Source organism: Streptomyces sp. NPDC090108 (genome assembly GCF_044747185.1).
GTDB lineage: Bacteria > Actinomycetota > Actinomycetes > Streptomycetales > Streptomycetaceae > Streptomyces.
This window is the reverse complement of the sequence record NZ_JBIVDQ010000001.1, coordinates 359742-416014: the sequence shown is the minus strand read 5'-3', so window position 1 is coordinate 416014 and position 56273 is coordinate 359742. Positions and strand designations below refer to the sequence as shown.

Sequence of the window (56273 nt, the reverse complement as noted above, 5' to 3'; positions counted from 1 at the left end):
CGGACCCGCGGACACGGTCCGCGCGCCGGCGGCGTCGCGCCGCCGCACCCCCGGCACAGCTGCGACACCGGGCGGTCCCGGGGTCCCCGGCCTACATTGGACCTACGTCCCCGCCGACGCCCGGGAGCCCACCATGGCGGTCACCTCTGCCCTCGACACCGACGTCTTGCGGCGACAGGACCCCGAACTCGCCGAGATCCTGCTCGGCGAGCTGACGCGGCAGTCGACGACGCTCCAGCTGATCGCCGCCGAGAACTTCGCCTCGCCGGCCGTCCTCGCCGCCCTCGGCTCCCCGCTGGCCAACAAGTACGCGGAGGGCTATCCCGGCGCCCGGCACCACGCCGGCTGCGAACTGGTCGACGTCGCCGAACGCGTCGCCGTGGACCGCGCCAAGGCGCTGTTCGGCGCCGCGCACGCCAATGTGCAGTCCCACTCGGGCTCCTCCGCCGTACTGGCCGCCTACGCGGCCCTGCTGCGGCCCGGGGACACCGTCCTCGCCCTCGGACTGCCGTACGGCGGGCATCTCACGCACGGCTCGCCCGCGAACTTCTCCGGCCGCTGGTTCGACTTCGTCGGCTACGGCGTCGACCCCGCGACCGGGCTCATCGACCACGACCAGGTCCGCCGGCTGGCCCGCGAGCACCGGCCCAAGGCCATCGTGTGCGGCTCGATCGCCTACCCCCGCCACATCGACTACGCCTTCTTCCGCGAGGTCGCCGACGAGGCGGGCGCCCATCTGATCGTGGCCGCCGGGCACCCCATCGGACTGGTCGCGGGGGGAGTGGCGCCGAACCCGGTGCCGTACGCCGACGTGGTGTGCGCCACGACCCACAAGGTGCTGCGCGGTCCGCGCGGCGGGATGATCCTGTGCGGGAGCGAGCTGGCCGAACGGATCGACCGGGCCGTCTTCCCCTTCACCCAGGGCGGTGCGCAGATGAACTCCATCGCCGCCAAGGCCGTCGCGTTCGGCGAGGCCGCGACGCCCGGGTTCCGCGCGTACGCCCGCCAGGTCGTCGCCAACGCGCGGGTGCTCGCCGGACACCTCGCGGCCCTGGGGCTCGGGGTGACCACCGGCGGCACCGACACCCACCTGATCACCGTCGACCCGGCGCCGCTCGGCGTGGACGGCCGTACCGCGCGCGGCCTGCTGAACGCCGCGGGGATCGTGCTGGACGGCTGCGCGCTGCCGTCCGAGGGACGCGGTCTGCGGCTGGGGACGGCCGCCGTGACCACCCAGGGCATGACCGAGCCGGAGATGGCCGATATCGCCGCCTTGCTGGCCGGGGTGCTCCGGGGTGATCATGATCCTTCCGGGGTGCGTGCCGAGGTGCGTGAGCTGACCGGTAGATTTCCGCCGTATCCCGGCTGACGTGGGGGAGGCGGTCGTCCTCGCCACCCTGGTGGACCGTGGCGCACAGCCGTGCGTGCAACCATCGTCGCCCGACCGGAAGTCCTCATCCATATGCGCGCCTCGCTAGGGTGTGGGGCTGTGATGGCCAGCGAGACCTGTGGGGAAGCCCGTGCGTGAATACCTGCTGACGCTCTGCATCACGGCCGCGGTGACGTATCTGCTGACAGGGCCGGTACGTAAATTCGCGATCGTGGCGGGAGCCATGCCGGAGATCCGGGCACGTGACGTGCACCGGGAGCCCACTCCGCGCCTCGGCGGTATCGCCATGTTCTTCGGCCTGTGCGCCGGACTGCTCGTCGCGGACCACCTCACGAACCTCAACGAGGTCTTCGCCAAGTCCAACGAGCCGCGCGCCCTGCTCTCCGGGGCCGCGCTGATCTGGCTGATCGGTGTCCTGGACGACAAGTTCGAGATCGACGCGCTGATCAAGCTCGGCGGTCAGATGATCGCCGCCGGTGTCATGGTCATCCAGGGTCTGACGATCCTGTGGCTGCCCGTCCCGTTCGTCGGCAACGTGGCACTCACCCAGTGGCAGGGCACCCTGCTCACCGTGGCCCTGGTCGTCGTCACGATCAACGCGGTGAACTTCGTGGACGGCCTGGACGGTCTCGCCGCCGGCATGGTGGGCATCGCGGCGACGGCGTTCTTCCTGTACGCCTACCGCATCTGGACCTCGTACGGCATCGAGGCCGCCGCTCCGGCGACCCTCTTCTCGGCCATCCTGATGGGCATGTGCCTGGGCTTCCTGCCGCACAACATGCACCCCGCGCGGATCTTCATGGGCGACTCGGGCTCGATGCTCATCGGCCTGGTCCTGGCGGCCGGCGCCATCTCCATCACCGGGCAGGTGGACCCGGACGCCCTCGCGCTGTTCACGGGTTCGGAGAAGGCCGCGGTGCACCAGACGGTGCCCGTCTACATCCCGCTGCTGCTGCCGCTGACGATCATCGCGGTGCCCGCCGCCGACCTGGTCCTCGCGATCGTGCGCCGCACCTGGCGCGGCCAGTCCCCGTTCGCCGCCGACCGCGGCCACCTGCACCACCGGCTGCTGGAGATCGGCCACTCGCACAGCCGGGCCGTGCTGATCATGTACTTCTGGTCGGCCCTCATCGCCTTCGGCGCGCTGGCCTACTCGGTCAACTCGGCGTCGATGTGGATCGTGCTCGGCGTCGTGTTCTTCAGCGCCATCGGCCTCGTGCTGCTGCTCCTGCCGCGCTTCACGCCGCGCGCCCCGATGTGGGCCCAGCGGTTCGTGCCGCCGCGCTACCGCAGGCGCCGCAGGCCCGCGGGGGAGGCCGCGGGCGAGCAGGACGACACGTTCACCGAGGAGCCCGGGGACGCCGCCGTGGCGGCCTCCGCGGAGCCGTCGGGGGACGACGGACAGGTGCCCGTCACGGCGCCGGTCACGGCCGCGGTCCCGGGCGTCAACGGAGCGACCGCGATCGGCCCCCGTTCGCGTATGCGCTGAGGTCCCCCGGAGCCTCAAGGTAAGAATCTGACTAGAGCATTGCCATCTCGTGGGGGAGCAAAGCCCCCCAATACCAGACAAGTGGGCTCGGTTTTTGCACAGGCGTGCAACTTCACTCTCATGTGTGACACCGAGCACACTCAGAGAGTAAAGACCTCATCAAATAGTTTGTGATACGGTTCACGAGAACCCCGGAGAGAACCGAAGACCCGTAGTGCCACGGTCTCTTGGTGTGAGATCTCGATCACTCAGCCCGGGACTACGCTCGTCCATGACGACACCCTGCCCCCTGTGAAAGCGGAGTTGCCGCCATGCCGTCCAATGACGTCCGGATCCTGACCCAGGCCGCCGTGCCCACGGTTGTCGTCGGTGCTGTCGCCACCGCCGTCAGCGGTGGTGTCGCCGGCGCCAAGGGCGCGATCGGGGCCGTCATCGCGACGCTGGTCGTCACCGTCCTCATGGGGCTCGGCCTGTACGTGCTCCAGCGCACCGCCAAGTCTTTCCCGCAGCTGTTCCAGATGATGGGCCTGATGCTCTACGCGGCTCAGCTGCTGCTGATGGTCGTCTTCATCGCCGTGTTCAAGAACACGACGCTGTTCAACCCCCGGGCCTTCGCCATCGTGATCGTGGTCTGCACGCTCACGTGGATCGCCGCGCAGACGCGTGCGCACATGAAGGCCAAGATTCTCTACGTCGATCCCGATGCCTCGTCGAAGGGCGACAAGCCCGAAAAGACAGGGCACTCGTCGTGAGAGGTAGGGCCGGGATAAAGGCGTACGAGAGATCCTGCTATCGTCCGGTGCCAACTGCGGCATCGCGGGCGCGGGCATCCGAGCTGACGCCTGTTCCATTGCGAGGCGAGATGCCCCTCAGCCGCCCCCACATCCGTTACACCAGTCCCGTGCCGAACCGCGGTTGCACACCGCGCCGACACAACGAGGTTGCCGTACCTATGCGCCACGATGAAGGAGCCCGCGGTGAGTGCTGATCCGACGCTCGCTTCCGACACCAGCTGTCACCTGTTCACCGGGTGCGGCTTCCCGGCTCCGGGCCTGCACTCGTTCCTGTTCAAGCCCCTCTGGGGCAACGCGGACAGCAACCTGTACTTCAACAAGACGATGCTGCTGGCGCTGCTCGGTTCGATCATCGTCGTGGCCTTCTTCTGGGCCGCGTTCGCGAAGCCCAAGGTCGTCCCGGGCAAGCTGCAGATGATCGCCGAGTCGGGCTACGACTTCATCCGGCGCGGTGTCGTCTACGAGACCATCGGTAAGAAGGAAGGCGAGAAGTACGTACCTCTGGTCGTCTCGCTCTTCTTCTTCGTCTGGATGATGAACCTCTGGTCGATCATCCCGGTCGCCCAGTTCCCGGTCACCGCGATCATCTCGTACCCGGCCGGCCTGGCCGCGATCGTCTACATCCTCTGGGTGTCCCTGACGTTCAAGCGACACGGTTTCGTCGGCGCCTTCAAGAACTTCACCGGCTACGACAAGTCGCTCGGCGGGGTGCTCCCGCTGTCGATGACGATCGAGCTCTTCTCGAACCTGCTCGTCCGGCCGTTCACGCACGCCGTGCGACTCTTCGCGAACATGTTCGCCGGTCACACGCTGCTGCTGCTCTTCACGATCGCCAGCTGGTACATGCTGAACGGCATCGGTATCGCCTACTCCGGTGTCTCGTTCGTGATGGTCATCGTCATGACCGCCTTCGAGCTGTTCATCCAGGCTGTCCAGGCGTACGTCTTCGTGCTTCTGACCTGCAGCTTCATCCAGGGCGCGCTCGCCGAGAACCACTGAGCCTCCCGACCACCCACCCAGACATCCGGTGGCCAACCCCCACCGGTCTTTGAAAGAGAAGGAAGAACCGGCATGTCCGCTCTCGAAACCCTTGCCGCCGGCGTCCAGATCAAGGGCAACCTCGGCTCCATCGGTTACGGTCTCGCCGCCATCGGCCCGGGCGTCGGCGTCGGCATCATCTTCGGTAACGGCACGCAGGCCCTCGCCCGTCAGCCCGAGGCTGCCGGCCTGATCCGCGCCAACCAGATCCTCGGCTTCGCCTTCTGTGAGGCGCTCGCCCTGATCGGTCTGGTCATGCCGTTCGTCTACCCGGCCTCCTGACCCGACCGCCGCGCACCATTAGACGAAAGGCACTGATATGAGCCCCCTGGTCATGCTGGCGGCGGAGGAGGCCGAAAACCCCCTCATCCCGCCGATCCCAGAGCTCGTCATCGGCCTCATCGCCTTCGTCATCGTCTTCGGCTTCCTCGCCAAGAAGCTCCTCCCGAACATCAACAAGGTTCTGGAAGAGCGCCGCGAGGCCATTGAGGGCGGTATCGAGAAGGCCGAGGCCGCGCAGACCGAGGCCCAGAGCGTCCTTGAGCAGTACAAGGCCCAGCTCGCCGAGGCCCGCCACGAGGCCGCGCGCCTGCGCCAGGAGGCTCAGGAGCAGGGTGCCGCGCTCATCACCGAGATGCGGGCCGAGGGCCAGCGTCAGCGTGAGGAGATCGTCGCCGCCGGTCACGCCCAGATCGAGGCCGACCGCAAGGCCGCCGCTTCGGCCCTGCGGCAGGACGTCGGCAAGCTCGCCACCGAACTGGCCGGCAAGCTCGTGGGTGAGTCCCTCGAGGACCACGCCCGTCAGAGCCGTGTGATCGACCGCTTCCTCGACGAGCTCGAGGAGAAGGCCGAGGCCACGCGATGAACGGAGCGAGCCGCGAGGCCCTGGCAGCCGCACGCGAGCGTCTCGACGCGCTGACGGACTCCACGTCCGTCGACGCGACGAAGCTCGCCGACGAGCTGGCCGCCGTCACCGCGCTGCTCGACCGCGAGGCCGGCCTGCGCCGGGCCGTCACCGACCCGGCGCAGCCCGCCGAGGCCAAGGCCGAGCTGGTTCAGCGGCTGATCGGTGGCCAGGTGAGCGGCGCTGCCGCCGACCTGGTCGCCGGGATGGTCCGCACCCGCTGGTCGCAGCCCCGTGACCTGGTCGACGCGCTGGAGGAGCTGGCGGACATCGCCGACCTCACCGCCGCGGAGAGGGCAGGCACGCTCGACGACGTCGAGGACGAGCTGTTCCGGTTCGGCCGGATCGTCGCCTCCGACACCGGGCTGCGCGCCGCGCTGACCGACCGGTCGGCGAGCACCTCGGCCAAGGCCGAGCTGCTGCACCGGCTGCTCGGCGGCCGCGCCAAGCCGGTCACCGAGCGTCTGGTCACCCGCCTGGTCACCGCGCCGCGCGGACGTAGCCTGGAAGCGGGACTCGAGTCCCTGTCCAAGCTGGCCGCGGAGCGCCGGGACCGTATGGTCGCGACCGTCACCTCGGCGGTGCCGCTGAGCGGACCGCAGAAGCAGCGCCTGGGCGACGCCCTGGCGAAGCTCTACGGCCGCCGGATGCACCTCAACCTGGACGTGGACCCCGACGTCGTCGGCGGTATCCGGGTGCAGGTCGGTGACGAGGTCATCAACGGCTCCCTCGCGGACCGGCTGGACGACGCCGCGCGCCGTATGGCGAGCTAGTAACTCAAAAGCAGTACGTACGCAATTACGGCCCTGGTTGGGCCGTGCAGAGGATTCACCTCTTTCAGGGGGGAGTCCCCATCCCCCCAAAGTGAAACTTCGGGCCCAACAAGGAGAGCAGGGAACCCAGATGGCGGAGCTCACGATCCGGCCGGAGGAGATCCGGGACGCGCTGGAGAACTTCGTCCAGTCGTACAAGCCGGACGCGGCCTCGCGCGAGGAAGTCGGTACGGTCACCCTTGCCGGCGACGGCATCGCGAAGGTCGAGGGTCTTCCCTCGGCCATGGCCAACGAACTGCTGAAGTTCGAGGACGGCACCCTCGGCCTCGCGCTCAACCTGGAAGAGCGCGAGATCGGCGCCATCGTCCTCGGTGAGTTCAGTGGCATCGAGGAGGGTCAGCCGGTGCAGCGCACCGGTGAGGTCCTCTCGGTCGCGGTCGGCGACGGCTACCTCGGCCGTGTCGTCGACCCGCTCGGCAAGCCGATCGACGGTCTCGGCGAGATCGAGACCGACGGCCGCCGCGCCCTCGAGCTGCAGGCCCCCACGGTCATGGAGCGCCAGTCGGTCCACGAGCCGATGGAGACGGGCTACATGGCCGTCGACGCGATGACCCCGGTCGGCCGTGGTCAGCGTCAGCTCATCATCGGTGACCGCCAGACCGGCAAGACCGCCCTGGCCGTCGACACGATCATCAACCAGCGCGACAACTGGCGCTCGGGCGACCCGAAGAAGCAGGTCCGCTGCATCTACGTCGCCATCGGCCAGAAGGGCTCCACCATCGCCGGCGTGCGCCGCGCGCTGGAGGAGAACGGTGCGCTGGAGTACACGACCATCGTCGCCGCCCCGGCGTCCGACCCGGCCGGCTTCAAGTACCTGGCGCCGTACACCGGTTCGGCCATCGGTCAGCACTGGATGTACCAGGGCAAGCACGTCCTGATCGTCTTCGACGACCTGTCGAAGCAGGCCGACGCCTACCGCGCCGTGTCCCTGCTGCTGCGCCGTCCGCCGGGCCGCGAGGCCTACCCGGGTGACGTCTTCTACCTGCACTCCCGCCTGCTGGAGCGCTGCGCCAAGCTCTCCGACGACATGGGTGCCGGCTCGATGACCGGTCTGCCGATCGTCGAGACGAAGGCCAACGACGTCTCGGCGTTCATCCCGACCAACGTCATCTCCATCACCGACGGCCAGTGCTTCCTGGAGTCGGACCTGTTCAACGCCGGTCAGCGCCCCGCGCTGAACGTCGGTATCTCCGTCTCCCGAGTCGGTGGTTCCGCGCAGCACAAGGCGATGAAGCAGGTCTCCGGCCGACTGCGCGTCGACCTCGCCCAGTTCCGTGAGCTGGAGGCGTTCGCCGCCTTCGGTTCCGACCTGGACCAGGCCTCGAAGCAGCAGCTGGAGCGCGGTACGCGCATGACGGAGCTGCTGAAGCAGAACCAGTACCAGCCGATGTCCACCGAGGACCAGGTCGTCTCGATCTGGGCCGGTGGTACGGGCCGCATGGACGACGTGCCGGTCGACGACATCCGTCGCTTCGACAAGGAGCTCCTGGAGTTCCTGCACCGCAAGCACGGCGGTCTGATGACCTCCATCCGTGAGGGCGGCAAGCTGTCCGACGACACGCTGCAGGCCATCGGTGACGCGATCGCGGAGTTCAAGAAGCAGTTCGAGACCTCCGACGGCAAGCTGCTCGGCGAGGACGCCCCGGCCGCTGCCGCCAAGTGACGTAAGGAAGGGACCTGACTCATGGGAGCCCAGCTCCGGGTCTACAAGCGTCGCATCCGATCCGTCACCGCGACCAAGAAGATCACCAAGGCGATGGAGATGATCGCCGCCTCGCGCGTCGTCAAGGCGCAGCGCAAGGTGGCGGCCTCCACGCCGTACGCGACCGAGCTCACGCGCGCGGTCATGGCGGTGGCCAACGGGTCGAACGTCAAGCACCCGCTCACCACGGAGGCGGAGAACCCGACCCGTGCCGCGGTCCTGCTCCTCACGAGCGACCGCGGTCTGGCCGGCGCCTTCAACTCCAACGCCATCAAGGCGGCGGAGCAGCTGACCGCACGCCTCGAGCGTGAGGGCAAGCAGGTCGAGACGTTCATCGTCGGCCGCCGCGGTATCGCCCACTACAACTTCCGCGAGCGCAAGGTCGTGGAGTCGTGGACGGGCTTCACCGACGAGCCGACGTACGGGGACGCCAAGAAGGTCGCGGCGCCCCTGATCAAGGCGATCGAGACGCCCGACTCGGAAGGCGGTGTGGACGAGCTCTACATGGTCTACACCGAGTTCGTCTCGATGATGACGCAGACGGCGGTCGAAACCCGGCTGCTGCCGCTGAACGTCGAAGAGGTCGCCGAGGAGGCCTCGCCGCAGGGCGAGATCCTCCCGCTGTACGACTTCGAGCCCTCGGCGGAGGACGTCCTCGACGCCCTGCTGCCGCGCTATGTGGAGAGCCGCATCTACAACGCGATGCTCCAGTCGGCCGCTTCGAAGCACGCTGCCACGCGGCGCGCGATGAAGTCGGCCACCGACAACGCGGGCGAGCTGATCAACACGCTCTCCCGTCTTGCCAACGCGGCCCGCCAGGCCGAAATCACCCAGGAAATCAGCGAGATCGTCGGTGGCGCCAGCGCCCTGGCCGACGCGACCGCGGGGAGTGACCGATAATGACCACCACTGTTGAGACCGCGACGGCCACGGGCCGCGTCGCCCGGGTCATCGGCCCGGTCGTCGACGTGGAGTTCCCCGTCGACGCGATGCCCGAGATGTACAACGCCCTTCACGTCGAGGTCGCCGACCCGGCGAACGACGGCGAGAAGAAGACGCTGACCCTCGAGGTCGCCCAGCACCTGGGCGACGGCATGGTCCGCGCCATCTCCATGCAGCCCACCGACGGTCTGGTCCGCCAGGCCACGGTGACCGACACCGGCGACGGCATCACCGTCCCCGTCGGTGACTTCACCAAGGGCAAGGTGTTCAACACCCTCGGTGAGGTGCTGAACTCCGAGGAGAAGCACGAGGGCGAGCGCTGGTCCATCCACCGCAAGGCCCCGAACTTCGACGAGCTCGAGTCGAAGACCGAGATGTTCGAGACCGGCGTCAAGGTCATCGACCTGCTGACCCCGTACGTCAAGGGCGGCAAGATCGGTCTGTTCGGCGGTGCCGGCGTCGGCAAGACGGTGCTCATCCAGGAGATGATCTACCGCGTCGCCAACAACCACGACGGTGTCTCCGTGTTCGCCGGTGTCGGCGAGCGCACCCGTGAGGGCAACGACCTCATCGCGGAGATGACCGACTCGGGCGTCATCGACAAGACCGCCCTGGTCTTCGGTCAGATGGACGAGCCCCCGGGCACCCGTCTGCGCGTCGCGCTGGCCGGCCTCACCATGGCCGAGTACTTCCGTGACGTCCAGAAGCAGGACGTGCTGTTCTTCATCGACAACATCTTCCGCTTCACGCAGGCCGGTTCCGAGGTCTCCACGCTGCTCGGCCGCATGCCGTCCGCCGTGGGTTACCAGCCGAACCTGGCCGACGAGATGGGTCTCCTCCAGGAGCGCATCACGTCGACCCGCGGTCACTCGATCACCTCGATGCAGGCGATCTACGTCCCCGCGGACGACCTGACCGACCCGGCCCCGGCCACCACCTTCGCCCACCTCGACGCGACGACGGTTCTGTCCCGTCCGATCTCGGAGAAGGGCATCTACCCGGCCGTGGACCCGCTGGACTCCACGTCCCGGATCCTGGACCCGCGCTACATCGCGCAGGACCACTACAACTGCGCGATGCGTGTCAAGAACATCCTGCAGAAGTACAAGGACCTTCAGGACATCATCGCGATCCTCGGTATCGACGAGCTGGGCGAGGAGGACAAGCTCGTTGTCCACCGTGCCCGTCGAGTCGAGCGCTTCCTGTCCCAGAACACCCACGTCGCCAAGCAGTTCACCGGCGTGGACGGTTCGGACGTTCCGGTGGACGAGACCATCGCCGCGTTCAACGCGATCTGCGACGGTGAGTACGACCACTTCCCGGAGCAGGCGTTCTTCATGTGCGGTGGCATCGAGGACCTGAAGCAGAACGCGAAGGAGCTCGGCGTCTCCTGAGCCTCGTGCTCTCGGTGAGGGGGCGGGTGCGTCCCGCCCCCTCATCCACGCCCACTGCTGTATCCCCGGGGGGTGACCCCCGGGCCCCGGCCCGGCCGGGACGGGCCACGGCGCTCCCGCGCACCGAGGCCCACTAGACTTGTTATCCAACACCCGGTATTCCCACCGGGTGGTGACCCGAGGAGCCAACCTTGGCTGCTGAGCTGCACGTCGAGCTGGTCGCCGCCGACCGCCAGGTCTGGTCCGGCGAGGCCACCCTGGTCGTCGCGCGCACCACCTCCGGCGACATCGGCGTCATGCCCGGTCACCAGCCGCTGCTCGGTGTGCTGGAGTCGGGCCCGGTGACCATTCGTACGAGCGAGGGCGGAACGGTCGTCGCCGCGGTGCACGGCGGTTTCATCTCGTTCGCCGACAACAAGCTGTCGCTGCTGGCCGAGATCGCCGAGCTGGCGGAAGAGATCGACGTCCAGCGCGTGGAGCGTGAGCTCGAGCGCGCGAAGGCGGAGGACGACGCGGAGGCGGCCCTGCGCGCCGACGTCCGTCTGCGGGCGGCATCGGCGCGCTGACCGGAAGCACCTCCCAGGCCCTTTAGGCTCTGGGGGAGTGCCACGTCGAAGATGTCACTCAGCCGCGGCCGGCCCGGAGCAATCCGGTGCCGGTCGCGGCTGAGGCAGATGTGGGTGTTTTTCCGCTTTCATTACCTAGTACTGAACTATCTAGTACTGAACGAAGTTCCACTACCTGGGAGACGGGGAGGTCGGTGCCGATGGTCCTCGCTCTGACTGTGTGCGGAATCGTGGTAGCGCTCGTGGTGGTGGGACTGTTCCTGTTCGGACTGCGGCGCAGGCTGATCCAGCGTTCCGGCGGCACCTTCGACTGTTCGCTGCGCTGGGACGTGACCGAACTCGCGGACGCCGGCGGCAAGGGCTGGAGCTACGGCGTCGCCCGCTACAACGGCGACCGCATCGAGTGGTACCGCGTCTTCTCCTACGCCCTGCGCCCGCGCCGCACCCTGGAGCGCTCGGCCATCGAGGTGGCCGGCCGCCGGCTGCCGGAGGGCGAGGAGGAACTGGCGCTGCTGTCCGACGCCGTGGTCCTCGCCTGCACCGTCCGCGGCACCCGCCTGGAGCTCGCGATGAGCGAGGACGCGCTGACCGGTTTCCTGGCCTGGCTGGAGGCGGCTCCCCCCGGGCAGAGGGTGAACGTGGCCTGACACACGGGTCGACCCTCCTCCGGAGTCCGGGGGAGGGTCGACGCGGTGAGGGCCCTGCGACCCTTCGCACTTTCTTACGACAGACCGCCGCTGATGGCGCTCACCAGCTCACCGTTGCCGGTGTCGCCGCTGAACTCCCAGAAGAACGCGCCGCCGAGCCCCTGGCCCTTGGCCCAGCTCATCTTGCCGGCGATGGTGGACGGGGTGTCGTACGACCACCAGTTGCTCCCGCAGTGGGCGTACGCGGTGCCGGCGATCGTGCCGGTGACCGGGCAGGACGTCTTGAGGACCTTGTAGTCCTCGATGCCCTGCTCGTAGGTGCCCGGGGCGGGCCCGGTCGCGGTGCCGCCGGGGGCGTCCTGGGTGACGCCGGTCCAGCCGCGGCCGTACAGGCCGATGCCGATCAGCAGTTTGCTCGCGGGGACGCCCTTCGCCTTGAACTTGGCGATCGCGTCGGCCGTGTCGAAGCCCGGCGTCGGGATGCCGCTGTACGAGGTGAGCGGCGAGTGCGGGGCCGTCGGGCCCTGCGGGTTGAAGGCGCCGAAGAAGTCGTACGACATCACGTTGTACCAGTCGACGTACTGGGAGGCGCCCGCGTAGTCCGCGGCGTCGATCTTGCCGCCGTTGGTGCCGTCGGCGGTGGTGGCCGCGGTGACCAGGGCGGAGGAGCCGAACTTGGCGCGCAGCGCGGACAGGACGTTCTTCAGGGCCGCGGAGCCGCTCGTGTCGCAGGACAGGCCACAGGCGTTGGGGTACTCCCAGTCGATGTCGATGCCGTCGAAGACATCGGCCCAGCGCGGGTCCTTGACCAGGTTGTAGCAGGACTGCGCGAAGGCGGCGGGGTTCTGGGCGGCCTGGCCGAAGCCGCCGGACCAGGTCCAGCCGCCGAAGGACCACAGCACCTTGATGTTCGGGTACTTGGCCTTCAGCTCGCGCAGCTGGTTGAAGTTGCCGCGCAGCGGCTGGTCCCAGGTGTCGGCGACGCCGCTGACCGACTGGTCGGCGGTGAAGGCCTTGTCGTAGTCGGCGTAGGAGTCGCCGATCGCGCACTGGCCGTTCGTGACGTTGCCGAAGGCGTAGTTGATGTGCGTGATCTTCGCGGCGGAGCCCGACGTCACGAGGTTCTTGACGTTGTAGTTCCGGCCGTAGATGCCCCACTCGGTGAAGTAGCCGAGCTTGATCTTGTTCCCGGTGGGCGGGGGATTGGTGCCGCCGCCGGTGGTGTGCACGGCGGCCGAGCCGCTGACCGGGCCGGTCTGGTCGGCGGTGTCGCGGGCCCGCACGGTGTAGGAGTAGTCGGTGCCGGCGGTCAGGTTCGTGTCCGTGTACGAGGTCGTCGTCACGGTGGCGACCTTCGCGCCGTCGCGCAGCACGTCGTAGTTCTTGACGCCCTTGTCGTCGGTGGCGGCCGACCAGGACAGCTTCACCGAGGTGTCGGTGATGTTCGACGCGGTGGGGGTGCCGGGCGCGGAGGGGGCCGCGTCACCGGGGACCGTGGTGCCGTCGCAGCTGTCGCCGTTGAGCCGGCAGTTGGCGGGGGAGCCGGTCCCGGCGCCGTTGAAGCCGAAGGAGACGGAGGCGCCCGGGGCGAGCGAGCCGTTGTACGACTTGTTCTTGGCGGTCCAGTGGGTGCCGGAGGAGGTGACGTCCGCGTCCCACGCGGAGGTGACCGACGTGCCGGAGGGGAAGTCCCACTCGATCGTCCAGGAACTGATGGCCGCGCTGCCGGTGTTCTTGACGGTCCACTTGCCCTCGAAGCCGGTGCCCCAGTCCTGGGTCTTGGCGTAGGTGGCGGTGGCTCCCCCACTCGCGGCTGCGCTCGAGCGGGGGGACCCCCATGCTGCCGCCTGCGCGGGACCCGCCAGGCCGGCCAGGGGGAGAAGCAGGGTCGCGAACCCTGCCGCGGCTCTGTGTCTGAAGCGCATGCTGCGCCTCCCTAAGTGTGGGGATGTCAGGGGCATGACTGAGCCTTCACGCCCACGGTGCGGTGAGAATAGGAAGGTCCGGACCATCGGTCAATAGGTCTGGACCAGTTGGCCGAAGTTCGGCTGGAACGCCAACTCGCTTACCGGTAATGGGGATTGGCGGCACGCGTGCGGCGCGCGAGGTCTGCCGGACCCGACGGGACCGAGGTCCGGCAGGACCCGCGCCGGACCTCGCCCGCGGTGCGGCCCGTACCCTGTCCGGCGATGTCCGGCGATGAGGAGGGCGCATGGAAGACACGGCACGCCCTGGGACGGTCCTGGTCGTCGACGACGACGCGGCGATCCGCCGCTCCCTGGAACGCGGCCTGCGGCTCAACGGGTTCACGGTGCGGACCGCCGCCGACGGCACCGAGGCACTCACCGCCATCGGGCAGGCACCGCCCGACGTCCTGGTCCTCGACGTGTCGATGCCCGGCCTCAGCGGCATCCAGGTCTGCGCCCGCCTGCGCGGCGAGGGCCGGGACCTGCCCGTGCTCATGCTCTCCGCGCTCGACGAGACCGCCGACCGCATCGCCGGACTCCAGGCGGGCGGCGACGACTACCTGGTCAAACCCTTCGCCCTCCAGGAACTGGTGCTGCGGCTGCGCGCGCTGCTGCGCCGCCGCCCGCCGGCCGGCCCCGAGGTGCTGCGCGCGGCGGGCCTGGTGATCGACCCGGCCGCCCGCACCGCCGAACGCGACGGCAGCCCGCTGGAGCTGACCCGGCGCGAGTTCGCGCTCCTGGAGGTGCTCGTCCGCAACGCCGGGCTCGTCCTCACCCGCGACCAGCTCCTGGAACGGGTGTGGGGCTACGACTTCGACGTCCGCAGCGACGCCGTCGACACCTTCGTCAGCTATCTGCGCCGCAAACTGGAGACCGGCGGGCGCCCCCGGCTCGTCCACACCGTGCGCGGGGTCGGCTTCGTGCTGCGGGAGACGAGGGACACCCCGTGAGACTGTCCACCCGCGTCGGCATCGCCGTCGGCTGCACCGTCCCGCTGCTCGTCCTCGCCTGCGGCGGGCTGCTGCTGCAACTGGTGAGCCGGGACCTGCGCGCCGCCGACGACCAGCAACTGCGCCGGCGCGCCGCGGCCGTCGCCCCGGACGCCCGCGCCCTGCTGCGGGCCTCGGCCGACGACCGGCCCAAGGCCGCCGACACCCGGGAACGGCGGCTTTTCGACGCCGCGCTCGACATCGGCGTACGCGTCACCGGCCCCGGCGCGGCCTTCAGCGGCGGTCCCCAGCCCGGACCCGGCGTGCGCCTGCCCGCGTCCGCCACCGGTCCCGTCACCGTCCGGGACGGCGCCCGGGCCTGGCGCGCCCTGGCCCGCCCGGTGCGCGGCCGCGCCGTGACCGGCACCCTGTGGGTCTTCGCGCCCGACACCGCGAGCCGCGCCCGGCTCACCCTCGTGCGGCGCCGGGTGTTCGCCACCGCGCTGCTCGCCGCCCCGCTGTCCGGACTGCTCGCCTGGGGCGTCGCCGCCGGCGCGAGCGCGCCCCTGCGCCGCCTGACCCGCCGTACCGCCGGACTCGACCCGCGCGCCAGCAGTGCCCGGCCCGCCCACGAGCGCACCGGGGTCGGCGAGGTGGACGAGCTCGCCGCCACCCTGCGCACCGTCCTCGCCCGGTACGACGAACAGGCCGCCCGTACCGCCGACGCCCTGGACACCGCCCGCTCCTTCGCCTCCGCCGCCGCGCACGAACTGCGCACCCCGCTGATGAGCATGGGCACCAACCTCGACATCCTCACCGGCCACCCCGGCCTGCCCGCGCCCGACCGCGAGGAGGTCCTGGACGACCTGCGCGGGGAACACGCCCGCATGCTCGGCCTGCTGGTGATGCTCCGCGAGCTGGGACGCGGGGACCTCGTGGAGGCGGAGACCTTCGGCCGGGTCGACCTCGCCGAGCTGGCCGACACCGCCGTCGCCGAGGCCCGCCGCCGCGCCCGGGACGCCGACATCACCCTGGACGCGGCACCCGGGCTCACCGTGCACGGCTGGGAGCCCGGCCTGCGCCTGCTGCTCGACAACCTGCTCGGCAACGCGCTGGCCCACGGCCGCGACGAGCGGGGCGGGGCCCGGGTGCGGGTCGGCGTCCACGGCGACGCCGGTCAGGTCGTCGTCACCGTCGACGACCGCGGTCCGGGCATCCCGCCCCAGGCCCGGCAACAGGTCTTCGAACGGTTCCGGCGCGGCCCGGACAGCGCCGGCTCGGGCCTCGGCCTCACCCTCGTCGCCCAGCAGACCGAGCTGCACCGGGGGAGCGTCACCGTGACCGGCCGCCCGGACGGCCCGGGGGCGCGCTTCGAGGTCCGGCTGCCCCCGCACCCCGGCGCGACCCCCGTCCGGCGGGACTGGCTGATCGGCACAGCGGGTCCGGAGCGGTCACAGAGTTTCCCCAAAGAAGGTCCCTAACGTGCGTCGCGCCGGACGGGCGGACCCGCCGTCCGGGAAGCGAACGGAGACGCGCATGCAGGTACGACGACAGACACGCACGCTGCTCGCGGGGCTCGCCGCGACGGCCGTCCTCGTGGGCGCGGCGGGCGCCGCGCAGGCGGCGGACGGCGGTTCGGCCGCGAAGCCGTCCGGCGACGGGGCGCGCGCCCTGTGCAAGCGGGTGCCGAGGATCGACCGGCGCATCGACCGCGCCCTGGACCGGCTCGGCGCGGGCACCGGCCGCCGCGGTTCCGTGGCCCGGCTCCAGCAGCGCGTCGACAACGCGAAGAAGGCCGGGCACGACGAGATCGCCCGCTTCCTGCAGGACCGGCTGGACTTCCGCGTCTCGCTGCGGGACAACCTCGGCAAGCGCCAGAAGGACCTCGCGGGCGTCCGCACGTGGTGCGAGGACAACGACGGCGGCAAGGCGGCGAAGTGATGCGCACCCGGACGGCCCGCCCCGGAACCGGACTGCGCCCCGGGACCGGATCGCGCCCCGGAGCGGGCCGCCGCCGCGGGCCGGTGCTCGCCGCCCTCGCGGTCGGCGCGCTGGTCGCCCTCACGGCGGGCTGCGGCGGACACGACGGCGCGGCGCCGGGCGGCGCACCGGCGGCGACCCCGTCGGGTGCCCCCGCGGGCACGCCCTCGGGCTACGCGGAGATGGAGAAGAAGGTGGACGCCGCCGAGTCCGCCGCGGCCGCCGCCGACCGCGACGCGACGAGCGACGCGGACCGCTGACCGGCCCCCGGTGTCACGGCCGGTGGCGCGGTGCCGGGGGCGCGGGGACCGGTGTCCCGGGCGGCCGGCGCGGGCCCGGCGCCCGTGGGCGTGCCGGGCGGGACGGGGCGCCGGCCGCCCGGGAGGGGGTCAGCGTTCGCCGCCCGGCACCCACAGCACGTCGCCGGTCTCCTTGTTCGCGGTGCGGGCCAGGATGAAGAGCAGGTCGGACAGGCGGTTGAGGTAGGTCGCGGTGAGCGGGTTCATGGCCTCGCCGTGCGCCTCCAGGGCCGCCCAGGTGGAGCGCTCGGCCCGCCGTACCACCGTGCACGCCTGGTGCAGCAGGGCCGCGCCGGGCGTGCCGCCGGGCAGGATGAAGGAGCGCAGCTTCTCCAGCCGCCCGTTGAAGCGGTCGCAGTCCGCCTCCAGCCGGTCGACGTAGAACTGCTCGACCCTGAGCGGCGGGTAGGCGGGGTTCTCCACCACCGGCGTCGAGAGGTCCGCGCCCACGTCGAACAGATCGTTCTGGACGCGGGTGAGGACCTCGACGACCTCCGCCTCCAGCCCGCCCAGCGCGATCGCGCTGCCGATCACCGCGTTGGCCTCGTTGGCGTCGGCGTACGCGGAGATCCGCAGATCGGTCTTGGCGACCCGGCTCATGTCACCGAGTGCGGTGGTGCCCGTGTCGCCGGTCCTGGTGTAGATGCGCGTCAGATTGACCATGCGACCAGCCTAGTTACGCCCCGGCCGTCCGGAACACGCGTGTGCCGGCCGTCACGGCGGCCACCGCGCGGCGGACGCCGGCGAGAACGCCGTTCAGCACCCGCGCGCCCGCCGTCCACGGACCGCCGCACGGGACGGGGTGCGACGCGCGGGGCGCGGCGGCCCTCCTGACCCGGGCGGCGGCGCTCGGGCGGGAAAGGCCCCCAACTGCGCGGCGCGCAGGGCCGGCTGACCGTCCATGGCCGACGTGACCGGTGTCTCACCCCCTGAGACCGTGACACGCATTACTTACCGTCCTCAACCGGTCGGCAGAGCGCTAAGGTCCGCCGGAGGAGCAACTTAAACAGCGTGTAAGGGGAGTCGGAGTGGCACGGAAGCTCGCCGTCATCGGGGCCGGTCTCATGGGGTCCGGCATCGCCCAGGTCGCCGCACAGGCCGGCTGGGACGTCGTTCTGCGTGACGTCACCGACGAGGCCCTGAAGCGAGGCACCGACGGCATCAAGGCGTCGTACGACAAGTTCGTCTCCAAGGGGAAGCTGGAGGCGCACGACGCCGACGCCGCCCTCGGCCGGATCACCGCCACCACCGACCTGGACGCCGCCGCCGACGCCGACATCGTCGTCGAGGCCGTCTTCGAGAAGCTGGAGGTCAAGCACGAGATCTTCCGTGCGCTCGACAAGATCGTGCGCCCGGACGCCGTGCTCGCCTCCAACACCTCCGCCATCCCGATCACCAAGATCGCGGCCGCCACCGAGCACCCCGAGCGGGTCGTCGGTGTGCACTTCTTCTCGCCCGTGCCGATGATGCAGCTCGTCGAGCTGGTCCGCGGCTACAAGACCAGCGACGAAGCCCTCGCCACCGCGCGGGAGTTCGCCGAGTCCGTGGGCAAGACCTGCATCGTCGTCAACCGGGACGTGGCGGGGTTCGTGACCACCCGCCTCATCTCCGCGCTCGTCGTCGAGGCCACCAAGCTGTACGAGTCCGGTGTCGCCTCGGCCGAGGACATCGACCTCGCCTGCAAGCTGGGCTTCGGGCACGCCATGGGCCCGCTGGCCACCGCCGACCTGACCGGCGTCGACATCCTGCTGCACGCCACCGGCAACATCTACACCGAGTGCCAGGACGAGAAGTTCGCCCCGCCGGAGCTGATGCGCCGGATGGTGGACGCCGGTGACATCGGCCGCAAGAGCGGGCAGGGCTTCTACACGTACTGATCCGTACGCATCCGGACAGATCCCCCGGGGGAATCACCCCTGGGGGTGAATTCGGTATCGGTTCGCTTACAAACAGCAACCGCCCAGCCACTCACACAGTCAGACGTTGCACAGCACCGTCACGGAGAACGCCACACGCACGCACCGGGGAGCGGATATGCACATCAGGGGCGACCACGCCGAGCTGGTCGTCGGGGGCCGCCTCGACGTCCGCAGCGCGGCGGACGCCCGTACGGCCCTGCACTCGGCCGTCGACCACGGGGTCGGCGACCTCGTGCTCGACCTGTCCGAGCTCGACTCCTGGGACGCCACCGGACTCGGCGTCATCATGGGCGCCCACCGGCGGGCCGGCCGCTGCGGCCGCCGTCTCGTGCTGCGCGGGGTGCCGGCCCAGATGCGGCGCCTGCTGGTCGCCACCCGGCTGCACCGCATCCTCGCCATCGAGGGCGGCATCGGCCTGGAGTCGCTGCCGCGGGTGTGACCGCCCGGGCGTGACGGTTCCGCCGGCGCGCGCGGGCCGGGCTCGCGGCAAAGCGGTCACCGGGAACGAACCGGGCTCCGGGGGAGTCCCGAGACCCGGACGCAGGAGGCGAACCGTGCGACGGGAGCAATCCTGATCGGACCGTGACGTCTCGGACGGCGTGGCACCCCGCCCTGTCGTGGATACTGTGCGAAGGTTTAGGGTTCGGTCGCCCGCTGCCTCGCAACCCTCGAGCGGGCCCGGACCAGAAGCGACAGCGCACGTGTGCAGCAGGCCGGGAGGGGCCGACACAGGGCATATGACGCTTTTGGGGGGCTTGAACCTATGGACCCGATCATGCCGGGACCCGAGGAGCGCGACCAGGTGCCGAGCCGCCGCCCGCCCCGGGAATCGCTGACTTCCGAATTCGGCCAGAGCGCGCCCGTCCGCACGGCGCGGCTCGTCTCCGGCGACCTCCTGCTGACGGTCAACCCCGTCGACGGCAGCGAGATCGAGCTCTGCCCGCCGGGCCGGCGCCCTGCCCCGCCGCGCAGGCGCACCGCCGCCGAACGCGCCGAGACCGCTCTCGCCGCCCGCCCCGCGGCACCGGCCGGCCCGTCCGAGCCCGCCCTCCCTCTGCTGGAGCGCGAGGACGAACGCGAGCAGCTGGTCCGGCTGCTGGCCCGCGGCCGTTCCGTACGCCTCACCGGCCCCGGCGGCTCCGGCCGCACCGCCCTGCTCGACCTCGTCGCCGAGGACTGCGGGGACCTCGCCCCCGACGGCGTGGTCCGGCTCACCGGCTACCACCGCACCGCCGTCGAACTGCTGCGCGACCTCTTCCACGCCGTCTACGACGCCCAGGAGTTCCGGCCCGAGGAGGAGCAGCTCCTCGAACTCGTCCGGACGGTCGGCGCGGTCGTCGTCGTGGACGACGCCGAACTCGGCGGCGCGGCCCTCGACGAACTGCTCGACGCCACCCCCGAGTGCGCGTTCCTGCTCGGCGCCACCCCGGACGTGCCCGCCCCCTCCGCCGCCTCCGAGGTCGAGGAGGTCGTCCTCGGCGGCCTCGACCGCGCGGGCGGCGTGGAGATCCTTGAGCGGGCCGTCGGCCGCACCCTCACCGAGGAGGAGGCGAACTGGGCCGGCGACCTGTGGTTCGAGTCCGAGGGCCTGCCGCTGCGGTTCGTCCAGGCGGGCGCCCTGCTCCGGCAGCGCGACCAACTGCGCGCCAGCACCGGCGCGGTGGACGAGTACGGCGTCTTCGAGGACGTGCGGCCCGCGGCCGACCCCGCCTTCGACGCGGCTTTCGAGCCGGCTTTCGACGCGGACGGGGGCGAGGAGATCCCGCTGCCCTCCCTCGGCGAGGCCGCGGGACCGGCCCCGCTGCTCGCCGCCCGGCTCAGCGCCTCCGCCCGCGACACGCTCCGCTTCGCCGTCGCGCTCGGCGGCGAGGTGCCGCACCAGGCGCACCTGCCCGCGCTGGTCGGCGACACCCACGCGGACGCGGCCCTCGGCGAACTCGCGGCCTGCGGCCTGGTCTCCCCGGTCGGCGCCCGCTACCGCCTCGCCGCCGGCGTGCCGGCCCAGCTGGAGGCCGCCGGGTACGACAGCGACCGCGCCGAGCGCGCCCTCACCGCCGCCCAGCACTACACCTGGTGGGCCGGCCACCCCTCCGTCACCCCCGAGCGGGTGTGCGCCGAGGCCGACGCCGTCCTGGCCGCGCTCGCGGTCGTCGTGCCGGACACCACGGCGCCCGCCGAGGACGAGGACGCCCCCGCCGTGCAGCTCGCCCGCACGGCCGCGCCCGCCTTCGCCGCGGGGCTGCAGTGGGGCGCCTGGGAGCGCGCGCTGCGCTCCGGCGCCGAGGCCTCCCGGCTCTCCGGGGAACCGGCCGAACAGGCCTACTTCCACCACGAGCTGGGCGTCCTCGCGCTGTGCGGCGGCCAGCTCGACCGGGCCCGCGCCGAACTGGAGACCTCCAACGGCCTGCGCGGCGCGCTCGCCGACAAGCGGGGCACCGTCGCCGGCCGGCGCGCGCTCGCCCTGGTCGCCGACCGCTCGGGCGACGTGCCCGGAGCGGTCGCCATGGCGGCGCTGGCGGCCATGGCCGCCGAGGAGGTGCCGGAGACCCGACACGAGGAGCCGGCGCCCCCGCGTGGTGGCACCCCGGCCTCCTACGGGCCGCTGTACGGCTCCGCCGACGTCACCCTCGTCTCCTCGCAGTCCCCGGCCTCCGAGACCCGCGGCGGCATCGGGCGGGTGGCGCGCCGCAACCTGGTCGCGGTCGGCTCCGGCGCCCTGCTCGCCGCCGTGCTCGGCACGGTCGTCACGCTCGGCATGACGTCCAACGAGAACGCGGACAAGAACCCCGCGGGCAGCGTCGAGGTCGACCCGTCCGCGACCCAGGGCCTGGACGACGGCAACCTGGGGGCCGCCCCCAAGCGGGACGACAGCGGTTCCGGCGACACCGGCACCGCCACCAGCCGTCCCACCGGCCCCGGCTCGGACGGCACCGAGGGCGCCGCGACGCCGTCCGGCAGCGGCGACCCGTCCGGGACCGGCACGGCGTCCGCGTCCGGCAAGCCGTCGGACGCGACCCCGAAGCCCTCCAAGTCCACCAAGCCGTCCGGTTCGACGTCCGGCGGCACGGGCGGCGGTGCGGGCGGCGGGACCGGCGGCACGACGGGCGGCACGACCGGTTCCCCGACGGGCGGCACCACGACCGGAGGCGCCGGAGGATCGACCACCGGCACCACCGGCAGCCCCACGGGCGGTGCGACGGACGGCGGCTCCACGGACGGCGCGACCGGTGACCCCACGGGCGGCGCGACGGACGGCGGCACCGGCACCACGACCGACGGCGGCACCGGCACCACGACAGGGGCCGACGGCGGTACGACCGCGCCGAGCGCCGCCGGCTCGGCGACGGCCTCGCAGACGCCCGAGAGCGCGTCGCCGAGCGAGACCGAAGAGATCGTCTAGGCCGAGCCCTCCGGATCCAGGGCCTGTCTTCCGGATCTTGCCGGGGTCGCGGGAGCGAGAAAGAGCCGCCTGCTCGGGGCAGGCGGCTCGGGATGGGGCGTGGCCGTCCGGCCGGGGGAGGTTCACCCCGGGCCGGGACGGCGTGGCGCGGTCAGAACAGGCGGAGCTTGTCGTCCTCGATGCCACGCAGGGCGTTGTAGTCGAGGATCTGGCAGTTGATGCCGCGGTCGGTGGCCAGCACGCGGGCCTGCGGCTTGATCTCCTGGGCGGCGAACACGCCACGGACCGGTGCGAGGTGCGGGTCGCGGTTCAGCAGCTCCAGGTAGCGGGTGAGCTGCTCGACGCCGTCGATCTCACCGCGCCGCTTGATCTCGATCGCGACCGTCTGACCCTCGGCGTCGCGGCAGAGGATGTCGACCGGGCCGATCGCGGTCATGTACTCGCGCCGGATGAGGCTCCAGCCCTCGCCGAGGGTCTCCATGCGGTCGGCGAGCAGTTCCTGAAGGTGTGCTTCCACGCCGTCCTTGATCAGGCCGGGGTCCACGCCCAGTTCGTGCGAGGAGTCATGGAGGATCTCCTCCATCGTGATGATCAGCTTTTCGCCCGCCTTGTTGATGACGGTCCAGACACCCGTCTCGTCACCGGTCCCCTCCTTCAGGGTGCAGGGCGGCGACATCCAGTTGAGGGGCTTGTAGGCCCGGTCGTCCGCGTGGATGGAGACGCTGCCGTCCGCCTTGACCAGGATCAGGCGGGGCGCCGAGGGCAGGTGGGCGGTGAGCCGGCCGGCGTAGTCGACCGAGCATCGGGCAATGACGAGACGCATGGTCGGCAACGCTACTCGACACACACTGGTGCACGCGATTCGCCTGCCCTCATCCGCCTCCCACCCGGCTCCGGCGCACAGTGGGCCACCCCATTTATCCCTGGAAACTCTTGTTCATCCCTGGCCGATTAAGGGCGCAATGGGACCGTTCCATATACGCAATCTGCTGGTGTGGTCACCGACGGTTGCCTACCGTAGAGAACGGGAGGTCGCCGCAGGTGTACTCAGCGTGTTCGATATCGCGAACTCCCCCATCTGTCCGGCAACCCCTGCTCGTCGGGGGTGCGAGAGGAGAACCCATGTCGCTCGACGTCTCACCGGCCCTACTCGAACAGGCCGAGCGAGGCGAGGTCGACGAAGCAGAATTCGTCGACTGCGTCCGGACCTCCCTGCCTTACGCGTGGGAGATGATCAGCTCCCTGGTGGCCCAGCTGAAGGTGGACGGCGGTCCCTTCGCCGACAACCAGACGCCCCCGCCGGACGAGCGGGCGCGCGGCCAGCTGCTGCGCGCACTCGCCAGTGACGCCATACGCGGTGCGCTGCAGCGCCACTTCGGTGTGCGGCTGGCCTTCCAGAACTGCCACCGGGTGGCCGTGTTCCCGCTGGACACCTCGGTGGACGACAAGCTGGCCCGCTTCACCTCGGTGCGCAGCCAGGTGCTGAACCAGTCGCCGGAGTTCCGGGACTGCTGACCGCGGCCCGGAGAGGCCGACCCCATGACCCACCGGCTTGCCGCTCCACCCGCGGGAGGTGCATCCAGTACTGGGGTGGCAAGCCCCCCGGCCGCGTCCGGCCGGTCAGCGGCGCCCTGAGCGTCCGTGCCGCTGCCCGGCACCCGCACGTCCGCGGCCGGTCATCGCAGCTGGGGCAGTACCTCGGCGCCCAGGCGCCGCAGGTTCTCCTCCGTCGCGGCGAGATCGCCCGAGCCCTCGGTCAGCAGGGCGAAGCGGGAGATGCCGGTGCGCTCGGAGGTGGCCGCGAGCCGGTCGGCGGCCAGCCGCGGGGTGCCCACCGGGTGCAGCCCGCAGAGCAGTTCGGTGTAGGCGAGCGGGTCGCGCATCGAGCGCATCCGGCCGTCCACCGTCACATGGGCCTCCAGCCCCTGCTTCAGCCAGCCCGGCATCGCCTTCAGCAGGGTCTCCACGGCGTCGGTGCGCCGGTCCGCGAGCTGGCAGACGCCCGCCGAGACGTGCGCCGCGTCCTCGGTCTCCTCGGCCGGCCGGCCCGCGGCCCGCGCGCAGCGCCGCCACAGGGCCACCATGTCGGCCTTCTCCTCGTCCCCGATGTGCATCCCGAGCAGCATCGGCAGCCCGCGCTCGGCCGCCAGCCGGACGCTGCCCGGCGAGGTGCAGGCGACGACGACCTCGGGTCCCGGCGCCTCGGTGAGCGCCTCCGAGGGGCGCGGTACGACGGGCACCTCGCGGAAGCGGTACCGCTCGCCCGAGGCCGCCACGGACGGTTCGCGCAGCCAGCGCACCAGCAGATCGAGTGATTCCGGGAAGCCGCGCTCGTAGGCCTGGAGCCCGGCGCCGAACACCTCCAGGTCCACCCACGGGCCGCCGCGCCCCACCCCGAGCGTGAACCTGCCGCCGCTCGTCAGGTGCAGCAGCGCGGCCTGCTCGCCGAGGGCGACCGGGTGGGCGGTGGGCAGGACGCTCACCGCCGTGCCGACGCGGATACGGCGGGTGCGGCCGAGCAGCAGCGCGGCCAGCGTGATCGCGGACGGGCACGTGCCGTACGGCACGAAGTGGTGCTCGGCCAGCCATACCGCGTCCAGCCCGGACTCCTCGGCGACCTCGGCGGACCTGACCGCCCGGTGCAGGGCCTCCCCGGGTCCCTGGCCCGGGAACTGGGCCGCCAGCACAAAACTACCTACGCGCATTGCTTTTCCTGCTTCCTCGGCTCCGACCGGAGCTCCCCCACCGGGCATAACCGGCCGACATGTGCTCAGGACACGGCCTGGCGGGGAGATTTCCGGATTGTCGGAGAACCGGTCGCCTCGGAAGGGGACTTGTGCGGGTTGGTGGCCTACGCGTACCCCCGGGCGCTGCGCGTAGGCTGGATGTGGCCCGTGCCCCCGTACCGCCCGAGAGGTGTCCCGTGTCCCCGCGTCGCAACCGTTCGAAGGCACCCGGTTCGTCAGGCCGGAGCGCCGAGGACGATCCGGCAGGCCGGTACGGCGGCTGGCAGTCCTCGGAGAACTGGCAGGGCGACGAGTGGAGCGTGCGCCATGTCGCCGGGGCGAGCGCCGTGGGCAAGACCTACCGCTGTCCGGGCTGCGACCAGATGATCCCCTCCGGTGTGCCGCACGTGGTGGCGTGGCCGGAGCACGCGGGCGTGGACGACCGCAGGCACTGGCACAAGGCGTGCTGGAACGCCAGGGACCGCCGCACCACGCGGGTGCAGCGGTCCCGTAACGCGCCGAGGTTCTGAGGGCCGGGCGCCGGCCGAGGAGCTCCAGGCCGGGTCAGACGTCCCTGCTCCGGAGCAGGGCGTAGGCACCGGCGTAGGCCGCCGCCGTGATGCCCAGGATGATCCACAGCGGGTCCCAGCCGGTCGGTCCGGAGTGGCTCAGGGTGTTGTCGTAGAAGACGCCCATCTGGCTCGGGATCGAGTACTCCAGCAGGGCCTGCTGCACCTTCTCCAGCGATGTGGCGTTCATGAACAGCGCGAGCACGAGGGGCGCGAGCACCGCGCCGATCATGAGGGTGATGGCGCCCGCCGAGTGCCGGATCATCGAGCCGACGAGCAGCGAGAGCAGCCCGAGCAGCGCGATGTAGAGGCTGATGCCGAAGGTGGCCTTCAGCCACTGCGAACCGGACGGCGCCAGCGCCTGGTCCCCGAGCATGGACGTCTGGACCACCGCCACGAAGGACACGGTGACGACCGTGACCACGAAGGCGAGGGTGGTGAACACGATCGCCTTGGCCGCGAGCACCCGGCCCCGGGTCGGGCAGGCGGTCATCGTCGTACGGATCATGCCCGTGCCGTACTCGGACGCCGTGGTCAGCACGCCCAGCGTGATGATGCACATCATGCCGACCAGCAGGCCGAAGAAGCCGAGGGAGAGCGCGCCGTCGCCGTTCAGGCCGCCCTCGTCCCTGACCGCGGCGGCGGCCAGCAGGCCGACGCCGATCACGAGCAGGACGAAGACGCCGAGCGTCCACATCGTCGAGCGCATCGTCCGGATCTTCGTCCACTCCGAGGCCAGCGCGTGCCCGAGGTGGGTGCGCACGACCGGGATCGGCGAGCTGTAACCGGGGTACGCCCCGCCGGGCACGGCGGCGGGGGCCTGCGGCGTCGGGGGCTGATGCGTGCTCATCGGGCGTCCTCGGGCTGGGTCGGGGCGGCGGGCGCGGGCGCGGGCGCGGGTGCGGTCACCGGGGGCTGGCCCGGCGCGGGCGGTACCGCGGGCGCGGCCTGCGGGGCCGCGGGGGCCTGCGGGGCGGGGGTGACAGGCACGGCGGGCGCGACAGGCACGGCGGGGGCGGCGGGGGCCGCGTACGGGTTCGCGGCGGGGACGCCGGGGGCGCCGCCGTACGGATGCGGGGCAGCCGCGCCCGGGGCGCCGTAGGGGTGCGGTGCGCCCGCGCCCGGGGCGCCGTAGGGAACCGGCGGCGCGAAGGGCTGTCCGCCCTGCTGGGGCGGCGGCGGCGCGTACCAGCCGGGCTGGCCCTGGCCGGGGACCGGCATGGGCGGCTGGACGCCCGGCGGCAGCGGCTGCTGGAGGCCGGCCTTCTGGTCGATGGTGGAGCGGTAGTCGACGGCGCCCTGCGTCATCCGCATGTACGCCTCCTCCAGCGAGGCCTGGTGCGGCGACAGCTCCCACAGCCGTACGTCCGCCTCGTGCGCGAGATCGCTGATGCGGGGCAGGGCCAGCCCGGTCACCCGCAGCGCGCCGTCCTGCTCCGGCAGGACGTGCCCGCCGGCCTCGGTGAGCGCGGAGGTCAGCTTCTCGCGCAGCTGCGGTTCGGTGTCGGGGGTGCGCACGCGCGCGAAGTCGGCGGAGTTGGCGGAGATGAAGTCCTTCACGCTCATGTCGGCGAGCAGCTGTCCGCGCCCGATGACGATGAGGTGGTCAGCGGTCAGCGCCATCTCGCTCATCAGGTGCGAGGAGACGAAGACCGTACGGCCCTCGGCGGCGAGGGCCTTCATCAGGTTGCGGACCCACAGGATGCCCTCGGGGTCGAGGCCGTTGACCGGCTCGTCGAAGAGCAGCACCTGGGGATCGCCGAGCAGGGCCGCGGCGATGCCGAGCCGCTGGCCCATGCCGAGCGAGAAGCCCTTGGAACGCTTCCGCGCCACGTCCTGGAGGCCGACGACCCCGAGCACCTCGTCGACGCGCCGGGCCGGGATGCCCGACAGCTGGGCGAGGCTGAGCAGGTGGTTGCGGGCGGTCCGGCCGCCGTGCACCGCCTTGGCGTCGAGCAGCGCGCCGACGTGGCGGGGGGCGTTGGGCAGTCTGCGGTAGGGGTGGCCGCCGATGGTCACCGATCCGGAGGTCGGGTTGTCCAGCCCGAGGATCATCCGCATGGTGGTCGACTTGCCCGAGCCGTTGGGGCCGAGGAAGCCGGTCACCGCACCGGGGCGTACCTGGAAGGAAAGGTTGTACACGGCGGTCTTGTCGCCGTACCGCTTGGTCAGGCCTGCAGCCTCGATCATGCTCCGCACCCATCGGCAGGTTCAGGACAGCGGGGCACACGCCCCCCGTAAGGGTTAGGAGGATATCGGTGCGCTGACGGTTCCGCTCAAGAGAAAGTAAAGCCAGAGGTTCACCGAGGGTGGCCGGAGGCGGGGTGTCTCCCCGATGACTGCTGAACACCCTGCGGCGCCGGACGCCCCACTGCTGGACGCCCGCTGCTGGTCGCCCCGCGCACACGAAAGGAGCGGTGGGAGCATCTCCCACCGCCCCTCACGGCGTCACCCCGTGCGTGTGCGGGTCCTACCGGGACTGCTGCGCCGGAACACCGCGGGAGATCGGCTCGTCCTCGACCGGTGCGCCGGCGGCGGCCACCGCGGCACCCGTGAGCGTGGCGAGCATCTCGCGGACGTTCGTCAGCTGGGCGTTGATGCTGTCGCGGCGGTTGGTCAGGGCGGCCAGCTCGCGCTCGGATTCCGAACGGATCCGGTCGGCCTTGGCGTTGGCGTCGGCCACGATGTCCTCGGCCTGACGCTGAGCCGTCTCCACCGTCTGGCGGGCGCGGCGCTCGGCGTCGGTGCGCAGCTTCTCCGCCTCCAGGCGGAGCTGCTCGGCGCGGTGCTCGATCTCGGCCAGGCGCTTCTCGGCCTTCTGCTGACGCGAGGCCAGGTCGCGCTCGGACTGCTCGCGGCGCTTGGCGAGGTTCGTCTCGAAGTCGGCGGCGGCCTGAGCGGCCTTCGCACGGGTCTCCTCGAAGAGGGCGTCCGCCTCCTCACGCTTGGACTGCGCGTCCTTCTGCGCCTCGGAACGCAGCTGCGAGGCGTCGCTCTTCGCCTTCTCGACGATCCGGACGCCCTCGTCCTCGGCCTTGGACTTGCGCTCGGCGGCGAAGGACTCGGCGTCGTTGCGGACCTGCTGGGCCGCGGACTCGGCGAGCTCGCGGTGCTGCTCGGCCGCGCGCCGCGCCTCCTCCCGCAGATCCTTCGCCTCTTCCTCGGCGAGGCGCAGGATCTTCTCGACCCGCGCGCCGAGACCCGCGTACGACGGTTCGGCGTCGGTGACCTGTGCCTGGGCGTTCTGTGTTTCGAGGTGGAGCTCCTCGATGCGCTTCTCCAGCGCGGTGATACGGGCGAGAGCACTGTCACGGTCGGAGACGAGCTTGGAGATCCGTTCGTCCACCTGAGCGCGGTCGTACCCACGCCGCACAAGCTCGAAGCCGTAGGGGGAAGTGTCGCTCATGGGGTTCCTGTCGAATGAGACCGGTGAGGTGATAGGTGGAATCCTAGGGGCCGAAGCGGTGTGTCATCGAGCGGATACGTGTTTGATCTGGAGAATGACACCACTTTCGGGTGGCTGACTCCTGGACAGCTTGCCAAATACTTGGTCAAAGCCCCCCAGGAGACATGGAATCCACCTCACCGCGCTAGCCGTCCGAGGACTTCCCACCCGAACGAGGGGCCCCCACGGTCGCGCCCGCCTTGACCCCGCCGTCCTTGCCGCCCGGCGCCTCGAACGACTCCAGCGCCTCCAGGACGTCCTGGACCCGGGAGATCTCGGAGTTGATGTCCTCGCGCCTGCGCACCAGGACCTCCAGCTCCCGCTTGCCCTCCTCCACCGTGGCCCGGGCCTCGCGGACCGCCTCGGCCTTCAGGTCCTCGGCCTCCTTGACCAGCTTGGCCTTCTTCTGCTCGGCCTCCTTCAGCAGGCCTTCCGCCTTCTTCACGGCGGCGATGCGCACCTTGCCCGCCTCGGAGTTGGCCTCCGACACCAGATCCTTCGCCTTGGCCTCCGCCTTGGCCAGCTGCTCCTCGGCCGCCTTGATGAGCGCGTCGCAGCGGTCGCCGGTGGACTTCATCGTCTCGGCGGCCTCGCGGCGGGCCCGCTCGTGCAGGTCCTCGATCTCGCCGGTGATCCGGTCGCGCAGCTCCTCGGCGCGCTCCCGGATCGCGGTGGCGTCCCGGCGCGCGCCGACGAGCAGCTCGTCCGCGTCCGTACGGGACTTCTCCACCCGCTTGTTGCCCTCCACCGTCGCCTCGGCGACGATCCGGTCGGCCTCGCTGCGGGCCGCGCCCACCATCGTGTCGGCCTGCGCCTCCGCCTCGGCGGTGGTCTTCTGCGCCTGCTGCTGGGCCTCCGCGAGCAGTTTGTCCGCCTCGGCGGCGGTCTCCGTGATGAGCGTGTCGACCTGCTCGGCCGCCTCCGAACGCCGCTTGTTGGCGTCCTTGCGCGCCTCGTCGAGCGTCCGCTCGGCCTCCTCGCGCGCGGAGTTGACGAGCCGTTCGGTCTCCGTCTCCGCGTCCGCGCGCAGCCGCCGGGCCTCGCCGCGCAGCCGCTCCGCGTGCTGCTGGGCCGAACCGACCGTCTCGGCGGCCTCGGCACGCAGCCGCTCCGCGTCGCCGGTGGCCTCCGACAGCATCCGCTCGGCGCCCGCGACGGACTCCGCGCGCATCCGGTCGGCCTCGGCCAGCGCCTCGGTGCGCACCCGCTCGGCCTCGGTGACCGTCTCCGTCTGGAGCCGGTCGGCCTCGGTCAGCGCGTCGGTGCGTACCCGGTCGGCCTCGGCGATCGTCTCGTTCTGGAGCCGCTCCGCCTCGTTGCGGGCCTCGGTGATGAGGGTGTCCGCCTGCGTCGCCGCGTCCGAGCGGATGCGGTTGGCGTCCTCCCGGGCGTCCGCCCGGGTGCGGGACGCCGCCTGGTCGGCCTCGGCCAGGGCGTCGGAGGCCTCCGTGCGCGTGCGCTGGGCGTACTCCGAGGCCTCCGAGCGCAGCCGCTCGGCCTCCGACGCCGCCTCCGCGACCGTGTGCTCGGCGAGCGCCTTGGCGGCCTCCGACTCCTCGTTCGCGTCGCGGCGCAGCCGCGTGGCGTCCTCGCTCGCCCGCTCCCGCTCGGCGTACGCGTCGGAGCGGACCCGGTCCGCCTCCTCCTCGGACTCCCTGCGGGTACGGTCCGCCGCGTGCTCGGCGGCCGAACGCAGCCCGGCGATCTCCTCCTGCGCCTGCTCGTGCAGCCCGGCGACGGAGTCCCGCACCTGCTGGGCGTGCTGCTCGGCGGCGGACACCATCTCCGCGGCGCGCCGGTCGGCCTCCTCGACCAGCCGGGTCGCCTCGGTCTGCGCCTCCTCCACGCGCTTGCGCGCCGAGGCCAGCAGCTCCTCGCTCTGCTCGCGGGCCCGCTCGCGCTCCTGGTCGGCCTCCTCGCGGGCGCCACCGAGCAGCTCCTCCGCCTCGCGGCGGCGGCGGGCGGCCTCCTCCTGGGCGGCGGCCAGCGTCTCGGACGCCTCCGCGCCGAGCCGCTCGGCGGCGGCCTGCGCCTCCGCGCGCACCCGGTCGGCGGTCTCCTGCGCCTCCGTCTTCAGCCGCTCCGCCTCGACGCTCGCCTCGGAGCGCAGGCGTACGGCGACGGCCTCGCCCTCGGCGCGCGACGCGGACGCGTCCGACGCGGCCTCGTCCCGCAGCCGCTCGGCCTCGGTCTCGGCCTGCTGCTGGAGCGTACGGATCCGCTCGGCGGCCTCCGAGCGCAGCCGCTCGGACTCCTCACCGGTCTCCCGGCGGATGCGGGCCGCCTCCTCGCGGGCGTCCGTGAGCGCCTGCTCGGCCGCCTCCAGCCGCTCCTGGGTCTCCGTCTGGAGCCGCGTCAGCTCGCCGGCGGCCTCCTCGCGCCGCGCCTCGACGGCACGCTCGGCCTCCTCGCGCAGCTCGCGCGCGGCCTGCTCGGCGTCCGCCGTGACCGACTCGGCCCGCTCACCGGCCTCCTCGCGGAGCTTGTCCGCCTCCGCGCGGGTGCGCTCCAGGGTCTCCTCGGCCTGCCGGCGCAGCGCGGTCGCCCGCTCGATGGCCTCGGTGCGGACCTTCTCGCTGTCCGCCGTCGCGGACTTGCGCAGCTCGTCGGCGTCCGCCTTGGCCTTGCCCAGCAGCTCCTCGGCGGACTTCGCCGCCTCCTCGATCTGCGTGACCGCCTCGCGGCGCGCCTCCGCCCGGATCGAGTCGCCCTCGGCGGCCGCGTCGGCGCGCAGCTGCTCGGCCTCGCCACGCAGCCGGCGGGCCTCCTCCTGGAGCTCGACCGTCTTGGCGCGGTACTCCTTGGTGTCGTCCTTCGCCGCGCCCTTGAGGTGCTCGGCGATGTCGTGGGCCTCGGCGCGCAGCCGGTCCGCCTCGGACTCGGCCTCGCCGCGGATCCGCTCGGCCTCCTCGGCGGCCGCCCGGGTGGTCTTCCGGGCCTCCTCCGACGCCTTGTTGAGGACCTCCTCGGCGGTCCGCGCCGCCTTCGACAGCTGGCTGGCCGTCTCCTCGGCGGTGACACTGCGGGCCTTCTCGCCGGCCTCCGCGAGGACCTTCTCGGCCTCGGCGCGCGCGTCGGCGATGACCTGCTCGGCCTCGGCCCGGGTGGTCTCGGCCTCCTTGGTGGCCTCACCGACCAGGCGGGCGACCTGCTCCTTCGCCGTACGCGTCCGCGTCTCGTTGGCGGCCTCGGCGCTCGACAGCGCCTTGGCGGCGGCCGTCTCGGCCTCGGCGAGCAGCTTCTCGGACTCCGACTGCGCCTTGCGCAGCGCCTCCTCGGCCTGCGCCATCCGCTGCTCGGCGGCGCGGCTCAGCTCGCCGGCCTGCCGGCGGGCGGCGTCCGACTCGCTGGCGGTGGAGCTGCGCAGCTGCTCGGCGTGGTCGGCGGCCTCCTGGGCCTGGGTGGAGGCGGCGTTCAGCAGCCGCTCGGCGTCCGTGCGGGCGCGCCGCAGGATCTGCTCGGCCTCCCCGCGGGCCGCCTCGGCCTCGCCGGTCAGCCGCTCACGGGCCTCGCGGGTCAGCCGCTCGGTCTCCGCCCGGGCCGCGGCCATGGCCTGGTCGGCCTCCGCGCGGGACTCCTCCAGCAGCCGGCGCGCCTGCGACTCCGTGCGGGCGCGCAGCTGTTCGGCCCAGGACACGTTCTCGTTGACGTGCGATTCGACGGTCTGCCGGCGCTCGGCCAGCTCCTGGTCCAGCTGCTGGCGGCGGTTCACCGCCTCCTGGTGCAGCTCGGCCTGGAGCCGGGCCGCCTGCTCCGCGTGCTCCTGAAGGAGCCGCTGGGTCTGTGCCCGTACCTGGCTCAGCTCCCGCTCGGCGTCCTGACGCAGCTGGTCGGCCTGCATCTGGGCATTGCGAAGCAGCTGTTCGGCCTGATAGCCGATGTCGCCGCCGTCATAGGCGGGCCGGGTCATCAGAGTGCGGCGCGCCTCGTGAAGCTTGGCACGCAGCACCTCGACCTGGTAGCCGAGGTCCTCGGCGTGCTGGATCGCCTTTTCCCGCTCGGTCTTCAGCCGCTTCATCTCGGCCTCGAACCGAGAGAGGTGGTCGACGTCAGCCGCCGGCTCTCGCTCCTGGCTCTCGTAGCCCCGCACTGCGCGGTCCCATCCGTCCCCTGGTGAGCTTCTGCAACGAGCCCCGTCCATCCGCCGAACGGGGCCCCCGGGGAATGGTGTCAGATCAACGACGGAGCATGGGCTGCTGCCCCCGACGCTCGTCCCCCGAAAATCCGGACCCCGGCATACGGCCGTCCCCCGACTGCGGAGACGACCGCCCCCAACCCTACCGGCCCTTATGTACGCCGGTCAGTGCTCAGGTGACTCAACTGGGGCCGAAGTGACCAGTTCTGTCAGGACTCCGTGGCAATCCTTCGGGTGCAGGAAAGTGATCCTCGACCCCATCGAACCGCGTCGGGGCTCGTCGTACAGCACGCGTACGCCCTTCTCGCGGATGTCCGAGGCGTCCTGGTCCACGTCCGCGGTGCCGAAGGCGATGTGATGTACGCCCTCTCCGTTCTTCGCCAGCCACTTGCCGACCGCGGAGTCCTCGCGGGTCGGTTCGAGCAGCTGGAGGTAGGAGGCGCCGCCGTCCGAGGTCTCGTTGATCTTGAGCATGGCCTCCCGCACACCCTGCTCCTCGTTGACCTCGGTGTGGAACACCTCGAAGCCGTAGGTCGCGCGGTAGAACTCGACGGTGGCGTCGAGGTCGTGACAGGCGATCCCGATGTGGTCGATTCGCGTCAGCATGGATTCAGTGCAGCGCTCCGCGGATGGTTACGCAACGTGCGCGCGATCACACCGTAAGGACGATGACGGCCTCGCGCACCGGTCAGTACATTCGAAGTAAACCCTCGTTCACTCCTCGGCTGTGCAGGCCGGTAAGGGGATCGCAGCTCATGTCTTCTGGAACTTCCGGTTCGACCAGCTCGGTGATCGTCGCGGGCGCGCGCACGCCCATGGGTCGGCTGCTGGGCTCGCTGAAGTCCTTCTCCGGGGCCGACCTCGGCGGCTTCGCGATCAAGGCAGCCCTCGACCGCGCCGGCATCGGCGGCGACCAGGTGCAGTACGTGATCATGGGGCAGGTGCTCCAGGCCGGCGCCGGCCAGATCCCGGCCCGCCAGGCCGCCGTCAAGGCGGGCATCCCGATGAGCGTCCCCGCGCTCACCATCAACAAGGTGTGCCTCTCCGGCCTCGACGCCATCGCGCTCGCCGACCAGCTCATCCGCGCGGGTGAGTTCGACATCGTCGTGGCCGGCGGCCAGGAGTCCATGACCAACGCCCCGCACCTGCTGCCCAAGTCCCGCGACGGCTACAAGTACGGCGCGGTGCAGATGCTCGACGCGATGGCGTACGACGGCCTGACCGACTCCTTCGAGGGCATCGCCATGGGCGAGTCGACGGAGAAGCACAACACCCGCCTCGGCATCCGGCGCCCCGAGCAGGACGAGATCGCCGCCCTCTCGCACCAGCGCGCCGCCGCCGCGCAGAAGAACGGCCTGTTCGAGGCCGAGATCACGCCGGTGGAGATCCCGCAGCGCAAGGGCGACCCGGTGCTGTTCAGCAAGGACGAGGGCATCCGCGGCGACACCACCGCGGAGTCCCTCGGCAAGCTGCGCCCGGCCTTCGCCAAGGACGGCACCATCACCGCCGGCTCCGCCTCCCAGATCTCCGACGGCGCCGCCGCCGTGGTCGTGATGAGCAAGGCCAAGGCCGAGGAGCTGGGCCTGGAGTGGCTCGCCGAGATCGGCGCCCACGGCAACGTGGCGGGCCCCGACAACTCGCTCCAGTCGCAGCCGTCCAACGCCATCCTGCACGCCCTGAAGAAGGAGGGCCTGGAGGTCGCCGACCTCGATCTCATCGAGATCAACGAGGCCTTCGCCGCGGTCGCCGTGCAGTCAATGAAGGACCTCGGCGTTTCCACGGAAAAGGTGAACGTCAACGGCGGCGCGATCGCGCTGGGTCACCCGATCGGCATGTCCGGCGCCCGTCTCGTGCTGCACTTGGCGCTGGAGCTCAAGCGGCGCGGCGGCGGTGTGGGCGCGGCCGCGCTGTGCGGCGGCGGCGGCCAGGGCGACGCGCTCGTGGTGCGGGTGCCGAAGGCCTGATCGTCCCTTGTACGTCGTTACGTCGGTGAAGTGAACGGAGCTGTGCGATGCAGGACGTCTCCTCTCTGGTGGCCCAGGCCAGGGAAGGCCGGCCCCGGGCCGTGGCCCGGCTCATCTCCCTGGTGGAGGGGGCGTCCCCGCAGCTCAGGGAGGTCATGGCGGCACTCGCCCCGCTGACCGGCAACGCCTATGTGGTCGGTCTGACCGGCTCCCCGGGCGTCGGCAAGTCCACCTCCACCTCCGCGCTCGTCACCGCGTACCGCAAGCAGGGCAGGAGGGTCGGCGTCCTGGCCGTCGACCCCTCCTCACCGTTCTCCGGCGGGGCACTGCTCGGCGACCGGGTCCGCATGTCGGACCACGCCTCCGACCCCGGCGTCTACATCCGCTCCATGGCGACCCGCGGCCACCTCGGCGGCCTCGCCTGGTCGGCCCCGCAGGCCATCCGTGTCCTGGACGCGGCGGGCTGCGACGTGATCCTGGTCGAGACGGTCGGCGTCGGGCAGTCGGAGGTGGAGATCGCCTCCCAGGCCGACACCTCCGTCGTCCTCCTCGCCCCCGGCATGGGCGACGGCATCCAGGCGGCCAAGGCCGGGATCCTGGAGATCGGCGACGTGTACGTCGTCAACAAGGCGGACCGGGACGGCGCCGACGCCACGGCCCGCGAGCTGAACCACATGCTCGGCCTCGGCGAGTCCCGCGGGCCCGGCGACTGGCGCCCGCCCATCGTCCGGACGGTCGCGTCCCGCGCCGAGGGCATCGACGAGGTCGTGGAGGCCCTGGAGAAGCACCGGGCCTGGATGGAGGAGCACGGCGTCCTCACCGAACGCCGCCGCGCCCGCGCCGCCCGCGAGGTCGAGACCATCGCCGTCACCGCGCTGCGCGAACGCATCGGCGACCTGCACGGCGACCGCCGCCTCAGCGCCCTCGCGGAACGCATCGTCTCCGGCGACCTGGACCCCTACCGCGCCGCCGACGAACTGGTGACCGGCCTGACCGAGAGCTGAGCCCCGCGGGCCCCGGCGCCCGAACGGCCCTCCGGACCCGTCCGGACGGCGGCCGGACCCCCGGGGCCCGGCTCCGGCGGGGCAGGCGCGGTACCCGTGTGCGGCGCCCTGTTCCGCTCCGGCAGGGGCTGTGCCGGCCGTGGGCCCGGAGTCCGTTCCGCCTGCGGCCCTGAGGGTGCCGTCCGGCCGGACGGCACCCTGACGGGGCGGGCGGAACGCCGCCCGGTCCCGTCCGGCACCCGCACCCGGCGCCCGCACCCGGCGGCCCTGTCGGCCGGCCTCCGGGCGTCGCCCGTGCGGCCGAGGCGGGACGCGCCCGGGGTAGGACGCCGAGGCGGGCCCGTGCCCTGGGCAACGCCGGGGCACCGCTGCTAAGTTGACCCGCATGTTCCTCCTCCTGGCATAGAGCGCGGACCCGCGCCGCGCGTCCGGCCCCTCGTCGGCCGGCGCGGCGCACACGTGTCCCCTCGTCCTGCCGCACGTGAGGAACCCGCCCATGTCCGCGCCCACTTCAGCGCGCGCCGCCCTGCCCGAACGCCCCTCGTACGCCGCCGTGCTGCGCGTCCCCCACGCGCGCCGGACCTTCGCCGCCGCTCTGAGCGCCCGGCTGTCCTACGGCATCGCCCCGCTCGCGGTGCTGCTGTCCGTCACCCGGGCCACCGGCTCGCTCGCCGTCTCCGGCGCCGTGATGAGCCTGTTCGGCGGCGCCATGGTGTTCCTGATGCCGGTGCGCGCGTCGCTGATCGACCGCCACGGCCCGCGCCGCGCCCTGCTCCCCATGGCCGCCTGCTACGGCCTCCTGCTGTGCGTCCTCACGGCCCTGGTCTGGCGGCCCGGGGCGCCGGCGCCGCTCATCGCCGGGGCCGCCGCCCTCGCGGGTGCCTGCGCGCCCCCGCTGGGACCCACCATGCGCGCCCTGTGGGCCGGACTCGTCGACGACCGGCATCTGCTGCGCCGCGCCTACAGCCTGGACGGCGTCGCCGAGGAGCTGATCTTCGTGTCCGGACCGGCGCTGGTGGGCGTGCTGGTGCGCTTCGCGCCCCCGGCGGCCGGCATCCCGCTCAGCGCGCTGCTGGTCGTCGCCGGAACCGGCGCCTTCGTCATGTCCCCGGCGCTGGCCGGCGTGCGTCCCGGGAGCCGCCGGGAAGGGCGCGGGCCCCTGCGCGGCATGCTGCCCCCGGTCGTGGTGGCCGCCGGCGTGGGGCTGGCGCTCAGCGGGGTGGAACTGCTGGTGATGGCGTTCATGGCCGCGCGCTCCTACGACACCGCCCTGGTGCCGTGGGTGCTGGGAGCGCTCTCCGCGGGCAGCGCGGTGGGCGGCCTCGTCAACGGCGCCGTCGACTGGCGTGGCTCCGCCCGCACCCGGCTGGCCTGGTTCGCGGCCGGTCTGGGGCTGGTCGTCGCCGCGGCGGGACTCGCGCCCGGCGTGTGGACGTTGACGGCGGCCATGGGCTGTGCGGGTGCCTTCGTCGCCCCCGCGCTGACGACGGCTTATCTGCTGGCCGACGAGACGGCGGGGGAGGGCTCCCGGACCCGTGCCGGGGCCTGGGTGAACATGGCCGTGAACGCGGGGAACTCGGGCGGCGCCATGGTGGCGGGGCTGCTGATCGGCGCCCTGCCGCTCGCGGTGTGCTTCCTGCTGGCGGGCGGGGTGGCCCTGGTGGCCGCGCTGCTCGCGGGCCCGCGCCGCCGCCGCACCGCCTGAACCGACCCCCGCGTCAGGCCCTCGGCGTTCGCTCCCGCCGCACCGCCTGACTGGTCCCCTGCGTCCGGGCCCCTGCCTCCTGGGGCCGATGCCCGGGGGCCGGCGGCAGCCCCGGGCTTCCGGGCCGGACCCGGGATCCAGGTGGCTGCCGCCGCCGGCTCAGGGGCGGCCGCGCTGTCCCCGCAGGTGCTCGGCGATCGGCTTGAGCGACTTGTCCAGTTCTATGAGGGCCTCGGGCGTCAGCAGGTCCATGAAGTGCCGGCGCACGGATGCCACGTGGTGCGGCGCGACCTTCTTCATCGTCTCCAGACCGTGCTCGGTCAGTACGGCGTACAGACCTCGGCGGTCCGACTCGCAGTTCTCGCGCCGCACGAGATCGGCGTTCTCCATCCGGGTGATCTGATGGGAGAGCCGGCTCTTGGACTGGAGGGTGGCGGAGGCGAGGTCGCTCATCCGCATCCGCACGTCGTCCGACTCGGACAGATTGACGAGGATCTCGTAGTCGTTCATCGTCAGCCCGAACGGCTGCAGATCCTTTTCGAGCTGGTACGTCAACAGCCTGTTGACCTCCAGGTGGGTGCGCCAGGCGCACTGCTCCGCATCGGTCAGCCAGCGCGTGGCCGTCTCGGTCTCCATGAATGAAGTCTACCTAAGAAGTTGAATGACGAACTACTTCGGGTGGTGTGACGTGCGCACGCGTTCGACGTCACACTCCGCAGACTACCGCTCACAGCCCGAAGCGACGCTGGAGGTCCCCCAGCTGTCCGGGAAGGCGCGGTACCCCCGGCTGCTGTGCAGCGTGCCCGGTCGGAGCCGTTCCGCCGCCTCCCGGTACCCCCGGCTCGGCCGGCACCGCACCCGTGGCCTGCTCGGCCATGAGGGTCTCGCTCGACTGGAGCAGGACCGTCCCGGCGCCCACGAACTCGAACTGGTGCTCCTCCCCGGAGGCCCCGCCCAGACCCGTCATCGCACGTAGACCGCCCATCACGCCCGTCATGTAGCCGTGGTCGTAGTGATGGCACGGCGAGGGGCAGTCGGCCCATCCGACCAGCGCCTGCGGGTCCACCCGGATCGGCGGTTCCATGAACACCACCGGCCCGTTCGAGGCGGCGACGAACTTTCCGGTTCCGATGAGTGTCAGAAAGCCCGGCACGATCGACTGTTTGAGCGCGAGACTTGGCTGAAAAGCGAGCAGATTGCCCGAGCGAATGGTCAGGTTGCCGTCGTCCAGGTCATACGAGTTCACGTCGAAGGCCCGGTCGGCGAGCAGCATGCGGCCTGAGCCCTCCGCCACGACCCAGTCGCTCGCGTGCAGTGGCGAATGGAACGAGGTCCGGACCAGACGGTCCAGCCGGCCGTGTCCGACGCCGTTGAACTCGATCGCCCCGTAGTAGGCGATCATCTTCCCTTTCTGTAGAAACCACTGCCCGCCCTTGAGCTCCACGCAGAACGTGTACTTGTTCACGTTGTCGTCGACGGGCAGGGTCGACGGGTCCCACACCACGGGGCCGCCGGGGGTTCCGTACGCGCTCACAGCTTCTCCTCCGACGCCTGGACGTACACCGTGCCGCTGCCGCTCAGCTCCAGCTGGAACGCCTCGCCGGAGCCCCGGCCCACCATGTCGCGCCAGCCGAGCGCGGTGGACAGCTTGTTGCGGAGGTCGCCGTGATGGGCCACGTAGGCCTGCGGGTCGACGTGGACCGGGCGCTGCGGGGTGACCGGCAGCTCGAAGACACCGCCGTGGGCCATCACGGCCACCGAGCCGTGCCCCTGGAGGGTGGTGGTGAACAGGCCCTGCCCGGTGACCTGGCCGCGCACCATGCCCATCACGCCGCCCTGCGAGCCCATGAACATCGTGCCCTGCCGGAGGGTGCCCTCGAAGGCGAGCAGGCGGTCGGCCTCGACGTACAGGGTGTCGCCGGTGAGACCGATGACCTGCACGTGATGGCCGCCGTGCCCGAAGTAGACCGTGCCGCTGCCCTCCACGGTCATCAGCGGGGCCGCCTCGCCGGCCACCCGCCGCCCGATCATGGACATCAGGCCGCCCTGGCCGCCCTGGAGGCTGGGGGTGAAGGACACGTCCCCCTTGTAGGCGAGCATCGCCCCGCGCTGGCTGAACAGCCGCTGCCCCGGCAGCACGGTCGCCTCGACCATCTTGGAGTTGATCTCCCGGAAGCTCATCTCACAGATCCCCCGCGATCGTGTTCCGCTCGCTGGGCTGCACGTACACCAGCCCGTCGCCCTCGAAGCGGATCTGGAAGGCCTCGCCGCCGCCCTCCCCGAAGAGGGTGCGGAAGGTCACGCCGGACTGGAAGGACTGCCGTACGTTCCCCTGGTGGGCGATGTAGGCGCCCGGGTCGACGGTCAGCGGGTGCTGCGGGCTGACCCGCAGCACCACCGCGGGGCCGTCCGAGACGATCGCCGCCTGGCCGTGCCCCTCGACGGTCGTGGTGAACAGCCCGTTGCCCTGCGAGGCGCCGCGCAGTCCCGTGAAGGTCGTGCCCGTTCTGAGCCCGGCGTCGGTCGCCAGGAGGTTGCTCGACTCGACGTAGAGCGTGTCGCCGCGCAGGCCGACCAGATTGATCTCGGACGCCCGGTCCGCGAACCAGCAGGTCCCGTGTCCTTTCACCTCCATCACCGTCATCTGTTCGCCGGTGAGCCGCCGGGTCACCATCCCGCGCAGCCCCTCGCCGCCGCCGCTCAGCTTCTTGAAGGCCATCTGCCCGTCGTACGCGACCATCGAGCCGTTCTTCGCCTTCACGGCGTCCCCGGTCATGTCGACGGCGAGCACCTTGCTGCCCTGGAGTCGGAACATCGCCACGCTGTGAAAGTAGCGGCCCGCCGGGTGGAGGGAACAGGGCCCACGGGTGGAGCGCGACCCTGAGCGCACCCCTAGGGGCGCCGTTTGCCACAATGGGGGACGCTTGTGCTTCCGTTCACAAAACGGATCATGGAGCAGATCAGACGTGATCAGAGCATTCGAAAGCCGATCACGAAGCGACCGCGCGCTCAGCGACTCCCCACCGAAGGTGAACCGTGGACCTCAAGACTGCATCCGCCATCCGACGCCTGCGACTGGTCTCGGCGCCGGAGGCCGTGTCCTTCATCGTCCTGCTCGTCTGCTCGGTGCTGAAGCGGACCACGGACTTCAACGCGGTGCCCGTGATGGGCATGGTCCACGGCGTGCTGTTCGTCCTGTACGTGCTCTTCTGGGCGGACGCCTGGAACCGTGCGAAGTGGAGCTTCGGCACCGCCGCCCTCTACTTCGTCCTCTCCGTCCTGCCCACCGGCGGCTTCTTCGCCGAGCGCAGGCTGCGCCGCGAGTCCGAGAACGCCGTCGCCGCCGCCCGTGCCGGCCAGGAAGGGACAGTGAACGCGTGATCGTCGCCTTCTCCGTGACGCCCCTGGGTGTCGGCGAGGACGTCGGGGAGTACGTCGCCGACGCCGTCCGCGTGGTCCGCGAGTCCGGCCTGCCCCACCGCACGGACGCCATGTTCACCTCGATCGAGGGGGAGTGGGACGAGGTCATGGACGTCGTCCGGCGTGCCGTGGCCGCCGTGGAGGCCCGCGCCCCGCGCGTCTCGCTCGTCCTCAAGGCCGACATCCGGCCCGGCGTGACCGACGGACTCACCTCCAAGGTCGAGACCGTCGAACGCCACCTCGCCCGCTAGCCGCACGCCACCTCGCGCGCTAGCCGCCCGGCGCCTGCGCGCCGACCGCACGGCGTCCGCGCCCCCGGCCGCGCGCCGGCGGCGGACGCGCGGTCAACCAGCCCGCACCCCGGTCCTCTTGGGCCGGGGTTTTTTCCGTCCCCGCTGTTTGAGGCTCCGTTCGACGCGGTGTACGTTCCCTCAGGATGTCTTGAGCGGTTGCTCAAACATGAGCCTGACGTGGGGGAACACCATGGGTCTCTACATAGAGACGCGTATCCGCGCCGACCTGGACGACCTCTGGGCGCACACCCAGGACCCCGCCCGGCAGCAGCGCTGGGACCTGCGGTTCACCCGGCTCACCCACCTCCCGCGCGCGGAGGGCGAACCCCAGCGCTTCCGCTACGCCGTCCGGGTGCTGCCGTTCCTCACCCTGACCGGCACCGGGGTCACCGCCGGCGACCGGGAACACCCCGACGGCACCCGCACCTCCGCGCTCCGCCTCGCCTGCCCCCATCCGCTCTCCCCGCTCGCCGAGAGCAGCGGCTACTGGAGCTGCGTGTCCGACGCCCACGGCGTGCAGTTCCTCGCCGCCTACGACCACCGCCCCCGCTGGGGCGCCGCGGGCACCGTCGCCGACCGCCTGCTCGTCCGGCCCCTCATGGGCTGGGCCACCGCCTGGTCCTTCGACCGGCTGCGGCTGTGGCTGGAGCGGGGCATCACCCCCGAACGCGCCCTGGCCAACTGGCTGGCCGAACTGGCCGTCCGCTCCCTGATCGTCACCGTGTGCCTGGCCGGACTCGGCCGCGGGCCCTTCCTGCGCGCCTTCGGCCCGCTCACGGCGGCCGTCGCCTACCTCTGCCCGCTGCTGCTGATGCTTCTCCTCTCCCTGGCCCTCTTCAAGGCCCCCTTCGCCTCCACCCCGGCCGCCCGCCGCTGTCTGCGCACCCCCGTCATCCAGACCGGCGTACCGTGCGTCCTGCGCACCCTGGAGCGTCCGGTTCGGGAGGAGGCGCGCACATGAGCGCGGAGCGGAGACCGGGGACGGCGAGGAGCGAGCCCGTGCGGGCCGAGACCGCCAAGTCCCAGGAGACCAAGACCAAGCTGCTGGAGGGTGCCCTGCGGGTGCTGACCGAGCAGGGCATCGCCAAGACGTCCGGCCGTACGGTCGCCGCCGTCGCCGGCGTCAACCAGGCGCTCGTCTTCTACCACTTCGGTTCGGTGGACGAGCTGCTCGCCGCGGCCTGCCGGTACGGCGCCGAGCAGGCCGTGGCCCGCCACCGCGCCCGGCTCGCCGCCGTCGGCTCCCTGTCCGAGCTCCTCGCCGCCGGGCGCGAGATACACGAGCAGGAGCGCGCCGAGGGTCATGTGGCCCTGCTCGGCCAGCTGCTCGCCGGTGCCTCCACCCATCCCGGTCTCGGCCCCGCCACGACGGCCGGACTCGACCTGTGGATCGCCGAGATCGAGCAGGTGCTGCGCCGGGTGCTCGCCGGGACCCGGTTCGAGGAGTTCACCGACCCCGCCGGACTCGCCCGCGCGGTCGCCGCGTCCTTCGTCGGCATCGAGCTGTACGACGGCGTCGACCGGGCCGGGGCGCACGCGGCCCTGGACGCCCTGGAGCAGCTCGGCGCGGTCGCGGCGGCCCTGGAGGAGCTGGGTCCGGTCGCGCAGCGCGCGGTCCGCCTGCACCTGCGCCGTTCCGGCGGCCGCCCGGCGCGGCCGCCGGGTGACCGAAGAACGAGACGGGAGCCCCCGGGCATATGACCGGCCGGTAGGGTCTGGAGACGTGCCCAAGCCTCTCGGACTTCCCTTCGACCCCATCGCCCGTGCCGACGAGCTGTGGAAGCAGCGCTGGGGAGGCGTGCCCTCGATGGCCGCCATCACCTCGATCATGCGGGCGCAGCAGATCCTGCTGGCCGAGGTGGACGCGGTGGTCAAGCCGTACGGACTGACGTTCGCGCGCTACGAGGCGCTGGTGCTGCTCACCTTCTCCAAGACCGGCGCGCTGCCGATGTCCAAGATCGGCGAGCGGCTGATGGTGCACCCGACGTCGGTGACGAACACCGTGGACCGGCTGGTCAGGTCCGGTCTGGTGGCCAAGCAGCCGAACCCCAAGGACGGCCGCGGCACCCTCGCCGTGATCACCAACAAGGGGCGCGAGGTGGTCGACGACGCGACCCGCGACCTGATGGCCATGGACTTCGGGCTCGGGGTGTACGACGCGGAGGAGTGCGCGGAGATCTTCGCGATGCTGCGGCCGCTGCGGGTGGCGGCACACGACTTCGACGAGAAGTGACCCGGGGCAAGATCTCCCGGAACGGGTGGTTACGCTCGTCGGCATGAAAAAGAGCGTGCTGACCCGCTACCGGGTCCTGGCCTACCTCACCGGCGTCCTGCTGGTCCTCCTGTGCCTGGGCATGATCGCGAAGTACGGCCTCCACATCGACGGTGCCGCCGACTTCACCCGGGTCGTCGCCATCGCCCACGGCTGGCTGTACGTCGTCTACCTCGTCTTCGCCTTCGACCTGGGCTCCAAGGCCAGGTGGAAGGTCGGCAAGCAGCTGTGGGTGCTGCTGGCCGGCACGATCCCCACCGCCGCGTTCTTCGTCGAGCGGAAGATCAGCCGCGAGCTGGACGCCCGCGTCGAGGGCGCCGCGCCCGCCGTCGCGAAGGCCTAGGGGGCGAAGGCCCGGATTCCACCAGCGGAGGCCCGCCTCCACCGCCGTACGGGTGTCGTACGGCGGTTGCCCATCGACATTTACTAGGACGTCCAAGTAAATTCAGGGGTATGGACGCTCACGCCATCGAGGAAGGCCGCCGGCGCTGGCAGGCCCGCTACGACTCCGCGCGCAAGCGCGACGCCGACTTCAGCACGCTGTCCGGCGATCCCGTGGAGCCGGTGTACGGGCCCCGGCCGGGTGACACGTACGAGGGATTCGAGCGGATCGGCTGGCCGGGCGAGTACCCCTACACGCGCGGGCTCCACCCGACCGGCTACCGCGGCCGCACCTGGACCATCCGCCAGTTCGCCGGCTTCGGCAACGCCGAGCAGACCAACGAGCGCTACAAGATGATCCTCGCCGCCGGCGGCGGAGGCCTGTCCGTGGCCTTCGACATGCCGACGCTGATGGGGCGCGACTCCGACGACCCCCGCTCGCTCGGCGAGGTCGGCCACTGCGGTGTGGCCATCGACTCGGCCGCCGACATGGAGGTCCTGTTCAAGGACATCCCGCTCGGCGACGTCACGACCTCGATGACGATCAGCGGCCCCGCCGTCCCCGTCTTCTGCATGTACCTGGTCGCCGCCGAGCGCCAGGGCGTGGACCCCGCGGTCCTGAACGGCACGCTCCAGACCGACATCTTCAAGGAGTACATCGCCCAGAAGGAGTGGCTCTTCCAGCCCGAGCCGCACCTGCGCCTGATCGGCGACCTCATGGAGTACTGCGCGGCGGGCATTCCGGCCTACAAGCCGCTGTCGGTCTCCGGCTACCACATCCGCGAGGCGGGCTCGACGGCCGCGCAGGAGCTGGCGTACACGCTCGCGGACGGCTTCGGCTACGTCGAGCTGGGCCTGTCGCGCGGTCTCGACGTGGACGTGTTCGCGCCGGGGCTCAGCTTCTTCTTCGACGCGCACCTCGACTTCTTCGAGGAGATCGCCAAGTTCCGCGCGGCCCGGCGGATCTGGGCCCGCTGGATGCGGGATGTGTACGGCGCGAAGAGCGAGAAGGCGCAGTGGCTGCGGTTCCACACGCAGACCGCCGGGGTGTCGCTGACCGCGCAGCAGCCGTACAACAACGTGGTGCGCACCGCGGTGGAGGCGTTGGCCGCGGTGCTCGGCGGGACGAACTCGCTGCACACCAACGCCCTGGACGAGACGCTGGCGCTGCCCAGCGAGCAGGCGGCCGAGATCGCGCTGCGCACCCAGCAGGTGCTGATGGAGGAGACCGGGGTCGCCAACGTGGCCGACCCGCTGGGCGGTTCCTGGTTCGTCGAGCAGCTGACGGACCGGATCGAGGCGGACGCGGAGAAGATCTTCGAGCAGATCAAGGAGCGCGGGCTGCGGGCGCACCCCGACGGGCGCCACCCGATCGGGCCCGTCACCTCCGGGATCCTGCGCGGGATCGAGGACGGCTGGTTCACCGGCGAGATCGCGGAGTCCGCGTTCCGCTACCAGCGGTCGCTGGAGAAGGGCGAGAAGCGCGTCGTCGGCGTCAACGTCCACACCGGCTCGGTCACCGGGGACCTGGAGATCCTGCGGGTCAGCCACGAGGTCGAGCGGGAGCAGGTCCGGACACTGGCCGGGCGCAAGGCGGCCCGGGACGAGCGGGCCGTGCGCACGGCGCTGGACGAGATGCTGGCGGCCGCCCGGTCGGGCGCGAACATGATCGGGCCGATGCTCGACGCCGTACGCGCCGAGGCGACCCTCGGGGAGATCTGCGGGGTGCTGCGGGACGAGTGGGGCGTCTACACGGAGCCCGCCGGCTTCTGACCGCCGCCGGACCCGCCGCACAGCACGGGGGCCCGCCGGAACGGATGTCCGTTCCGGCGGGCCCCCGCCGTTCGCGCCGGGCGGCGGCGCCCCCGTTCCCGGCGGTGCCGCCGCGCCGCTGTGCGCCGTGCGTCAGAACTGCGAGACCCAGTACGGCTCGACGGTCATCCAGCCGTTGTTGCGGGCGCCGTGGAGGGTGCCGTTGCTGCCCTGGGCCAGGGTGTACCAGGAGTCGACGTAGTCCGGGTCGTCGGTCCACCACGAGGTGGGGATGGCGTTGAGGACCGCGTCCACCAGCGGGATGTAGGTGCCCTGGTCGGTGATGGTGAGCAGGGCACCGGCGATGGCCACGGCGAGGTCGTGGTAGTTGGTGCTGCCGTCGTCCTCCATCATCACCGCGTCGGCCAGGTCGTACTTGTAGTTCGACCAGTTCACCAGGATCTGGTTGGGCCGGTAGACCGTGCCGTCGTTGTCGAGCCACGGCATGTCGACGGGGTCGACGCGGACGGCGCCGTCCTGGCCGAAGCCGGTGACGAGGGTGTAGATCTCGGCGTCGCCCTTGACCCAGGGCTCCTCGTCGTCGGAGAGCTCGACGGCGTCGATCTTCGTGGTCCAGAAGCCCCCGCTCGCCGCGGCCGCCCGGCCGGCGGCCGCGCTGTTCACGGTGGCGGGCGCCGACGAGCGCACGCCCTTCTTGACCAGCTCCCCGCGCAGGACGTCCAGACCGGCGGACAGCGCCTTGGAGCTGTCGATGTCGACGACGTACACCGGGCGGGCGGGTGCCTCGCGGGCGTCCAGGGTGTGGGCGCGGCCGTGGCTGTCGTACGCGGTGACCGTGCGCGTGGCGTCGTCCGAGGCGGCCGCGGCGACCCAGGGCGCGGTGCCCGCGGTCAGCGCGCCGCGCATGGAGCGGTCGCCGAGCCGCAGCCGGAGCAGCGGGCCCACCTTGGAGTCCAGGCCCTTGGCGCCGGCGATCGCGCGGTCGGCGGCGGCGAGCGGGGACGCCAGGCCGGGGTTCGCCCGTGCGGCGAGCGCGGTGACGGCCACGTCGCCGGACTTCAGGGCGGCGGTGCGCAGCCGGGCGCGCCAGGCGCCGTCGCCGAGCGAGCGGGCTATCGCCCGGGCGGCGCGGTCCTGGGCGCCGGTGACCGCCGCCGCGGTGGCGGAGGTGTGGTGCGCGGTGCGGGCCGGTGCGGCGGGGGCGGCGCCGGCCGTGGGGGCGGCGGCCAGGGTCTGGGCCGCGGACAGGGCGAGCAGGGCGGCGGCAGTGGCGGTCAGCGTGACACGGCGGCGGGGGTGACGAGGTCTCACGGGGATCGATCCCTCCGGATACGAGTGGTCAGTGGGGAGGTGACGCACTGTCAGGGGGTGGTGCCGAGTGGGACGGGTGAATCCGGAACCACATCTATGCGAGTAGATTCCGCAGCACATGGTGACCTGGACATGCCAGGTGCGCAAGACCTCCGTACCCCGGACGTCGTTCCTGTGGTGCCGTCAGCCCTCCGCCGCCGCCAGTCCGTTCAGCAGCACCGAGACGAAACGCCGTACCCACTCCTCGTCCGCGGGTTCCGCGCTCACCAGCGTGCGGTGCACCACGGCCCCCGCCACGATGTCGAAGATGAGGTCGATCGCGCGGGCCGCCGCCTCCGGATCGGACTCCGCGGGCAGCTCGCCGCGCTTCTGCGCGCGTCTGCGGCCCGCGACGACGAGGCACTTCTGGCGCTCCACGATCGAGTCGCGGATGCGCTCGCGCAGGGAGTCGTCGCGGGTGGACTCCGTGACCACCGCCATCAGGCCGCTCCGGGCCTCCGGGCGGGCCAGGATGGCCGCGAACTGGAGCACCACGCCCTCGATGTCGGCGCCCAGGCTGCCGCGGTCGGGGAGTTCCAGTTCGTCGAAGAGCTCGGCGACCGCGTCCACCACCAGCTCGTGCTTGCCGGCCCAGCGGCGGTACAGCGTCGTCTTCGCCACCCCGGCCCGCGTCGCCACGTCGCCGAGGGTGAGCCCCGACCACCCCAGCTCCACCAGCGCCTGGCGGGTGGCGGCCAGGATCGCGGCGTCCGCCGCGGCGCTGCGCGGACGTCCGGTACGGCTGGCTGGGGTGCGGCTCTGCATTCCCCGACCTTAACCGGCGGGTAGCAAAGCGTCGTGAGGGAGATCACCGGAAACAGGTGCCGCCGGAGCGGGTCCTGGCATTACGCTACGACTCGTAGCGAAAGCTCGTGAGGGACGTACACGGGCTGGCGGACACCGGCGTGGGGTGGGGACCACACGCCATGTGCACCGCCGGAACACATCGCTTTTTCATTCACGCGCGGGTACGGGGGAGGATAGACCCATGCAGCCACGGAACATGTCCATGAGCGGCGTCGTCGACCTCGCCGCGGTGAAGGCGGCCCAGGAGGCCAAGGCCAAGGCCGAGCAGGTGCGCGCCGAGACCGCCCGGCACGGCGGCACGGGGGCCATCTCCCCGGCCGATCTCGTCATCGACGTCGATGAGGCGGACTTCGAGAGGGACGTCCTCCAGCGCTCCGCCGAAGTCCCCGTCGTCATCGACTTCTGGGCCGAGTGGTGCCAGCCCTGCAAGCAGCTCAGCCCGGTGCTGGAGCGGCTGGCGGTCGAGTACGACGGGCGCTTCCTCCTCGCCAAGATCGACGTCGACGCCAACCAGATGCTGATGCAGCAGTTCGGCGTCCAGGGGATTCCCGCCGTCTTCGCCGTCGTCGCCGGGCAGGCGCTCCCCCTCTTCCAGGGGGCGGCCGGCGAACAGCAGATCCGGGAGACCCTGGACCAGCTGGTCCAGGTCGCCGAGGAGCGGTTCGGCCTGACCGGTCTGACCGTCGACCCGGAGGCCGAGCCCGGCGGTGCCGCGCGCGAAGAGGTCCAGGAGGGCCCCCACGACGCCCTGCTGGAAGCCGCCGTGCAGGCGCTCGACGCGGGCGACCTGGGCGGCGCGGTCCAGGCCTACCGGAACGTGCTGAGCGACGACCCGGGCAACACGGAGGCCAAGCTCGGCCTCGCGCAGGCCGAGTTGCTCCAGCGCGTGCAGCACATGGACCCGCAGCAGGTGCGCCGGGACGCCGCCGAGAGGCCGGGCGACGCCGAGGCGCAGATCGCGGCGGCCGACCTGGATCTGGTGGGCGGTCATGTCGACGACGCCTTCGGGCGGTTGATCGAGACCGTGACCCGCACCGCGGGCGACGACCGGGACACCGTGCGGCGCCGGCTGCTGGAGATGTTCGAGGTCGTGGGACCCGAGGACCCGCGCGTGGTCGGTGCCCGCCGGGCGCTGGCACGGGCGCTGTTCTGACCAGTCGGTAAACCCCCGGGCTCGTGATGCCAGGGTGAAAGATCTGCCGACGGAGCGTCAGGGTGGCCGCACTTTGCCAAATCTTGGTAATCGTGCGTGCTGTTACTCGGAGTAAGTCGCAGCCGTTGATCTGTCTGGATTCGTCCAGGGATCAACGGCTTTGCTCTGCCCCTCGATGGCACCGAGCGTGGCACTACGGGATCCCAGAGTCGTTGTTCGGTTATCCGGCCGTTACTAGCCGGTAATGAACCCCCTTGTGTCTCGGCCGAGAATGCACCACGATCGGCCACGCTCGGTCCCTTCCCGTCCCCGGCATCCGGCCGGGTCGCGGGAGCATCAGGGGTCCCCACCGAGCAGAGCCGACGGCAGTGGCGCCGGCTCTGGGACAGGGGGGTCTTCGCCTCACCGGCGGAGCCTGTCCGCAAGGTTGTGCGTGATGCGTGTCAGGCGCGACCAGTGGTTGTCGCTCGGGGGTGATCGCCGGTGATGCGGGCGCGTTTCGCGCCGGCGCGGGCGCTCTCCTTCCCGAGGACGTAGCACTTCTCCCATCCCTGCCCGCCGAGCCGCCGAACGGGGCCGGCCCGGGCCAGGAGATGTACGTCCGAGAAGGAGGAAATATGGAGTCCCAGGTGCGTGGCGGGACCAGATGGAAGCGCTTCGCTGTGGTCATGGTGCCCAGCGTCGCCGCTACGGCCGCGATAGGTGTCGCCCTCGCGCAGGGCGCTCTCGCAGCTTCGTTCAGCGTTTCGGGTCAGTCGTTCAAGGTGCGTGCCGACAAGCTCGTCGGTGACGGCTTCGAACAGTACGGTGCCATCGACAGCGGCTACACCATGGACGGCAAGAAGACCGCTCACCCGGTCGCCGTCTCGGCGTTCTCGCACGCCGAGATCACCAACCTGTGCCAGTCCGTGGTCACCCCGGACGTGCCGGGCTTCGGTTCCATCAGCCTGATTCTGAAGGCCGGCGGGGCGGGGCACGACGCGGTTCAGGCCGACCGCATCTACATCGACGTGGCCGACCTCGACGCCGACGCGACGTTCAACAACATCGACATCGGTGTTGCCGCCAAGGACGCCGCCAAGGGTCCGGGCATGAAGGGCGGGTCCGAGCAGGCCAACCCCTTCGGGTTCGCGCAGCAGGCCGACAAGGCCACGCTGGTCAACGTGAAGCAGACGGCGTGGGCGACCACCGCCGGAACCTTCAAGCTGAGCGGGCTGCACATGTCGCTGTCGACCGATGGCGCGGAGTGCTACTAAGCACTCGCTGACGGGCGGGGGAGCCGATGGCGCCCCCGCCCGTCCCCTCTCCGGCCGCGTGTTCACGCGCGGCACACATCACCACCACAGCAACGCCGCACCAGGGAGCTGTTTTCCATGAGCGCCGAGACCCCTGCAGCCGAATCCGGCCAGTTCCATCTCCGGAGGCAGCAGTTCCGCGCGTGGCGGGGCGACCGTCCTTTCTGGGCCGGTCTGTACGTCCTGCTCAGCGGCCTTCCGATCATGTACTTCCCGTACTTCCACCTCCAGCTCGGCCATCTGACGCTGGCGATGGCGACCACGGCGGGTGCCGGTTCCCTGATCATCGGCGTGCTGCTCATCGTCCTGGGCATCAGCCTCTGGTTCCAGAAGCACGTACGGACGTTCGCGGGTGTCGCGGCGATCCTGCTGGCGCTGGTGTCCCTCCCCGTGTCCAACTTCGGCGGCTTCATCGTGGGCTTCCTGCTCGCCCTCGTGGGCGGAGCGATGGCCGTGTCCTGGGCCCCGGGCGGCCCGCAGCAGCCGGCGCCGCAGTTCGCGGCCGCACCGGTGGCGGGCGTCCCGGCCGAGGCCGCTGCCGCCCCCGGGCCCGTCCCGCTGTCCAAGCAGGACGCGGCGGCCGAGGGCATCCCGGCCCAGGGCTCCGAGGCGCAGGGGGAGAACGACCTGTCAGGAATGAACCCGGCCAACGGGGCGAACGGGAGGCACAGTGCCGGCTGACGAGGTGACCCACTGGACCGATGTGGACGGGTCCAGTGGGAGAACCGGGGCCCGCCACGCGGCTCCCAAGAAGCCGCTGTTCACCAGGTTCCACATGCCGGCCGGCAAGGCGATAGCCACCGTGGCGATGCCCACGGCCGTGCTGATGGGCATGGGCTTCACGTCGACGCTCGCTCTCGCCGCGGGCGGCGGTACGGGCACGTCGAACAGCCAGAAGGCGGCGGAGTACAAGGACTGCGTCGACGCGCTGGACGGCAAGGACACCCCCTCGGCCTCGCCCTCCGCCGGCGAGTCCACCCCGCCCGCCACGCCCGACCCCTCGGCGTCCGGCGACGGCAAGGGCGACACCGGCGCGGGCGACGGCGGCACGGGCGCGACCTCATCGCCGGATTCAGGTTCCGACGGCAAGGGCGAGCCCGCTCCGGCGGGGTCCTCGGGCCCCACCGGCTCCAAGGACACCGGTGCCGGCTCCGGTACGGCGACGCAGGCCCCCACGGTCCCGGCCCCGTCGACGTCCGCGCCGGCGAGCAAGGACGGCGGCCTGCTCGACACCATCGGCACCACCCTCGGTGACGTGCTCGGCGGCGGCAAGGACTCCGGCGCGTCCGAGAGCCCGGCACCGGCCGCGTCCCAGCCGGCCCCGGGCCCGTCGTCCGCGCCCGCCGCGGCGGGCACGCCGTCCACGGCGAAGGACGCGGGCGGCACGGCCGGCAAGACCGTGAAGGACACCGCCGACACGGTCGGCAGGACGGTCAAGGACGTCACGGACACCGTCGGCAAGACGGTGAAGGACACCGCCGACACGGTCGGCAAGACCGCCGAGGACGCCGCCGACACGGCAGGCCAGGCCACGCCCGACCCGTCCGCCAGCGCCACCCCGTCCGCCGACGACTGCCCGGCCGCCACCGACGACGTCAGCGGCGTCGACAACAAGGTGCCCGTGGCGGACGACCCCTGGCACCTGGACGCCAGCTCGCTGCTGCTGAAGGGCGCCGACTACAAGGGCGTCGTCGAGGTGAAGACGGCGAGCGGTACCACCAAGAAGGTGCTGAAGTACGTCATCTCCGGCGGCACCGACATCGGTGACCTGCACCAGACGGTGAACGACAAGCTCTCGGGCAAGACCTACCACGTGCAGGCCGCCTCGGGCTCGATGTCCACCATCACCGGCGGCGACACCGTGATGTACACCGAGAGCATCTCGGGCAACCTGTTCGGGCTCGTCCCGATCACGTTCAGCCCGGACAGCCCGCCCCCGCTGAACATCCCGCTGATCTACTTCACCAACGCCAAGGTGACGCAGGCGGCGCAGTTCGGCGGCAACCTGCACGTGCCCGGCATGCACGTCTACACCACCGGCTGACAGCCCCACAGGCCGCTCCGGGAGCCGCACAGAACCGTGGCCCGGTCCTCCGTTCGACGGAGGACCGGGCCACGGTCATGCTGCGGAAGGCCGGACGGGCGACCGTCAGTCGACGTCCCCGCCGCCCAGGTGGTGCACCCGGACCATGTTGGTGGTGCCGGGGACGCCGGGGGGCGAGCCGGCGGTGATGACCACGGTGTCACCGGCGTTGAAGCGGTTCAGCTTCGCCAGCTCCTGGTCCACCATGTCGACCATCTCGTCGGTGCTGTTGACGAACGGCACCACGTGCGACTCCACGCCCCAGCTGAGGGTCAGCTGGTTGCGGGTGCCCTCGTCGGTGGTGAAGGCCAGGATCGGCTGGGCGGCGCGGTAGCGGCTCAGACGGCGGGCGGTGTCACCGGACTTGGTGAAGGCGATCAGGCCCTTGCCGCCGAGGAAGTCGGCGATCTCGCAGGCGGCGCGGGCGACCGAACCACCCTGCGTGCGCGGCTTCTTGCCGGGGACCAGGGGCTGCAGGCCCTTGGACAGCAGCTCCTCCTCGGCCGCCTTGACGATCTTCGACATCGTCTTGACGGTCTCGATCGGGTAGGCGCCCACGCTGGACTCGGCGGACAGCATGACCGCGTCGGCCCCGTCCAGGATCGCGTTGGCCACGTCGGAGGCCTCGGCGCGGGTCGGGCGCGAGTTGGTGATCATCGACTCCATCATCTGGGTCGCCACGATCACCGGCTTGGCGTTGCGGCGGCACAGCTCGATGAGGCGCTTCTGCACCATCGGGACCTTCTCGAGCGGGTACTCGACGGCCAGGTCGCCGCGGGCCACCATGACGGCGTCGAACGCCGCGACGACGTCCGCCATGTTCTCCACCGCCTGCGGCTTCTCCACCTTGGCGATGACGGGGACGCGGCGGCCCTCCTCGTCCATGACCTTGTGGACGTCCTGGACGTCCTTGGCGTCGCGGACGAAGGACAGGGCGACCATGTCGCAGCCCATGCGCAGCGCGAAACGGAGGTCCTCGACGTCCTTCTCGCTCAGCGCGGGCACGTTGACGGCCGCGCCGGGCAGGTTGATGCCCTTGTGGTCGGAGACGACACCGCCCTCGATGACGATCGTCCGCACCCGCGGGCCCTCGACGTCCGTGACCTTCAGCTCGACGTTGCCGTCGTTGATGAGGATCTGGTCGCCGCGCGAGACGTCGCCCGGCAGGCCCTTGTACGTGGTGCCGCAGATGTGCTTGTCACCCGGCACGTCCTCGGTCGTGATGACGAACTCGTCACCCCGCTCCAGCTCGACCGGGCCCTCGGCGAAGGTCTCCAGGCGGATCTTCGGGCCCTGGAGGTCGGCGAGTACACCGATGGCCTTGCCGGTCTCCTTGGACGCGGCACGGACGCGGTCGTACCGCGCCTGGTGCTCGGCGTGGGAGCCATGGCTGAAGTTGAAGCGGGCCACGTTCATGCCCGCCTCGATCATGTCGACGAGCTTCTCATGGGTGTCGACCGCGGGGCCGAGAGTACAGACGATTTTCGAACGGCGCATGAGTGCGATCCTATCGTTTTGTTTCGCTGCGGAATATTCCGGCCGGCGGAAGATACAAATGGGCGGACATGCGCTCAGGCGTGTTACTGCGGTGTATTGCTCAGCTCTTCTTTCCTACCAGCGCGTACGTCTGCGTGGCGATCTCCAGTTCCTCGTCGGTCGGCACCACCGCGACCGCCACCCGCGCCGACCCGGGCGAGATCAGCCTCGGTCCATCGCCGCGTACGGCGTTCAGCGCGCCGTCGACCGCCAGGCCCAGCCCTTCCAGACCCGCGACGGCCGCCTCGCGCACCGGCGCCGCGTTCTCGCCGACCCCGGCCGTGAACGCCACCGCGTCCACGCGGCCGAGCACGGCGTAATAGGCGCCGATGTACTTCTTCAGCCGGTGAATGTAAATGTCGAAGGCCAGCGCGGCCTCTTCGTCGCCCTCGTCGATCCGGCGGCGGATCTCGCGCATGTCATTGTCCCCGCACAGCCCGAACAGACCGCTCCTCTTGTTGAGAAGAGTGTCGATCTCGTCCATGGACATTCCGCCTACGCGCGCCAAATGGAAGATGACGGCCGGATCCAGATCACCCGACCGGGTGCCCATGACCAGCCCCTCCAGCGGCGTCAGCCCCATGGAGGTGTCCACGCACCGGCCCTTCTCCACCGCCGACGCCGAGGCGCCGTTGCCCAGGTGCAGCACGATGACGTTGACCTCGGAGGGGTCCTTGCCGAGCAGTCGCGCGGTCTCCCGGGCCACATAGGCGTGCGAGGTGCCGTGGAAGCCGTAGCGGCGGATCCGGTGCCGGTCGGCGATCTTCGGGTCGATCGCGTAACGCGCCGCCGACTCCGGCATCGTGGTGTGGAACGCGGTGTCGAAGACCGCGACCTGGGGCAGGTCCGGGCGCAGCGCCTGCGCGGTGCGGATGCCGGTCAGGTTGGCCGGGTTGTGCAGCGGCGCGACCGGGATCAGCCGCTCGATCTCGGTGAGCACGGACTCGTCGACGACCGTCGGCTCGGTGAAGAACATGCCGCCGTGCACCACGCGGTGCCCGATCGCGGCCAGTTCGGGCGAGTCCAGACCGAGGCCGTCCCGGCCCAGCTCCTCGGCGACCGCCTTCAGGGCCGCGTCGTGGCCGGCGATCGGGCCGGTCTGCTCCCGGGTCTCGCCGGTCACCAGGCAGGTGTGCTTCAGCCGCGAGGTCTGCTCGCCGATGCGCTCGACCAGGCCCACCGCGAGACGGCTGCTGTCGCGCATGTCCAGGAGCTGGTACTTCACCGACGAGGAGCCGGAGTTGAGGACGAGGACCCGCGTGGGGGCGGTGGGGTTCGTGGGGGTGCTCACTGCGCTGACGCCTTCTCGCTCGGGTGCTGGGCCTGGATCGCCGTGATGGCGACGGTGGTGACGATGTCCTGGACGAGCGCGCCCCGGGACAGGTCGTTGACCGGCTTGCGCAGACCCTGCAGGACCGGGCCGACGGCGATCGCGCCGGCCGAACGCTGCACGGCCTTGTAGGTGTTGTTGCCGGTGTTGAGGTCGGGGAAGATCAGCACGCTGGCCTGCCCGGCGACCTCCGAGCCGGGCAGCTTGGTCGCGGCCACGGACGGCTCCACGGCGGCGTCGTACTGGATCGGGCCCTCGGTCTTCAGGTCGGGGCGCCGCTCGCGCACCAGCTCGGTCGCCGTGCGCACCTTGTCCACGTCGGCGCCCGAACCGGAGGTGCCGGTGGAGTACGACAGCATCGCGATCCTCGGCTCCACACCGAACTGCGCGGCCGTGGCCGCCGACTGGACGGCGATGTCCGCGAGCTGCTCGGCGTCCGGGTCCGGGTTGACCGCGCAGTCGCCGTACACCAGCACCTTGTCGGCCAGGCACATGAAGAAGACCGACGACACGATCGAGGCTCCCCCGGAGGAGGGATCCCCAGGCCTGGTCTTGATGATCTCGAAGGCGGGCCGGATGGTCGCGGCCGTGGAGTGCACCGAGCCCGACACCATGCCGTCGGCCAGGCCCTCCTGGACCATCAGCGTGCCGAAGTAGTTCACGTCGGAGACGACGTCGTAGGCCAGTTCCACCGTGACGCCCTTGTGGGCGCGCAGCGCGGCGTACTTCTCGGCGAAGGAGTCGCGCAGCTCCGAGGTCGCCGGATCGATGAGCTGACTGTCACCGAGGTCGATGCCCAGGTCGGCGGCCTTCTTGCGGATCAGGTCGAGCGGGCCGAG

53 protein-coding genes (1 of these 53 only partly in view) are annotated in these 56273 nt (G+C 71.5%); 35 read left to right on the top strand and 18 right to left on the bottom strand.

Features of this window, described 5'->3' with window-relative positions:
- Positions 1-133 precede the first annotated feature (133 nt).
- The 12 genes from glyA (at position 134) to ACIPRD_RS01715 (ending at position 11699) form a co-directional block, all read left to right on the top strand.
- Complete coding sequence (gene glyA / locus ACIPRD_RS01770; protein WP_356405403.1) at positions 134-1369, top strand: serine hydroxymethyltransferase; 1236 nt, start codon at positions 134-136, stop codon at positions 1367-1369.
- Between the two features lie 151 nt (positions 1370-1520).
- A complete protein-coding gene (locus tag ACIPRD_RS01765) occupies positions 1521-2879 on the top strand; it encodes an MraY family glycosyltransferase (protein ID WP_356405400.1) in 1359 nt (452 codons plus the stop codon).
- Between the two features lie 311 nt (positions 2880-3190).
- Positions 3191-3631, top strand: coding sequence for a hypothetical protein (locus ACIPRD_RS01760; protein ID WP_356405398.1), 441 nt, complete (start codon positions 3191-3193; stop codon positions 3629-3631).
- Between the two features lie 210 nt (positions 3632-3841).
- Positions 3842-4672: a F0F1 ATP synthase subunit A gene (atpB, locus tag ACIPRD_RS01755; protein WP_356405396.1), complete on the top strand. Its 831-nt coding sequence runs from the start codon at positions 3842-3844 to the stop codon at positions 4670-4672.
- A 72-nt stretch (positions 4673-4744) separates the two neighbouring features.
- A complete protein-coding gene (locus ACIPRD_RS01750) occupies positions 4745-4993 on the top strand; it encodes an ATP synthase subunit C (protein WP_018544514.1) in 249 nt (82 codons plus the stop codon).
- Positions 4994-5030: 37 nt separating this feature from the next.
- On the top strand, positions 5031-5576 hold the full coding sequence (locus ACIPRD_RS01745) for a F0F1 ATP synthase subunit B (protein ID WP_356405393.1): 546 nt from the start codon (positions 5031-5033) through the stop codon (positions 5574-5576).
- Complete coding sequence (locus tag ACIPRD_RS01740; RefSeq protein ID WP_356405390.1) at positions 5573-6388, top strand: F0F1 ATP synthase subunit delta; 816 nt, start codon at positions 5573-5575, stop codon at positions 6386-6388. The genes ACIPRD_RS01745 and ACIPRD_RS01740 overlap by 4 nt, the downstream gene beginning before the upstream one ends.
- A 130-nt stretch (positions 6389-6518) precedes the next feature.
- Positions 6519-8111, top strand: a complete 1593-nt coding sequence (gene atpA / locus ACIPRD_RS01735; protein ID WP_356405388.1) for a F0F1 ATP synthase subunit alpha — start codon at positions 6519-6521, stop codon at positions 8109-8111.
- 21 nt (positions 8112-8132) lie between these two features.
- Positions 8133-9050, top strand: coding sequence for a F0F1 ATP synthase subunit gamma (locus tag ACIPRD_RS01730; RefSeq protein ID WP_356405386.1), 918 nt, complete (start codon positions 8133-8135; stop codon positions 9048-9050).
- The gene (gene atpD / locus ACIPRD_RS01725; protein WP_356405384.1) at positions 9050-10486 is read left to right on the top strand and encodes a F0F1 ATP synthase subunit beta; all 1437 of its coding nucleotides are present in this window, start codon (positions 9050-9052) and stop codon (positions 10484-10486) included. The genes ACIPRD_RS01730 and atpD overlap by 1 nt, the downstream gene beginning before the upstream one ends.
- Positions 10487-10677: 191 nt before the next feature.
- Complete coding sequence (locus ACIPRD_RS01720) at positions 10678-11052, top strand: F0F1 ATP synthase subunit epsilon (RefSeq protein WP_356405382.1); 375 nt, start codon at positions 10678-10680, stop codon at positions 11050-11052.
- Positions 11053-11252: 200 nt separating this feature from the next.
- Entirely contained in the window at positions 11253-11699 is a 447-nt protein-coding gene (locus ACIPRD_RS01715) for a DUF2550 domain-containing protein (protein ID WP_356405380.1), read from the top strand.
- A gap of 74 nt (positions 11700-11773) precedes the next feature.
- Here ACIPRD_RS01715 and ACIPRD_RS01710 read toward each other — a convergent pair whose 3' ends face one another.
- On the bottom strand, positions 11774-13624 hold the full coding sequence (locus tag ACIPRD_RS01710; protein ID WP_401559057.1) for a glycosyl hydrolase family 18 protein: 1851 nt from the start codon (positions 13622-13624) through the stop codon (positions 11774-11776).
- A 287-nt stretch (positions 13625-13911) separates the two neighbouring features.
- Between ACIPRD_RS01710 and ACIPRD_RS01705 the strand changes: the two genes are divergently transcribed.
- The 4 genes from ACIPRD_RS01705 to ACIPRD_RS01690 are packed head-to-tail and all read left to right on the top strand — an operon-like array spanning position 13912 to position 16835.
- Complete coding sequence (locus ACIPRD_RS01705; protein ID WP_356405376.1) at positions 13912-14616, top strand: response regulator transcription factor; 705 nt, start codon at positions 13912-13914, stop codon at positions 14614-14616.
- A complete protein-coding gene (locus ACIPRD_RS01700) occupies positions 14613-16076 on the top strand; it encodes a sensor histidine kinase (RefSeq protein ID WP_401559053.1) in 1464 nt (487 codons plus the stop codon). Before ACIPRD_RS01705 ends, ACIPRD_RS01700 begins: the two co-directional genes overlap by 4 nt.
- Positions 16077-16131: 55 nt before the next feature.
- Positions 16132-16536 carry a hypothetical protein gene (locus tag ACIPRD_RS01695; protein WP_356405371.1) on the top strand — a complete coding sequence of 135 codons (405 nt, stop codon included), beginning with the start codon at positions 16132-16134 and terminating at the stop codon, positions 16534-16536.
- Positions 16536-16835: a hypothetical protein gene (locus ACIPRD_RS01690; protein WP_401559050.1), complete on the top strand. Its 300-nt coding sequence runs from the start codon at positions 16536-16538 to the stop codon at positions 16833-16835. The genes ACIPRD_RS01695 and ACIPRD_RS01690 overlap by 1 nt, the downstream gene beginning before the upstream one ends.
- 129 nt (positions 16836-16964) lie before the next feature.
- Here ACIPRD_RS01690 and ACIPRD_RS01685 read toward each other — a convergent pair whose 3' ends face one another.
- Positions 16965-17537: a cob(I)yrinic acid a,c-diamide adenosyltransferase gene (locus ACIPRD_RS01685; RefSeq protein ID WP_356405367.1), complete on the bottom strand. Its 573-nt coding sequence runs from the start codon at positions 17535-17537 to the stop codon at positions 16965-16967.
- A gap of 365 nt (positions 17538-17902) precedes the next feature.
- Between ACIPRD_RS01685 and ACIPRD_RS01680 the strand changes: the two genes are divergently transcribed.
- The 3 genes from ACIPRD_RS01680 (at position 17903) to ACIPRD_RS01670 (ending at position 22193) form a co-directional block, all read left to right on the top strand.
- Entirely contained in the window at positions 17903-18751 is an 849-nt protein-coding gene (locus ACIPRD_RS01680) for a 3-hydroxyacyl-CoA dehydrogenase family protein (protein WP_356405365.1), read from the top strand.
- 157 nt (positions 18752-18908) lie between these two features.
- Complete coding sequence (locus ACIPRD_RS01675) at positions 18909-19232, top strand: STAS domain-containing protein (protein WP_356405363.1); 324 nt, start codon at positions 18909-18911, stop codon at positions 19230-19232.
- A gap of 324 nt (positions 19233-19556) precedes the next feature.
- On the top strand, positions 19557-22193 hold the full coding sequence (locus ACIPRD_RS01670) for an ATP-binding protein (protein WP_401559047.1): 2637 nt from the start codon (positions 19557-19559) through the stop codon (positions 22191-22193).
- Positions 22194-22344: 151 nt separating this feature from the next.
- On the opposite strand, the gene nucS is transcribed toward ACIPRD_RS01670, so the two are convergent.
- Entirely contained in the window at positions 22345-23016 is a 672-nt protein-coding gene (nucS, locus tag ACIPRD_RS01665) for an endonuclease NucS (RefSeq protein WP_356405359.1), read from the bottom strand.
- Positions 23017-23315: 299 nt separating this feature from the next.
- On the opposite strand from nucS, the gene ACIPRD_RS01660 reads away from it, so the two are divergent.
- Positions 23316-23708, top strand: coding sequence for an SCO5389 family protein (locus ACIPRD_RS01660; RefSeq protein ID WP_356405356.1), 393 nt, complete (start codon positions 23316-23318; stop codon positions 23706-23708).
- Positions 23709-23869: 161 nt separating this feature from the next.
- Here ACIPRD_RS01660 and ACIPRD_RS01655 read toward each other — a convergent pair whose 3' ends face one another.
- Positions 23870-24898 carry an LLM class flavin-dependent oxidoreductase gene (locus ACIPRD_RS01655; RefSeq protein WP_401559043.1) on the bottom strand — a complete coding sequence of 343 codons (1029 nt, stop codon included), beginning with the start codon at positions 24896-24898 and terminating at the stop codon, positions 23870-23872.
- A 218-nt stretch (positions 24899-25116) separates the two neighbouring features.
- Between ACIPRD_RS01655 and ACIPRD_RS01650 the strand changes: the two genes are divergently transcribed.
- A complete protein-coding gene (locus tag ACIPRD_RS01650; RefSeq protein WP_356405352.1) occupies positions 25117-25449 on the top strand; it encodes an ATP/GTP-binding protein in 333 nt (110 codons plus the stop codon).
- Positions 25450-25483: 34 nt separating this feature from the next.
- Here ACIPRD_RS01650 and ACIPRD_RS01645 read toward each other — a convergent pair whose 3' ends face one another.
- The 5 genes from ACIPRD_RS01645 to mce all read right to left on the bottom strand — a co-directional run bounded on the left by ACIPRD_RS01645 (position 25484) and on the right by mce (position 33674).
- Positions 25484-26338, bottom strand: coding sequence for an ABC transporter permease (locus ACIPRD_RS01645; RefSeq protein ID WP_356405350.1), 855 nt, complete (start codon positions 26336-26338; stop codon positions 25484-25486).
- Positions 26335-27678, bottom strand: a complete 1344-nt coding sequence (locus ACIPRD_RS01640) for an ABC transporter ATP-binding protein (protein ID WP_401559040.1) — start codon at positions 27676-27678, stop codon at positions 26335-26337. Before ACIPRD_RS01640 ends, ACIPRD_RS01645 begins: the two co-directional genes overlap by 4 nt.
- Before the next feature lie 280 nt (positions 27679-27958).
- Complete coding sequence (locus ACIPRD_RS01635; protein ID WP_356405346.1) at positions 27959-28894, bottom strand: cellulose-binding protein; 936 nt, start codon at positions 28892-28894, stop codon at positions 27959-27961.
- Positions 28895-29078: 184 nt separating this feature from the next.
- A complete protein-coding gene (gene scy / locus ACIPRD_RS01630) occupies positions 29079-33023 on the bottom strand; it encodes a polarized growth protein Scy (RefSeq protein ID WP_356405344.1) in 3945 nt (1314 codons plus the stop codon).
- Between the two features lie 210 nt (positions 33024-33233).
- Entirely contained in the window at positions 33234-33674 is a 441-nt protein-coding gene (gene mce / locus ACIPRD_RS01625; protein WP_356405342.1) for a methylmalonyl-CoA epimerase, read from the bottom strand.
- A gap of 149 nt (positions 33675-33823) precedes the next feature.
- Here mce and ACIPRD_RS01620 point away from each other — a divergent pair, with 149 nt between their 5' ends.
- The 3 genes from ACIPRD_RS01620 to ACIPRD_RS01610 all read left to right on the top strand — a co-directional run bounded on the left by ACIPRD_RS01620 (position 33824) and on the right by ACIPRD_RS01610 (position 37741).
- Complete coding sequence (locus ACIPRD_RS01620; RefSeq protein ID WP_401559035.1) at positions 33824-35032, top strand: acetyl-CoA C-acetyltransferase; 1209 nt, start codon at positions 33824-33826, stop codon at positions 35030-35032.
- 47 nt (positions 35033-35079) lie between these two features.
- Positions 35080-36036: a methylmalonyl Co-A mutase-associated GTPase MeaB gene (gene meaB / locus ACIPRD_RS01615; RefSeq protein WP_356405338.1), complete on the top strand. Its 957-nt coding sequence runs from the start codon at positions 35080-35082 to the stop codon at positions 36034-36036.
- A 496-nt stretch (positions 36037-36532) separates the two neighbouring features.
- Entirely contained in the window at positions 36533-37741 is a 1209-nt protein-coding gene (locus ACIPRD_RS01610; RefSeq protein ID WP_401559032.1) for an MFS transporter, read from the top strand.
- Between the two features lie 159 nt (positions 37742-37900).
- On the opposite strand, the gene ACIPRD_RS01605 is transcribed toward ACIPRD_RS01610, so the two are convergent.
- The 4 genes from ACIPRD_RS01605 to ACIPRD_RS01590 form a co-directional block, all read right to left on the bottom strand.
- Positions 37901-38377 carry a MarR family transcriptional regulator gene (locus tag ACIPRD_RS01605; protein ID WP_356405334.1) on the bottom strand — a complete coding sequence of 159 codons (477 nt, stop codon included), beginning with the start codon at positions 38375-38377 and terminating at the stop codon, positions 37901-37903.
- Positions 38378-38468: 91 nt separating this feature from the next.
- On the bottom strand, positions 38469-39275 hold the full coding sequence (locus ACIPRD_RS01600) for an AIM24 family protein (RefSeq protein WP_401559029.1): 807 nt from the start codon (positions 39273-39275) through the stop codon (positions 38469-38471).
- Positions 39272-39922 carry an AIM24 family protein gene (locus ACIPRD_RS01595; RefSeq protein ID WP_356405330.1) on the bottom strand — a complete coding sequence of 217 codons (651 nt, stop codon included), beginning with the start codon at positions 39920-39922 and terminating at the stop codon, positions 39272-39274. Before ACIPRD_RS01595 ends, ACIPRD_RS01600 begins: the two co-directional genes overlap by 4 nt.
- 1 nt (position 39923) lies before the next feature.
- Positions 39924-40556, bottom strand: coding sequence for an AIM24 family protein (locus ACIPRD_RS01590; RefSeq protein WP_401560004.1), 633 nt, complete (start codon positions 40554-40556; stop codon positions 39924-39926).
- A 221-nt stretch (positions 40557-40777) separates the two neighbouring features.
- Between ACIPRD_RS01590 and ACIPRD_RS01585 the strand changes: the two genes are divergently transcribed.
- The 7 genes from ACIPRD_RS01585 (at position 40778) to ACIPRD_RS01555 (ending at position 45880) form a co-directional block, all read left to right on the top strand.
- Complete coding sequence (locus tag ACIPRD_RS01585; protein ID WP_356405328.1) at positions 40778-41122, top strand: DUF3817 domain-containing protein; 345 nt, start codon at positions 40778-40780, stop codon at positions 41120-41122.
- Entirely contained in the window at positions 41119-41412 is a 294-nt protein-coding gene (locus ACIPRD_RS01580) for an MTH1187 family thiamine-binding protein (RefSeq protein ID WP_356405326.1), read from the top strand. Before ACIPRD_RS01585 ends, ACIPRD_RS01580 begins: the two co-directional genes overlap by 4 nt.
- 232 nt (positions 41413-41644) lie before the next feature.
- Positions 41645-42415 carry a hypothetical protein gene (locus tag ACIPRD_RS01575; RefSeq protein WP_356405324.1) on the top strand — a complete coding sequence of 257 codons (771 nt, stop codon included), beginning with the start codon at positions 41645-41647 and terminating at the stop codon, positions 42413-42415.
- Positions 42416-42453: 38 nt separating this feature from the next.
- Positions 42454-43155, top strand: a complete 702-nt coding sequence (locus tag ACIPRD_RS01570) for a TetR/AcrR family transcriptional regulator (protein ID WP_401559024.1) — start codon at positions 42454-42456, stop codon at positions 43153-43155.
- Positions 43156-43177: 22 nt separating this feature from the next.
- Positions 43178-43687, top strand: a complete 510-nt coding sequence (locus tag ACIPRD_RS01565) for a MarR family winged helix-turn-helix transcriptional regulator (RefSeq protein ID WP_401559022.1) — start codon at positions 43178-43180, stop codon at positions 43685-43687.
- Between the two features lie 43 nt (positions 43688-43730).
- Positions 43731-44069: a DUF3817 domain-containing protein gene (locus tag ACIPRD_RS01560; RefSeq protein WP_401559019.1), complete on the top strand. Its 339-nt coding sequence runs from the start codon at positions 43731-43733 to the stop codon at positions 44067-44069.
- Between the two features lie 110 nt (positions 44070-44179).
- Positions 44180-45880: a methylmalonyl-CoA mutase gene (locus ACIPRD_RS01555; RefSeq protein ID WP_401559016.1), complete on the top strand. Its 1701-nt coding sequence runs from the start codon at positions 44180-44182 to the stop codon at positions 45878-45880.
- 132 nt (positions 45881-46012) lie between these two features.
- On the opposite strand, the gene ACIPRD_RS01550 is transcribed toward ACIPRD_RS01555, so the two are convergent.
- The gene (locus tag ACIPRD_RS01550) at positions 46013-47191 is read right to left on the bottom strand and encodes a DUF3103 family protein (protein WP_401559014.1); all 1179 of its coding nucleotides are present in this window, start codon (positions 47189-47191) and stop codon (positions 46013-46015) included.
- 183 nt (positions 47192-47374) lie between these two features.
- Positions 47375-47995 (bottom strand): TetR/AcrR family transcriptional regulator, encoded by a 621-nt coding sequence (locus ACIPRD_RS01545; protein WP_356411685.1) that lies wholly within the window; start codon positions 47993-47995, stop codon positions 47375-47377.
- A gap of 223 nt (positions 47996-48218) precedes the next feature.
- Between ACIPRD_RS01545 and ACIPRD_RS01540 the strand changes: the two genes are divergently transcribed.
- The 4 genes from ACIPRD_RS01540 to ACIPRD_RS01525 all read left to right on the top strand — a co-directional run bounded on the left by ACIPRD_RS01540 (position 48219) and on the right by ACIPRD_RS01525 (position 52529).
- Positions 48219-49190, top strand: a complete 972-nt coding sequence (locus ACIPRD_RS01540; protein ID WP_356411688.1) for a tetratricopeptide repeat protein — start codon at positions 48219-48221, stop codon at positions 49188-49190.
- A gap of 617 nt (positions 49191-49807) precedes the next feature.
- Positions 49808-50446: a DUF6230 family protein gene (locus tag ACIPRD_RS01535; RefSeq protein ID WP_356411691.1), complete on the top strand. Its 639-nt coding sequence runs from the start codon at positions 49808-49810 to the stop codon at positions 50444-50446.
- 117 nt (positions 50447-50563) lie between these two features.
- Positions 50564-51166 carry a DUF6114 domain-containing protein gene (locus ACIPRD_RS01530; protein WP_401559010.1) on the top strand — a complete coding sequence of 201 codons (603 nt, stop codon included), beginning with the start codon at positions 50564-50566 and terminating at the stop codon, positions 51164-51166.
- On the top strand, positions 51156-52529 hold the full coding sequence (locus tag ACIPRD_RS01525; protein WP_401559007.1) for a hypothetical protein: 1374 nt from the start codon (positions 51156-51158) through the stop codon (positions 52527-52529). The genes ACIPRD_RS01530 and ACIPRD_RS01525 overlap by 11 nt, the downstream gene beginning before the upstream one ends.
- A gap of 105 nt (positions 52530-52634) precedes the next feature.
- Here ACIPRD_RS01525 and pyk read toward each other — a convergent pair whose 3' ends face one another.
- The 3 genes from pyk to pta all read right to left on the bottom strand — a co-directional run.
- Positions 52635-54065, bottom strand: a complete 1431-nt coding sequence (gene pyk, locus ACIPRD_RS01520; protein ID WP_356411700.1) for a pyruvate kinase — start codon at positions 54063-54065, stop codon at positions 52635-52637.
- Positions 54066-54165: 100 nt separating this feature from the next.
- Complete coding sequence (locus ACIPRD_RS01515) at positions 54166-55395, bottom strand: acetate kinase (protein ID WP_356411702.1); 1230 nt, start codon at positions 55393-55395, stop codon at positions 54166-54168.
- Positions 55392-56273, bottom strand: the 3' portion of a protein-coding gene (gene pta / locus ACIPRD_RS01510) for a phosphate acetyltransferase (protein ID WP_356411705.1). It continues 1227 nt past the right edge of the window; 882 of the gene's 2109 nt are visible here — the last part of the coding sequence; the start codon falls outside the window, past its right edge; it ends in the stop codon at positions 55392-55394. The genes ACIPRD_RS01515 and pta overlap by 4 nt, the downstream gene beginning before the upstream one ends.

Bases quoted from the DNA above. Each gene is read 5' to 3' on its own strand.
- ACIPRD_RS01640 (WP_401559040.1), bottom strand. From the start codon at position 27,678: ATGATCGAGGCTGCAGGCCTGACCAAGCGGTACGGCGACAAGACCGCC.
- meaB (WP_356405338.1), top strand. From the start codon at position 35,080: ATGCAGGACGTCTCCTCTCTGGTGGCCCAGGCCAGGGAAGGCCGGCCC.
- ACIPRD_RS01705 (WP_356405376.1), top strand. From the start codon at position 13,912: ATGGAAGACACGGCACGCCCTGGGACGGTCCTGGTCGTCGACGACGAC.
- nucS (WP_356405359.1), bottom strand. From the start codon at position 23,016: ATGCGTCTCGTCATTGCCCGATGCTCGGTCGACTACGCCGGCCGGCTC.
- ACIPRD_RS01715 (WP_356405380.1), top strand. From the start codon at position 11,253: ATGGTCCTCGCTCTGACTGTGTGCGGAATCGTGGTAGCGCTCGTGGTG.
- pyk (WP_356411700.1), bottom strand. From the start codon at position 54,065: ATGCGCCGTTCGAAAATCGTCTGTACTCTCGGCCCCGCGGTCGACACC.
- ACIPRD_RS01760 (WP_356405398.1), top strand. From the start codon at position 3,191: ATGCCGTCCAATGACGTCCGGATCCTGACCCAGGCCGCCGTGCCCACG.
- ACIPRD_RS01645 (WP_356405350.1), bottom strand. From the start codon at position 26,338: ATGAGCACGCATCAGCCCCCGACGCCGCAGGCCCCCGCCGCCGTGCCC.
- ACIPRD_RS01635 (WP_356405346.1), bottom strand. From the start codon at position 28,894: ATGAGCGACACTTCCCCCTACGGCTTCGAGCTTGTGCGGCGTGGGTAC.
- mce (WP_356405342.1), bottom strand. From the start codon at position 33,674: ATGCTGACGCGAATCGACCACATCGGGATCGCCTGTCACGACCTCGAC.
- ACIPRD_RS01620 (WP_401559035.1), top strand. From the start codon at position 33,824: ATGTCTTCTGGAACTTCCGGTTCGACCAGCTCGGTGATCGTCGCGGGC.
- ACIPRD_RS01670 (WP_401559047.1), top strand. From the start codon at position 19,557: ATGGACCCGATCATGCCGGGACCCGAGGAGCGCGACCAGGTGCCGAGC.
- atpD (WP_356405384.1), top strand. From the start codon at position 9,050: ATGACCACCACTGTTGAGACCGCGACGGCCACGGGCCGCGTCGCCCGG.
- ACIPRD_RS01685 (WP_356405367.1), bottom strand. From the start codon at position 17,537: ATGGTCAATCTGACGCGCATCTACACCAGGACCGGCGACACGGGCACC.
- atpB (WP_356405396.1), top strand. From the start codon at position 3,842: ATGAAGGAGCCCGCGGTGAGTGCTGATCCGACGCTCGCTTCCGACACC.
- ACIPRD_RS01695 (WP_356405371.1), top strand. From the start codon at position 16,132: ATGCAGGTACGACGACAGACACGCACGCTGCTCGCGGGGCTCGCCGCG.
- ACIPRD_RS01575 (WP_356405324.1), top strand. From the start codon at position 41,645: ATGGGTCTCTACATAGAGACGCGTATCCGCGCCGACCTGGACGACCTC.
- ACIPRD_RS01750 (WP_018544514.1), top strand. From the start codon at position 4,745: ATGTCCGCTCTCGAAACCCTTGCCGCCGGCGTCCAGATCAAGGGCAAC.
- ACIPRD_RS01560 (WP_401559019.1), top strand. From the start codon at position 43,731: ATGAAAAAGAGCGTGCTGACCCGCTACCGGGTCCTGGCCTACCTCACC.
- ACIPRD_RS01595 (WP_356405330.1), bottom strand. From the start codon at position 39,922: ATGAGCTTCCGGGAGATCAACTCCAAGATGGTCGAGGCGACCGTGCTG.
- ACIPRD_RS01610 (WP_401559032.1), top strand. From the start codon at position 36,533: ATGTCCGCGCCCACTTCAGCGCGCGCCGCCCTGCCCGAACGCCCCTCG.
- ACIPRD_RS01745 (WP_356405393.1), top strand. From the start codon at position 5,031: ATGAGCCCCCTGGTCATGCTGGCGGCGGAGGAGGCCGAAAACCCCCTC.
- ACIPRD_RS01730 (WP_356405386.1), top strand. From the start codon at position 8,133: ATGGGAGCCCAGCTCCGGGTCTACAAGCGTCGCATCCGATCCGTCACC.
- ACIPRD_RS01555 (WP_401559016.1), top strand. From the start codon at position 44,180: ATGGACGCTCACGCCATCGAGGAAGGCCGCCGGCGCTGGCAGGCCCGC.
- ACIPRD_RS01590 (WP_401560004.1), bottom strand. From the start codon at position 40,556: ATGTTCCGACTCCAGGGCAGCAAGGTGCTCGCCGTCGACATGACCGGG.
- ACIPRD_RS01655 (WP_401559043.1), bottom strand. From the start codon at position 24,898: ATGCGCGTAGGTAGTTTTGTGCTGGCGGCCCAGTTCCCGGGCCAGGGA.
- ACIPRD_RS01540 (WP_356411688.1), top strand. From the start codon at position 48,219: ATGCAGCCACGGAACATGTCCATGAGCGGCGTCGTCGACCTCGCCGCG.
- ACIPRD_RS01535 (WP_356411691.1), top strand. From the start codon at position 49,808: ATGGAGTCCCAGGTGCGTGGCGGGACCAGATGGAAGCGCTTCGCTGTG.
- ACIPRD_RS01675 (WP_356405363.1), top strand. From the start codon at position 18,909: ATGCACATCAGGGGCGACCACGCCGAGCTGGTCGTCGGGGGCCGCCTC.
- ACIPRD_RS01690 (WP_401559050.1), top strand. From the start codon at position 16,536: ATGCGCACCCGGACGGCCCGCCCCGGAACCGGACTGCGCCCCGGGACC.
- ACIPRD_RS01740 (WP_356405390.1), top strand. From the start codon at position 5,573: ATGAACGGAGCGAGCCGCGAGGCCCTGGCAGCCGCACGCGAGCGTCTC.
- ACIPRD_RS01545 (WP_356411685.1), bottom strand. From the start codon at position 47,995: ATGCAGAGCCGCACCCCAGCCAGCCGTACCGGACGTCCGCGCAGCGCC.
- ACIPRD_RS01530 (WP_401559010.1), top strand. From the start codon at position 50,564: ATGAGCGCCGAGACCCCTGCAGCCGAATCCGGCCAGTTCCATCTCCGG.
- glyA (WP_356405403.1), top strand. From the start codon at position 134: ATGGCGGTCACCTCTGCCCTCGACACCGACGTCTTGCGGCGACAGGAC.
- atpA (WP_356405388.1), top strand. From the start codon at position 6,519: ATGGCGGAGCTCACGATCCGGCCGGAGGAGATCCGGGACGCGCTGGAG.
- ACIPRD_RS01660 (WP_356405356.1), top strand. From the start codon at position 23,316: ATGTCGCTCGACGTCTCACCGGCCCTACTCGAACAGGCCGAGCGAGGC.
- ACIPRD_RS01605 (WP_356405334.1), bottom strand. From the start codon at position 38,377: ATGGAGACCGAGACGGCCACGCGCTGGCTGACCGATGCGGAGCAGTGC.
- ACIPRD_RS01710 (WP_401559057.1), bottom strand. From the start codon at position 13,624: ATGCGCTTCAGACACAGAGCCGCGGCAGGGTTCGCGACCCTGCTTCTC.